The sequence below is a fragment of the Empedobacter sp. GD03739 genome (assembly GCF_029843245.1).
Taxonomy (GTDB): Bacteria; Bacteroidota; Bacteroidia; order Flavobacteriales; family Weeksellaceae; genus Empedobacter; species Empedobacter falsenii_B.
Window position 1 is genome coordinate 1 of record NZ_JAOCHX010000023.1, and the last position, 55,506, is coordinate 55,506.

Genomic DNA, 55,506 nt, shown 5'->3' on the forward strand with positions numbered 1-55,506 from the left:
ATTGATAATTATATGATATTCAGATTAATTAAAAATACGAAAAGTTATTAGCTTAGAGAAAAATAATATAGGATAAAGTTTTAATAAATTTTGTTGTCAATAGATGTAGATAAGATACTATCACTTATCAAAAATTAGGTTTATTGATAATTTACTTGTTTTGTTATTCTTGAATTAAAATTCTGTAAAATATAGTTTATAATTCTTTAAAAAATTATAAATCAATGTAAAATAAATCCATTATTATTTGTTTTTGTATAAATTATTTGTAGTTTTGCATGCCCAAAAAATGGGTTTAATCCAAATTTAAAAGGAAATTTAATTAGTATGCCAACAATTCAACAATTAGTTAGAAAAGGTAGAAAAAAACTAACCAAGAAGAGTAAATCGGCTGCATTGGAATCATGTCCACAACGCCGCGGTGTTTGTACACGTGTTTACACTACAACTCCTAAGAAACCTAACTCAGCAATGCGTAAAGTTGCACGTGTTAGATTAACAAATGGGAAAGAAGTTAACGCGTACATCGGTGGTGAAGGTCATAATCTTCAAGAGCACTCGATAGTATTGGTTAGAGGAGGTAGAGTTAAAGATTTACCAGGTGTGCGTTACCACATTGTACGTGGAGCGTTAGATACTGCGGGAGTAAACGGACGTACTCAACGTAGAAGTAAGTATGGAGCGAAACGTCCTAAAGATGCTAAAAAATAAATTTAAGGTAAGATGAGAAAGACAAGAGCTAAAAAAAGACCTTTACTTCCAGATCCTAAATTTAATGATCAGTTAGTAACTCGTTTCGTAAACAACTTAATGTACGACGGAAAAAAATCTGTAGCATTCAAAATTTTCTATGATGCGTTAGAAATCGTAGATTCTCGTAAAGAAGATGCAGAAAAAACTTCATTAGACATTTGGAAAGAAGCATTATCTAATGTAATGCCTCACGTAGAAGTGCGCTCTCGCCGTGTTGGTGGAGCTACATTCCAAATTCCAATGGAAATTCGTCCAGATCGTAAAATTTCAACAGCAATGAAATGGTTAATCAAATATTCTCGTAACAGAAACGAGAAATCGATGGCTCAAAAATTAGCTGGAGAAATTATTGCAGCTGCTAAAGAGGAAGGATCTGCCGTTAAAAAACGTCAAGATACTCACAAAATGGCAGAAGCTAACAAAGCATTCTCTCACTTTAGATTCTAATACAAGATGGCAAGAGATTTAAAATACACAAGAAACATTGGTATTGCTGCTCACATCGATGCAGGAAAAACTACAACGACAGAGCGTATCTTATTCTATTCAGGTAAGAATCACAAAATTGGAGAAACTCACGAAGGATCAGCTACAACTGACTGGATGGAGCAAGAAGCTGAAAGAGGTATTACAATTACTTCTGCAGCTGTAACAGTAGATTGGACATTCCCAACAGAACAAGGTAAACCATTACCAGACGCTAAAGGGTACCACTTTAATATTATCGACACTCCTGGTCACGTTGACTTTACAGTAGAGGTAAACCGTTCTTTACGTGTTTTAGATGGTTTAGTTTTCTTATTCTCAGCAGTAGATGGAGTTGAACCTCAATCTGAAACAAACTGGCGTTTAGCAGATAACTATAAAGTTCCTCGTTTAGGTTTCGTTAACAAAATGGACCGTCAAGGAGCTGACTTCTTAAATGTATGTCGTCAAGTACGTGAAATGTTAGGGTCAAATGCTGTTCCTATTGTATTACCAATCGGTGACGAAGCAGACTTTAAAGGAGTTGTAGATTTAATTAAAAACCGTGCAATTGTATGGCATGATGAGAATCATGGTTCTACATTTGATGTTGTTGAAATCCCAGCTGATATGGTTGACGATGTAAGACAATTCCGTGGTCAATTAATTGAAGAAGTAGCTGCGTATGACGAGAACTTATTAGAGAAGTACATGGAGGACGAAAACTCTATTACTGAAGAAGAAGTTCACGCTGCATTACGTGCTGCAACATTAGATATGTCTATCATCCCAATGACTTGTGGATCTTCGTTCAAAAACAAAGGTGTACAATTCATGTTAGATGCTGTATGTCGTTACTTACCATCACCAAGTGATAAAGAAGCGATCCCAGGAACTGACCCAAAAACTGACGAGCCTATCTCAAGAAAACCTTCAGTTGATGAGCCATTCGCAGCATTAGCATTCAAAATTGCTACTGACCCATTCGTAGGTCGTTTAGCATTCTTCCGTGCTTATTCAGGTGGATTAGACGCTGGATCTTACGTATTAAATACTCGTTCTGGTAACAAAGAACGTATTTCTCGTATCTTCCAAATGCACGCTAACAAACAAGAGCCTATCGAGAGAATCGAAGCAGGTGATATTGGAGCTGCAGTAGGTTTCAAAGATATCAAAACAGGAGATACTTTATGTGATGAAAAAGCCCCTATCGTATTAGAGTCTATGGACTTCCCAGATCCAGTAATTGGTATCGCAGTTGAGCCTAAAACGAAAGCTGACGTTGATAAATTAGGTATGGCTTTAGCTAAATTAGCTGAAGAAGATCCAACATTCCAAGTAAAAACTGATGAGGCTTCTGGTCAAACAGTTATTTCTGGTATGGGTGAGTTACACTTAGATATTATCGTTGACCGTTTAAAACGTGAATTTAAAGTAGAGGTTAACCAAGGTGAGCCTCAAGTAGAGTACAAAGAATCATTCTCTCGTCCAGCTAATCACCGTGAGGTTTACAAAAAACAATCAGGTGGTCGTGGTAAATTTGCTGATATCGTTTTCGAAATGGGACCAGCAGATGAAGGAAAAGTAGGTTTAGAATTCGTTTCAGAAATTAAAGGTGGTAACGTTCCTAAAGAATTTATCCCTTCTATTGAGAAAGGTTTTAAAGCTGCAATGAAGAATGGACCTTTAGCAGGATTCGAAATGGATTCGTTAAAAGTTACTTTAAAAGATGGATCTTTCCACCCTGTGGATTCTGACCAATTATCTTTCGAGTTAGCTGCTCAAATGGGTTACAAAGCTGCTGCAAAAGCCGCTGGTGCTCAAATCTTAGAGCCTATCATGAAGTTAGAGGTTTTAACTCCAGAAGAAAACATGGGTGATATTGTAGGTGACTTAAACCGTCGTCGTGGTCAAGTATCAGGAATGGATGATAGAAATAACGCTAAAGTTATTAAAGCTATGGTTCCATTAGCAGAAATGTTCGGATATGTAACTTCATTACGTACATTATCTTCTGGTCGTGCTACATCTACAATGGAATTCGATCACTACGCTCCAGCACCAACAAACGTGTCTGAAGCTGTAATCGCTAAAGCAAAAGGTAACGCTTAATTCAAGAAAAATGAGTCAAAAAATTAGAATAAAATTAAAATCTTACGATTATTCTTTAGTTGATAAATCAGCTGAAAAAATCGTAAAAACTGTAAAAGCTACAGGAGCTGTTGTTAATGGACCAATTCCATTACCAACTCACAAAAGAATCTTTACAGTTTTAAGATCTCCACACGTTAACAAAAAATCTCGCGAGCAATTTCAATTATCAGCTCACAAAAGATTATTAGACATTTATTCTTCTTCATCTAAAACAGTTGATGCTTTAATGAAGTTAGAATTACCTAGTGGTGTTGAAGTAGAAATTAAAGTATAGTTAGCTGTATTTTAAATAAATATAAACCCTGAGACGTGCACATCTCAGGGTTTTTTTATGAGTTGCTATTAAGAATGCTTTGATTGACATTTTTCGCTGTTTGTAAACTTTTGAAAAATAATCAATTGAAAGTTTGTTGTTTACAAATTAATTCATACATTTGCATGCTAATTTTAGAGAAGATCTCTAGTGGTCGAAAGTCCACATTCTCTGAAATATTAAACAAATTATTAACATATTTTAATCAAATGTCAGGTATCATTGGTAAAAAAATCGCGATGACTAGCTTATTTGATGAGAACGGGAAAAATATTCCTGTGACAATCGTAGAGGCTGGGCCATGTGTGGTTACTCAAGTCAGAACCGTAGAGAAAGATGGGTACGTTGCTGCTCAACTTGGTTTCGATGACGCAAAAGAAAAAAACACGACTAATGCTTTAAAAGGTCACTTTAAAAAAGCAGGAACGACTCCAAAGAGAAAGTTAGTTGAGTTTTACGGTGAAGAATTCGTGAACTCTTTAACTCTAGGAGGAGAAGTTAACGTTGAATTATTCAACGAAGGAGAATTTGTAAGTATTACAGGTACTTCAAAAGGAAAAGGTTTCCAAGGTGTTGTTAAACGTCATGGTTTCGGTGGGGTAGGTCAAGCTACACACGGTCAACATAACCGTTTAAGAGCTCCAGGTTCTATCGGTGCTGGTTCAGATCCATCTCGTGTATTCAAAGGAATGCGTATGGCTGGAAGAATGGGTGGTAAACAAGTTACTGTTCAGAACTTAAAAGTACTTAAAGTGGATACTGAGAAAAATCTTTTAATTGTTAAAGGTGCTATCCCAGGTCCTAAAAATTCATACGTAATCGTTAGAAGATGGAAGTAGTAGTATTAAACATCAAAGGTCAAGAAACTGGAAGAACAGTATCTTTAGACGAGGCAGTTTTCGGAATTGAGCCTTCTACACACACAGTGTACTTAGAAGTTAAACAATATTTAGCAGCTCAACGCCAAGGAACGCACAAAGCAAAAGAAAGAGCTGAGATTGCGGGATCAACTCGTAAAATCAAAAAGCAAAAAGGAACAGGTACAGCTCGTGCTGGTTCTATCAAATCTCCAGTGTTTAGAGGAGGAGGTAGAGTTTTCGGACCACGTCCAAGAAACTACTCTTTCAAATTAAACAAAGCACAAAAGAGATTAGCTAAAAAATCAGTTTTATCACAAAAGTTAGCTGAGAATGAAATCAAAGTTGTTGAAAACTTTTCTTTCGAAGCTCCAAGAACTAAAGAGTTCAAAACTGTTTTAACTGATTTAGGATTAGAGAACACAAAATCATTATTCGTATTAGGTGAATCTAATAGCAATGTATATTTATCTTCTCGTAACTTACAAAAAGTTAAAGTTGTTACAACTGAGGAATTAAATGTATTTGATTTAATCAATGCTTCTCAAATCGTATTTTTAGAAGGTTCTTTAGCAACAGTTCAAGAAAATTTAACAAAATAAGACGAAGAAAATGGGAATCATAATTAAACCAGTAATTTCAGAAAAAGCAACTAATAACAGTGAGTTGTTAGGGCAATATTCGTTTTATGTAGACACAAAAGCTAACAAAATTCAAATTAAAGAAGCTGTAGAAAAAACTTACGGTGTATCTGTAGTTTCTGTTAGTACTTTAGTATCTGCTCCAAAAGTAAAAACTCGTTACACAAAAACAGGTTTTCAAACTGGAAAAACAAATAAGTTGAAAAAAGCGATCGTTAGCTTAGCTGAAGGTCAAGAAATAGAGTTGTTCGGATAATTTAAGAATTAAAAAATGTCAGTAAGAAAATTAAAACCTATCACCCCGGGACAACGTTTTAGAGTGGTTAATGAATTTGCGGCAGTAGATAAAAATGCTAAGCCAGAAAAGACATTAGTTGAAGGAAAATCTAAATCGGGTGGACGTAACAACACTGGTAAAATGACAATGCGTTATATCGGTGGTGGACACAAACAAAAATATCGTATCATCGACTTCAAACGTGATAAAGAAGGTGCTGCAACTGTAGAATCTGTACAATACGATCCAAACAGAACTGCATTCATCGCTTTATTATCTTACGAAGATGGTGAAAAACGTTACATTATTGCTCAAAATGGTTTGAAAGCTGGACAAGTAATTGTTTCAGGTGAAAACGTAGAACCAGAAGTAGGTAATGCTATGAAGCTTAAAAATATGCCATTAGGTACAGTAATCTCTTGTATTGAATTACGTCCAGGGCAAGGAGCAGTTATGGCAAGAAGTGCAGGTACTTATGCTCAATTAGTTGCGCGTGATGGTAAATATGCTATCGTTAAGTTACCAAGTGGTGAATCAAGAATGATTTTAGTGGAGTGTAAAGCAACAGTAGGTGTTGTTTCTAACACAGACCATCAGTTAGAAGTTTCTGGTAAAGCTGGTCGTTCTAGATGGCAAGGTCGTCGTCCAAGAACTCGTCCAATGGTTATGAACCCTGTAGATCACCCAATGGGTGGTGGTGAAGGTCGTGCGACAGGAGGTATCCCTCGTTCTCGTAACGGTATTCCAGCGAAAGGTTACAAAACTCGTGACAAGAAGAAAGCGTCTAACAAATATATTGTTGAAAGAAGAAAAAAATAATTTATGGCACGTTCATTAAAAAAAGGACCATTCATCCACTATAAATTAGAAAAGAAAGTTCTTGCTAACGTAGAAAGCGGTAGCAAAAACGTGATCAAAACATGGTCAAGAGCATCAATGATTTCTCCTGATTTTGTTGGTCAAACAATCGCAGTACACAACGGAAAGCAATTTATTCCTGTTTATGTTACTGAGAATATGGTAGGTCATAAATTAGGTGAGTTCGCTCCTACACGTACTTTTAGAGGTCATGCCGGAGCTAAAAACAAAGGAAAAAAATAGTAAAGGGCCATGGGATCTAGAAAAAGATTAAGTAACGAAAGAATCAAAGAAGCTAACAAGCAGGTAGCTTTTGCGAAATTAAATAATGTTCCTACTTCTCCTCGTAAGATGAGATTAGTAGTAGATATTATCCGTGGAGTTGAAATTCAAAAAGCTTTAGGTATTTTAAAATATACTAAAAACCACGCTTCAATCCGTTTAGAGAAATTGTTATTAAGCGCTATCGCTAACTGGCAAATCAAAAATGAAGGAGCTGATGTTGAAGAAGCTGGATTATATGTTAAAGAAATCTCTGTTGATAGTGCACGTCAATTAAAAAGAATTCGTACTGCACCTCAAGGTAGAGCACATAGAATCAGAAAACGTTCAAACCATGTAACTTTGGTTTTAGGAACTAAAGAAGATAAACAAAAAGTACAAGATTAAGAATATGGGACAAAAAACTAATCCAATCGGAAATCGTTTAGGAATCATCAGAGGATGGGATTCTAACTGGTACGGTGGAAATGATTACGGTGATAAAATTGCAGAAGATGCAAAAATTCGTACTTATTTAAGAGCACGTTTGTCTAAAGCCGGAGTTTCTCGTATTTACATCGATCGTACTTTAAAATTAGTTACAGTAACTGTAACTACTGCTCGTCCAGGTATCATTATTGGTAAAGGTGGACAAGAAGTTGACAAATTAAAAGAAGAGTTAAAGAAAATCACTGGTAAAGAGGTTCAAATTAACATCTTCGAAATTAAGAGACCAGAATTAGATGCAATCTTAGTAGGGGATAGTATCGCTCGTCAAATTGAGAATCGTATTTCTTACCGTCGTGCTATTAAAATGGCAATTCAATCAGCAATGAGAATGAACGCAGAAGGAATCAAAGTTCAAATCTCTGGTCGTTTAAACGGTGCAGAGATGGCACGTTCTGAAACTTATAAAGATGGACGTATTCCTTTGTCTACATTCCGTGCAGACATTGATTACCACATTTCAGAAGCTCATACAACTTATGGTCGTTTAGGGATCAAAGTATGGATCATGAAAGGTGAGGTATATGGTAAGAGAGAATTATCTCCTTTAGTTGGATTACAGAAAAAACAAAAAAAATCTGACAACAACAGAAAGGGAGGTGAAAGATCTAATAATAGAAAGCGATAATTTAGTTTAACAACTAACATAAAGAATTAAGTAGATATGTTATCACCGAGAAGAGTAAAGTTTAGAAAAACCCAAAAAGGTAAGATGAAAGGTGTTTCTCACAGAGGAACTCAATTAGCTTACGGGACTTTCGGGATCAAATCTTTAGACGAAGCGTTTATTACAGCACGTCAAATCGAGGCAGCTCGTATTGCTGCAACTCGTTTCATGAAGAGAGAGGGTCAATTATGGATTAAAATATTTCCAGATAAACCAATTACTAAGAAACCAGCAGAGGTACGTATGGGTAAAGGTAAAGGTGCACCAGAATATTGGGTAGCTCCTGTACAACCAGGTCGTATCTTATTCGAAGTAGGAGGTGTGCCAGTAGAGGTTGCAACTGAAGCATTGCGTTTAGCAGCTCAGAAGTTACCTGTTAAGACTAAGTTTATCGTTGCACGTGATTTCCAAAATTAATAATTTCAAAAATTAAGAAAAAATGAAAGCAGCAGATATTAGAAATCTAAGTGTTGAGGAGTTACAAGCTAAAATAGCTGAAGAACAAGCGAACTACGATCAATTAAAATTGACAAACGCTGTTTCTCCTGTAGCAAATCCAATCGGTATTAGAGACTTACGCAGAACAATTGCTCGTTTGAATACCGTGTTAAACGAAAAACAATCATAACAGTAATCTGTAACTGATGGAAAGAAAATTAAGAAAAGAAAGAGTAGGTTTAGTTACATCAAACAAAATGGAAAAAACCATTGTTGTAGCTGAAACTAAGAAGCAAAAGCACCCATTCTATGGGAAATTCGTTTTAAAAACGAAGAAATATACAGCGCACGACGAAAATAACGAGTGTAACGAAGGTGACACAGTGCGTATCATGGAGACTCGTCCTTTGTCTAAAAACAAAAGATGGAGATTAGTAGAAATCATTGAAAGAGCTAAATAAGATAAGTTATGTTACAACAAGAATCTAGATTAAAAGTTGCAGATAACACAGGAGCTCGTGAAGCATTAGTAATCCGCGTTTTAGGTGGTACTAAAAGAAGATACGCATCAGTAGGTGACAAAATCGTAGTTGCGATCAAAGAAGCTACACCTTCAGGAAACGTTAAAAAAGGTGCTGTATCAAAAGCTGTTGTAGTTAGAACTAAAAAAGAAGTTCGTAGAAAAGACGGTTCATATATCCGTTTCGACGATAATGCATGTGTATTATTGAACACTCAAGGAGAAATGCGTGGTACTCGTGTATTCGGTCCAGTTGCTCGTGAGTTACGTGATAAAGAATATATGAAAATTGTATCATTAGCCCCAGAGGTATTATAATAGAACAACATGGCAAAGTTAAAAATTAAAAAAGGAGACAAAGTAGTCGTATTATCAGGATCTAACAAAGGTCAAACTGGTACTGTGTTACGCGTATTCCCTGACAAAGCTAAAGCTATCGTTGAAGGGGTTAATATTGCAAAAAAACGTGTAAAGCCAAGCGCACAAAATCCACAAGGTGGAGTTGTTGAAAAAGAAGCTCAAATCTATTTATGTAAATTGGCTTTAGTAGATCCAGAAACTGGGAAAGCAACGAAAGTAGCGATCAAAGAAGAAGGAGGTAAAAAAGTAAGAATTGCTAAAAAATCAGGAAAAGCTATTTAAGAATGAGTACAACAACATACACACCTCGTCCGCAGGTTAAATATAAAGAAGAGATTGTAGCTGCTCTTAAAGAAGAGTTCGGATACAAATCTATTATGCAAGTTCCTAAATTAGAGAAAATTGTTTTATCTCAAGGTTTAGGTGCTGCTACAGCTGACAAAAAAATCGTTGATTACGCTATCGAAGAGTTAGAATTAATCACTGGTCAAAAAGCAGTAGGAACAATTTCTAAGAAAGATGAAGCAGCTTTCAAATTACGTAAAGGAATGCCAATTGGGGCTAAAGTAACTTTACGTGGTGAGAAAATGTATGAATTCTTAGACCGTTTAGTATCTGCAGCTTTACCACGTGTACGTGATTTTAGCGGTATTTCTTCTACAGGTTTCGACGGTAGAGGTAACTATAACTTAGGTATCAAAGAACAAATTATCTTCCCAGAAATTAATATTGATAAAATCAAGAAAATTCAAGGTTTAGATATTACCTTTGTAACTTCAGCGAACACAGATAAAGAAGCTAAAGCTTTATTATCTAAATTCGGATTACCATTTACTAAAGAAAAATAAGAAGTCATGGCTAAAGAATCAATGAAAGCGCGTGAGCGCAAAAGAGAAGCATTAGTTGCTAAATATGCTGCGAAACGTCAAGCTTTATTAGAAGCTGGTGACTACGAAGCATTACAAAAATTACCTAAAAACGCTTCTCCTGTACGTTTACACAACCGTTGTAAATTAACAGGTCGTCCAAGAGGATACATGAGAACTTTCGGGATCTCTCGTGTAACTTTCCGCGAAATGGCGAACGAAGGGTTAATCCCAGGTGTTAAAAAAGCGTCTTGGTAATTTACCAATAGCTTTAGAAATATTAAATCCTTACTCTTTATTGAGTAAGGATTTTTTTGTTTTTGTAAGGTTTATATTTCTTTGATCAATTCCCTAAAATCAGCTATGTAATTTGGCTGAAGACAAAAATCTGAATTGTTGTAAATTTTATAATTTAAACCAGCATCTTTTGCTGAATTAATTCCGGTGAGTGAATCTTCGATAACTAAAACTTCTTCCTTTTGCTTTTCGCATAATGATAAAGCTTTTAAATAAGGTTCTGCATTTGGTTTGCCTTTTGAAACATCATCTGCTGAAATAGTGTGATCAAAATAGGAATGAAGTTTTAATTGTTGAAAAGCATACTTAATTTGTCTTCTAGAGGAATTGGAAACAAGAACAATTTGAATTTGATTGGCTTTTAAATGTTCCAACATCTCAGCAACGTGGTCATTTAATTGTACAAACTGATGAAAGTTTTCGACATAAAATTTTTCTGTCCAATCGATTATTTCCTCGTACAAATGATTTGTAAAGCGTTGCTGATTTTCTAACATCAATTGGATTGCTTCATTTGTTGTGAAATTCATTCCGTCATTTTCTACCAAACATATCGTATCCAACCGATATATTTTAATGACTTCATCAAACATCAGCTCCCATAATTGTTGACTATTTACGATTACCCCATCAAAATCAAAAAAGATGGCATTTATTTTCTTTCCCATGTGATATTTTCATAAGATGCATTCCAAAACTGAAATTCTAATTCGCTTGCTTTGACAAAAGCTTCTAGCATTTGTTCTTTTATTTTTTCAGTTGCTCCTTCTGCAATCTTATCAACATAACTTTTCGCTTTTTTTACACCTTCACCAAATTCATCTCCACTATAGGTCTCAATCCATTTTTGATATGGATTATTTTCTTTTGTTTGATTTTTGATGATTTCATCACCAACTTCTTTATAAATCCAAAAGCAAGGCAAAACAGCAGCTAATGCAATTTCAATAGGTTCGAATGCAGCTGTACTTTTTAAGAAATGTGAATAATGGTGACAAACAGGTTGTGTTTCGATGATGATGTTTTGCGATAATCCAAAATCCTCAAAATAGGATTCGTGTAAAGCACGTTCAACAATTAATGCATTTTTTCCGAATTCGAAAAAGTCAATGGCTTGTTGATTGTCTTCAGATTTTGATCCAATGGCAGCTAATACTCGCCCAAAATGTTCCAAATATTTTGCATCTTGTAACATGTAAAACTGAAATTTCTCTATTGGTAATGACCCATTTTGCAATTCAATTATAAAAGGCATATTTAGAATATCATTGTAAATAGGCGCGATGGTTTCCCAAGCTTTAGTTGTGAATGTCATAGGTTTTTAATTTTTGTGGATTAAATAAATGATTAAGAGGTCCATTTCCTTTTCCAATTGTTAGGTCTTTACTTCCTAATATTGCTTGTTCAACATATTCTTGTGCTAGTTGTACACTTTGTGTGAGTGAAACCCCCAAAGCTAAATTACACGCAATTGCAGAAGATAGTGTGCAGCCTGAACCATGCGTATTTTTTGTCTCTATTTTTTGAGAGGTATAACTTTGTACAGGTTGTTCTTTTTGAAATAAATAACTGATAATTTTTTCTTGCTGAAGATGTCCGCCTTTTAATAAAAGATTCTGACAACCTAAATTTAAAATCGTTTCTCCATAAGAAAGCATCAATTCAGCAGAATCAATTTTATGATTTACCAAAATACTTGCTTCATCAAGATTTGGCGTGATAAGCGTGGCCAAAGGAAAAAGCTTTTCTATGCAAGCTTCAAGTGTTTCTTCTTTGATTAACCGATGTCCACTTGTCGCAACCATGACAGGGTCATAAACAATCGGTCTATTGTAATTTTTTAATTCCTCTGAAATGATATGAACCAATTCAACACTATGAACCATTCCAATTTTTATTGCATCAGGATAAATATCCTCTAATATGGATTGAATTTGTTCACGAATTGCTTGTGCAGGAATTTCGTAAATATTTTGTACGCCTTGTGTATTTTGAACAGGCAAGGCTGTCAATACATTTGTTGCATAACAGCCATGAGCGGAAATTGTTTTGGTATCAGCTTGTATGCCAGCGCCACCGCTTCCGTCAAATCCGGCAATTGTTAAGACACTATATGCTTTTTGGATGGTATTCATTTTCGTTAATAATTTGTTTTAAAATTTGGGCAGATTTTTTTGGATTTTTGCTTCCGCAAATTGCAGAAACAATTGCAACACTATCTGCACCGGCTTGTATGATTTTAGCAATATTACTTTCATTAATTCCGCCAATTGCAATCAATGGTTTTGATGTTTTAGTTTTCAAAAATTTTAATCCTTCAAAACCCCATTCAGTAATCGTATTGGTTTTTGTTGGAGTCGAAAATATTGGACTTACCCCTAAATGATGTACATATTTCATTTCATCATCATTCAACTGTTTGATAATTTCTAAAGACCAACCAATATTTTTTAGAGCTTGTGCATTTTTGTGAATTTCAGAAGGTAATATATCTGACTGCCCGACATGTATTCCCCAAGGGTTAACAGCGGTTGCGACTTCTAATGAATCGTTAATAATCAAAGGGATATTGTAGTGGTCCGTAATTTTTTTTAATATTGTAGCTTTTGAAATATACTCGCTGACAGTGCAATTTTTTTCCCGAAGCTGAATGATATCAACCCCACCTATAATTGCTTGCTCTGCAACATCTAACCAATGAAGATGCGTACAATCTTTTTCAGAAATAACTAAATACAAAGGATAAGGAAAAGTTGGATTAATCTTCATAAACTGAGATTTTCAAATTTGTTTGAATTTCTTCTGCAGATATATGGTATAACGTGTCATACAAATTCATTTGTAAGGTTCCTGGGCCATTACTTTTTTTCTGTGCCAATTCACCTGCTAAACTAAATATGGCCATGCCGCTAACCGTTTCGAGGAAAGGATTTTTATTAAGGCCAATAAAAGCACCGATGCTAGCTGTTGCTGAACAACCTAAACCAGTAACTTTAGTCATCAATTCATGACCATTTTTAATTTCAATTATCGGATTGTTGGATACAATAAAATCTGAAGCACCTGAAATGCAAACAACAGATCCAATTTTCTGGTTTAAATTGTGTGCTGCTTTTATCGCTTGATTACTTTGATGTGTACTGTCGACTCCTTTTCCCTGAACAGCTTCGAAGGTATCTAAAGTTAAAATTTCTGAAGCATTTCCTCTTATGACAGTAGGATGATAGCGAAGCAGTTCTTTTATAAGTTCATTTCTGAAAGTTGAAATTCCAGCTCCAACAGGGTCTAATACCCAAGGTTTATTCAGTTGATCTGCTTTTTTTGCTGCAATTAGCATGCTTTCTGCCCAATAATCATCAAGAGTTCCGATATTGATGACTAATGCATTTGAGATTTTGACGATATTTTCCACTTCTTTGTGTGCATGTATCATAACAGGCGATGCTCCAATTGCCAAAAGAGCATTTGCAGTATTGTTCATCACCACAAAATTGGTGATGTTGTGAACAAGCGGATTTTTTGTCCGGACAGCATGTAAATTTTGAATAATTAGATTTTCCATTAATTGATAATTTTTTAGATGAAACAATTAATGGCTAAAGAGGATTTTCTTTGAAAATAAAGCGTTGCAAATATTAAATAATTGCATAGATATTGCTTTTCCCTACGTCGGTGTTAACCGTATCAGGTTCAAAGGGACTCTCTCAATTCTTTTCAGAATACCCCTAAAGCCAAATCAAATTTATATAAATTGTTTTGACTTTCAGCTATTTTTTAAGAATAAAAATAGAAGATTACATCAAGAATTAATTGTTGAGATCGATTAAAAAGATAAATAAATATAAAGATTGAGTTTCATGTTTTGTCTTAATCCCTAGTTATAAAACGATTAAAAATAAATTATTTAGATTAATAGTTTGTAATTAAAAAATATGCAATATATTTGCAACCCAAATGCATAGTGCATTTTGGTAAAAGTTTAATTTTAAAAGTAGTGCTTACGCGCTATACTATAGAATTATTTATGTATACAGATCCAATTTCAGATTTTCTAACTCGCGTTAGAAATGCAATGATGGCAGGACACAAAGTAGTGGAAATCCCTGCATCTAAAATTAAAAAAGAGATCACTAAGATCTTATTTGAACAAGGTTACATCTTGAACTACAAATTCGAAGGACAAGATCAACCTCAAGGAACAATCAAAATCGCTTTAAAGTACGACAAAGTTACTAAAGAGCCAGCTATCCGTAAAATCAAAAGAGCTTCAACTCCAGGTTTACGTCAATACGCAGGATCTAAAGAATTACCTCGTGTATTAAACGGTTTAGGTGTTGCTATCATCTCAACTTCTAAAGGTGTGATGACAGATAAACAAGCTCGTCAAGAGAATGTAGGTGGTGAAGTTTTATGTTTTGTTTATTAATCTTTTAAAAAATTAAGAAATTATGTCAAGAATAGGACACGCACATATCAACATCCCTGCTGCAGCAACTGTTGAATTTAAAGATAACGTAGTTACTGTAAAAGGTAACAACATTACAATGACAAGAGAGTTAAAAGAAGGATTTGATTTAAAAATCGAAGACGGAGTTTTAACTGTAGTTCGTCCAAACGATTCTAAAGATAACAAAGCTTTACATGGTTTATACCGTTCATTAATCAATAACATGGTTACTGGTGTAACAGAAGGTTTCAAAAAACAATTAGAATTAGTTGGTGTTGGTTATAGAGCATCTAACAACGGACAAAAATTAGATTTGTCATTAGGTTTCTCTCACAATATCGTTATTGAATTACCTACAGAAATTAAAGTTGAAACTTTAACAGAAAAAGGTAAAAACCCTATTATTACATTATCATCTCATGATAATCAATTATTAGGAATGATCGTAGCGAAAATTCGTTCTTACCGTAAGCCAGAGCCTTACAAAGGAAAAGGAATTAAATTCGTAGGAGAAATTATTAGAAGAAAAGCAGGTAAATCTGCATAAAAATCATTGAAAAATGGCATTATCTAAAGTAGAAAAAAGACAAAAAATAAAAAGACGCGTGCGTCGAAATATTTTTGGAACAGAAACTAAACCTCGTTTATCAGTTTACCGTTCTAACAAAGAAATTTACGCTCAAATTATTGACGATAACAATGGAGTAACTTTAGCTTCTGCATCATCTCGTGAAAAAGGTGTTGCTGTAGAAGGTACAAAATCTGAAGTTTCTGTATCAGTTGGTAAAGCATTAGCTGCTAAAGCTATTGCAAAAGGAATTGAAACTGTAGTTTTTGATCGTAACGGTTTCGTATATCATGGTAGAATCAAAGCTTTAGCAGATGGTGCTAGAGAAGGTGGATTAAAATTCTAAAAAAGAGAAAGAAATTATGTTAGGATTTAAAAACGTAGAAAGAGTAAAACCAACAGGTTTAGATTTAAAAGATCGTTTAGTTGGAGTACAACGTGTTACTAAAGTAACAAAAGGAGGTAGAGCATTTGGTTTCTCTGCAATCGTAGTAGTAGGTGACGGAAACGGAGTAGTAGGTTACGGATTAGGGAAATCTAAAGACGTAGCTTCTGCAATCGCTAAAGCTATCGAAGACGCTAAGAAAAACTTAGTACGTATCCCGTTATTTAACAACACAATTCCTCACGAACAAGAAGCTCGTTTCGGTGGTGCGCAAGTATTCATCCGTCCAGCATCTAAAGGTACAGGGGTAATTGCAGGTGGTACAGTACGTGCGGTATTAGAATCAGTTGGTGTACATGATGTATTATCAAAATCAAAAGGTTCTTCTAACCCTCATAACGCAGTAAAAGCTACATTCCGCGCTTTATTAAGCTTACGTTCTGTAGAGACTATTGCTCGTCAAAGAGGTATTTCTGTAACTAAAGTATTCAACGGTTAAAAAAAAGTAAAATGAGCAAAGTAAGAGTAAAACAAACACGTAGTGCAATCAACCGTGATAAATCTCAAAAAGCTACATTAGTTGCTTTAGGTTTGAAAAAGTTGAATCAAGTTGTTGAGCACGAATCAACTCCTCAAATTGAAGGAATGATCCGTAAAATCTCACACTTAGTAGTAGTAGAAAGAGCTTAATCGCTTTTAACCTTTTAAAAATTATTAAAAATGAATTTAAGTAATTTAAAACCAGCTGCTGGTTCAGTACAAAATAAATTCCGTAAAGGTAGAGGTGAAGGTAGTGGAAACGGTTTGACAGCAGGTCGTGGACACAAAGGTGCTAAATCTCGTTCTGGTTATTCAAGAAAAATCGGTTTCGAAGGTGGACAAATGCCTTTACAAAGACGTTTACCTAAATTTGGTTTCAAAAACATCAACAGAGTTGAGTACACTGGAATCAATTTAGATACAATTCAACAATTAGTTGATAACAACAAAATTACAGATACTTTAAATAAAGAAACATTAGTTCAGTTAGGATTAGCTCACAAAAATGACTTAGTGAAAATTTTAGGTCGTGGAGAGTTAAAAGCAACTGTTAATGTTACTGCTGATAAATTCACTCAAACAGCTCAAGAAGCTATTGTGAATGCAGGAGGTAAAGTAGAATTAGTTAACGCTTAAGAATATATTTTATAGATGAAAGGGTTTATACAGACCATAAAAAATATCTGGAGCATAAAAGAATTGAAGGATAAGTTACTTGTAACTATCCTTCTATTGTTGGTTTATAGATTCGGTTCTCATATTCCACTTCCAGGTGTCGATATTAACGAGGTTAATCGTTTTGTTGCAGACCAAGAAAATGCAAATTCAGGAATTTTAGGATTATTAAACTCTTTTACCGGAGGTTCTTTTAAGAGAGCTTCCGTATTTGCGTTAGGAATTATGCCTTATATCTCTGCTTCGATTGTTATACAATTGATGGGATTAGCAGTACCTTACATCCAAAAACTACAAAAAGAAGGAGAAAGCGGACGTAACAAAGTAAATCAAATTACGAGATGGTTGACAATCGGGATTTGTTTGGTGCAAGCACCAGCATACCTTACATTAGTAACTTCTCAAATTTTACCTTACGATCCAACTTCATCATATGCTATCTATGTAATTCCTCCAACCAACTTTTGGTTCTGGTTCCCTTCAACAATCATTTTGATTACAGGGACAATCTTTGCCATGTGGATGGGAGAAAAAATTACTGACAAAGGTATAGGTAACGGTATTTCAATCTTAATTATGGTTGGTATCCTAGCCGACTTACCAAAAGCAATATTTAATGCATTTGAAGTTGACCCTTCAAACGGTATTTTCTTCTTGATAGAAATGTTAGGGTTAATCCTAGTTATTGCAATGTGTATTATGATTGTTGCAGCGGTGCGTAAAGTACCAGTACAATATGTAAGAAGAGCGCAAACTTCAAGTAGTTCATATATGAGATCAGTTACAGACTCTGTACGTTCATATATTCCACTTAAAGTAAATGCAGCAGGTGTAATGCCTATTATCTTCGCACAAGCAATTATGTTTTTACCAGGAACATTGGCAAACTATTTCTTAGACGAAGGAAGTCCAGTAAAAGCATTCTTCGCGAAAATGGCAGATCCATTTACGTGGGAATACAATTTGATCTTCGGATTACTAATTATTATCTTCACATATTTCTATACTGCAATCACAATCCCAGTAAACCAAATGGCAGAAGATCTTAAACGTAACGGAGGAATCATCCCTGGAATCCGTCCTGGAAAAGAAACTGCAAATTTTTTAGACGAAATTTTATCAAAAATTACGTTACCTGGAGCAATTTTACTAACTTTGCTTGCTGTTTTGCCAGCGATTGTAAAATTATTAGGTGTAGAACAGAGCTTAGCAATGTTCTTTGGAGGTACATCAATGTTAATTATGGTGGGAGTTATCTTAGATACTGTACAACAAATTAATACATATTTATTAAATCACCGTTACGATGGTTTAATGTCTTCAGGTAGAACTTCAAGAGATATCTAATAAGATTTTATTAAAAAGATTTATGGCTAAACAAAAACATATTGAACAAGACGGTACGATTACAGAAGCATTATCAAATGCAATGTTCCGTGTCGAATTAGAAAATGGACATGTTGTAACATGTAACATATCTGGTAAAATGCGTATGCACTATATCAAATTATTACCAGGTGATAGAGTTAAAATAGAGATGTCTCCTTACGATTTAACGAAAGGTAGAATATCTTACAGATACTAAAAGAAATAATAACGACTGGTGGTAGAGTTAATGTAGATACGTTAACTCTATCGGATTATAAATAAATTTACAAAGATGAAAATTAGAGCATCCATTAAAAAGAGAAGTGCTGACTGTAAAATTGTGCGTCGTAAAGGACGTTTGTATGTGATCAACAAAAAGAATCCTAAGTTTAAACAAAGACAAGGTTAATTATTTAGAATTATGGCAAGAATTTCAGGTGTAGATTTACCTAAAAACAAAAGAGGGGTAATCGGACTTACATACATTTACGGGATCGGAAGAAGCAGTGCTTCTAAAATCTTATCTGAAAATAACATTTCAGAAGATACAAAAGTTAGCGAATGGACTGATGAAGAAATCAACGCAATCCGTGCATCGATCAATGAAACTTTCAAAGTAGAAGGTGAATTAAGATCAGAAATCCAATTAAACATCAAACGTTTAATGGATATCGGATGTCAAAGAGGTATTCGTCACAGATTAGGTTTACCATTACGTGGTCAAAGAACAAAAAATAACTCACGTACAAGAAAAGGTAAAAAGAAAACAGTTGCTAACAAGAAAAAAGCCACTAAATAATAAATAGGATCATGGCAAAAAATCAGAAAGTAGTAAAGAAAAGAAAAGTAGTTATTGAAGCTACTGGACAAGCTCATATTCAAGCATCGTTTAACAACGTTATCGTTACTTTAACAAACAAAAACGGTGAAGTTATCTCTTGGTCTTCAGCAGGTAAAATGGGATTCCGTGGATCTAAAAAGAACACTCCTTACGCTGCTCAAGTAGCTGCTCAAGATGCAACAACAGTTGCATACGAAGCAGGATTAAGAAGAGTAAAAGTATTCGTGAAAGGACCAGGTCAAGGTCGTGAATCTGCTATTAGAACAATTCATAACGGTGGTATCGAGGTTTCTGAAATCGTTGATGTTACTCCATTACCACACAATGGATGTCGTCCACCTAAAAAGAGAAGAGTATAATCATTTTTCTCAATTTAATTATTTAATATATTTAATAGTAACAAATCATGGCAAGATATACAGGACCAAAAACTAAAATTGCAAGAAAATTTGGACAACCAATTTTCGGTGACGATAAATCTTTTGAGAAAAAGAAATATCCTCCAGGGCAACACGGACCTAACAAAAGAAGAGCTAAAAAATCAGAATACGCTATTCAGTTAACTGAAAAACAAAAAGCAAAATATACTTACGGTATTTTAGAGCGTCAATTTGCTAACTTATACAAAAAAGCAAATGCTTCTAAAGGAATTACAGGTGAAGTATTATTACAATTATGTGAATCTCGTTTAGATAACGTAGTTTACCGTTTAGGTATCGCAAACTCACGTAGTGCTGCACGTCAATTAGTATCTCACAAACACGTAACTGTAAACGGAGAAATCGTGAACATCCCTTCTTACCAATTAAAAGCTGGTGATGTAATCGCTGTTAGAGAAAAATCTAAATCTTTAACTGCAATCACAAACTCTTTACACGCACGTAGCGAGTACGATTGGTTAATTTGGAACGACGAACAAAAATCAGGAACTTTCACAAAAGCTCCAGAAAGAGTTCAAATTCCAGAAGATATTAAAGAGCAATTAATCGTCGAGTTATATTCTAAATAAACCTTAAAATCAGACTAATAAAATGACTATTTTAAATTTCATCAAACCTGACAAAGTAATCTTAGTAGAGTCTGACTCTAAATTCGGACAATTCGAGTTCCGTCCATTAGAGCCAGGATACGGGATTACAGTTGGAAATGCTCTACGTAGAGTGTTACTTTCTTCATTAGAAGGATATGCGATCACTTCAATCAAAATTGAAGGAGTTGAGCACGAATTTTCAACTATTCCAGGAGTAGTGGAAGATGTTACAGAGATCATTTTAAATCTGAAAAAGGTTCGTTTTAAGAAACAAATTGATGAATCAGATGCTGAAACTGTAACTGCTACTATCTCAGGGCAAGATCAATTAACAGCAGGTGATTTAGGGAAATTTATTTCTGGATTCCAAGTTTTAAACCCTGAATTAGTTATCGCTAACTTAGACGCTAAAGTAAACGTAACAATTACATTTACAATCGAAAAAGGTAGAGGATACGTACCAGCTGATGAGAATAAAAAGGCTTCTGCGCCAATCGGTACTATAGCAATTGACTCAATTTACACTCCAATTAAGAATGTAAAATACGCAATTGAAAACTATCGTGTAGAACAAAAAACTGACTACGAAAAATTAGTTTTTGAAATTACAACAGATGGTTCTATAACACCTCAAGATGCTTTAACTGAAGCAGCTAAAATCTTAATTCACCACTTTATGTTATTCTCAGATGAGAGAATTACATTAGAAGCGGAAGAAGTTGCATCTGGTGAAACTTATGATGAAGAAGCATTACATATGCGCCAATTATTGAAAACAAAATTGGTAGATATGGATTTATCAGTAAGAGCATTAAATTGTTTAAAAGCAGCTGAAGTTGAAACATTAGGCGAATTAGTTTCTTTCGCTAAGTCTGACTTAATGAAATTCAGAAACTTTGGTAAGAAATCTCTTACAGAGTTAGAAGAATTGGTGGACAGCAAAGGTCTTAACTTTGGAATGGACATCGTAAAATATAAGTTAGACGTAGAATAATTTTATTAAAAAATGAGACACGGAAAAAAATTTAACCATTTAGGTAGAACTGCCTCTCATAGAAGAGCTTTATTATCTAATTTAGCTATAGCGTTGATTACTCACAAGAGAATTAACACAACAGTAGCAAAGGCTAAAGCATTACAAACATATGTTGAGCCTTTATTGACAAAGTCTAAAACAGACGATACTAACAACCGTCGCGTTGTATTTTCATACTTACAAGATAAAGAAGCTGTAACTGAATTATTCAGAACTGTAGCTCCTAAAATTGCAAATCGCCCAGGAGGATACACTCGTATCATCAAAACTGGATTCCGTTTAGGTGACGGTGCTGATACTGCAATGATCGAGTTAGTAGATTTCAATGATATCTACACTAACGCGAAAGTAGAGAAAAAAGCAACTACACGTCGTAGTAAAAAAAGTACTAAAACAGAAGAAGCTGCACCAGCTGCTGAAACTGAAAGTACAGAAGAAGCATAATCTATTCGATTATATAGTAAAAGCCTCCCAATTTGGGAGGCTTTTTTTGTATTTATTAATTATGACAATTTGTAATACTTTATAATTTTCTAGATTGACAATAAATTCTTTTCAATCATCTAATTTTCTAGATATGATTGTTTTAAAATCTTAATGTTAAAAAATCAACTAAAATCCTTATTTTTGGATTGATTTTGGCAATAAACCAACTATCAAACATAAAATTGATATGAAAAAATTACTATTCATGATGGCTGTCGCAATGGCAGTTGTTTCATGTAAAAAAGATGATAAAGTCGTAGGAAAAGATAAAGACGGAAAAGAATTAATTGTGAATGAAAAAGGTGATACAGTTGCCAAAACGGAAACAACAGATTCTTTGAATGTTGCTGAAACGCTTGCTGAACCAGAAGTTGTAGCAATAACAAAAGGTGCAGATGACAAATATGCTTACAAATACAATTTGGAGATAGGAAAGACTTATCCAATGACGTTGGGAATCAAAACAACTCACACGGCTTCGGATGGGAAACAATCTCAAAAAATGTCAAGCGAAAGTAAAAAACAAATTGATTATACGGTAAAAGATTTCAAAGATGGTGTGTATACATTAGAAGTGAAATCTAAACAATATAGCGAGAAAATGACAGATCCTTCGGGGAAATCAATTTCGTATGACACAAATGCTGCGAAACCAGCGAACAAAGATATTGCGGTTTCTTGGTCGATTTACAAAGCTATGACAGGAAAAACGTATACAATGAAAGTTGATCAGAAAGGAAAAGTTGTAAGCGTTGATGGATTAGATGAAATTAAAAAATCAATTTTAAATTCTGTAAAAACTCAAGTAAGTGCAGAAGAATTTAAATTCTTTACACAGATTATCGATAATTCATTAAACAAACAAGCAATTTCTTCTCAATTTGAAGAAACGATGAATATTTTTCCTAACAAAACTTTAGCGCTTAAAGAATCTTGGAGCGATAGTCAAAAAATTGATCAAGGTCCAATGAAAGGAAATATTTCGATGAAGAGAACTTTAGCAAGTGTTGAGCCTGCAAATACGACAATTACTGTAAATGGAACGCAAAGTTTGAAAGGTAATGAGTCGCAGCAAGGTGTTACAATGTCTGCGAATAGTAGTGCGAATGTAGATGGAAAAATTTTGTTGGATACAAAATCTGGTTGGATCAACAAAGTTAATTTAACGAAAAAGGAAACATTAAAACGTACAGTAGAAGCGCAAGGTCAAAAACAAACGATGACTGAGTCGGTTACAACTGTCACAACAGTTAACTAAAATGAAAACAATTATTTGGATTATAATTTTAAGTATTATTTTCTTAACGATTTTTAGATTTTTAAGAAAAGTATTTGCAGTGAAAAAGGTTTTTCAAGAAGCAATTAATCAGCAAAGAAACGCTTATAATGAGAGCCAAAACTCAAATGATTCGTACAACGAATCGAAACCAAACACATCTTTCGACAAACCGAAATATAATATAGACGCCGAAACGGTGGATTACGAAATAATCGAAGAAAAAAAGGATGAAAAATAAAAAGAATTTACTCTACGTTCTTATCTCATTGCTGCTTTTTGCAGTGATTGCATTGGTGTATTGTTCACCAGTTTTATCAGGGAAATCTGTTATTCAGCCTGATATTATCAACTACAAGGGTAGTGCGCAAGAAATGTTGACGTATCAAGACAAAACAGGAGAAAATGTCTATTGGTCTGATGCGATGTTTGGTGGAATGCCAACCTATCAAACTGGTGCGAAATATAGTTTTGATATCATCAAAACCATTGATGGCGCATTCAGATTTTTACCGCGTCCAGCAGATTACATTTTCTTGTTGTTTACAGGATTTTTTATTCTTGGCTTAACGCTTTTCAAAAAGTGGCAATACGCTTTAGTCGGTGCAATTTTCTTTGCATTTGGTTCGTATTATTTCGAATTAATTGCAGCCGGACATAACGGAAAACTACATACAATTGGTTATTTCGCGCCTTTGGTTGCTGGAATTCTTTTATTGTATCGCAAAAAATACATTGCAGGTTTTGTACTCACAACATTGTTTATGGGATTGCAATTACAAGCCAATCACATCCAAATGACGTTTTATTTGTTTTTAGCGATGTTGGTTTTTGCAATCGTTCAATTTATTGATAGTTTAAAGAAAAAAGAATTACCAGATTTCTTAAAATCATCTGCATTAGTAGTTGTCGCTGTAATTATTGCAGCAGGATTGAATGCAAATCGATTATTGTCAACTTACGAATATAGTAAAGAAACGACTCGTGGGAAATCTGAGATGACCTTGTTGAAAAAGAATTCGAACGGATTAGATCACGATTATATCACACAATGGAGTTATGGAAAATTAGAAACATTAAATCTTTTTATTCCAAATTTGATGGGGGGTGGTTCGCAAACGAATCCAGAAGATTTAAAGAATTATACATCAGAATTACAAAATACTCAATATAGTCTTGGTGAAGACGAGTTCAATCAGCAAGTTTTTCAAGCTGTGGCAAGTCAACCGAGAAGTGCATATTGGGGAGATCAGCCAGGAACTTCTGGTCCAGCTTATCAGGGAGCTGTAGTCGTTTTCTTGTTTATTATCGGAATGTTTATGGTACGTGGAAAATACGCGACCTATAAAAAATGGTTAGTTGGAGCAACGATTCTAAGTTTCATTTTGGCATGGGGTAAAAATTTACCATTCGTTACGAACTTATTTATTGATTATTTCCCGATGTATGATAAGTTTCGCGCTGTATCATCAATCTTGGTAATTGCCGAATTTACAATGCCTTTCTTAGCAATTTTGACTTTATATTATTTCTTTAATTCTGACGAATCAGATGAATTCAAAAAGAAAGTACTTTATATAGCTGGTGGTTCTACAGTTGGAATTTTAATTATATTCTTCTTATTCGGTGGAATGATTTTTCCATTTACATCAGAGAATGAAAAATTAATGACTGAACAATTAATCGGACAAATTCAGCAAGCAAATCCAAATGCAATCGGACTTTGGGATGGATTGATAAAACGATTAGATGAAGCATTAATTCAAGATAGAATTGCAATGTTTAAAGCGGATACAGTTCGCACATTGATTTTTGTTTTGTTCACAATGGCTTTGTTGTTGGCTTATTTATTCAAGTTTATCAAAAAACCAATTATCGTCATTTTAGCGATTGGTGCATTGGCTTTTATTGATGGATTTACGGTGAATAAAAGATATTTGAACGAAGATAATTTTGTATCTAAATACATTGTTGATAATCCTTTCCCAACGGAAATGTCGCCTCGTTTACAAACCGAAGCTCAGAACAACAATAATGTAGCACAAATTGCTTACAAAGTTCCGTTGAATAATTTATTATCGAACATATCAAAACAAGATAAATCACATTTCCGTGTTTACAATACGGTTTTGAGTACATTTAACGAAGCTGGAACTTCATATTTTGTTCCTTCGATTGGTGGTTATCATGCAGCGAAATTAGGGAAATACCAAGATGTTGTGGATATCTATTTTTCTCAAGATCCACAATTGAAAAAATACGGAATCAAAGATGAAACAGGTTTGATTAATGTATTGAATATGATGAATACGAAATACATTATTCATGGAAGTCCAACGGAACCCCAAGTACAGCAAAATCCTACAGCTTTTGGAAGTGCGTGGTTGGCTTCAAATATCAAATGGACAGAAAATGCAAATGATGAAATCTTAGCGATAAATTCTACACCAATTAATAACACTGTAATTTTACGTAAAGATTTGGTTGAGAATAAAAACATGAATGTTTCGGCAGATACTAATGCGAAAATTGAATTGGTTGATTATTCACCAATGAAGATGACGTATAAATCTTCTTCTAATACAGATCAAATTGCTGTTTTCTCAGAAGTTTATTATCCACATGGATGGACTGCAACAGTTGATGGAAAGGAAGTTCCGATCGAAAAAGCGAATTACGTATTGCGTGCAGTTCCTGTACAAAAGGGAAATCATACAATCGTGATGGAATTTAAACCACAAGTTATTTCTACTGGAAATATGATTGTGATAGTTTCGAATATTTTACTTTTAATCGTTGTGGCTGGAGGTATTTATTTGGGATATAAAAAATGTTCTATAAAAGAGAATTTAAACTTAGTCGCTGAAAAGGCTTAATTTTGGAATGAAAAAAATATTAATCATCACCTATTACTGGCCTCCTGCGGGAGGTCCTGGTGTTCAAAGATGGTTGAAATTCACAAAATATCTTCCTGAATTTGGATATGAAACCTACGTTTACATTCCAGAAAATCCTTCTTATCCAATTCTCGATGAAACTTTAGCCAAGGACATTAATCCAAAAGTTAAAATCATCAAGAATAAAATTTGGGAACCTTATCAGTTAGCAGAAAAACTGAATCCAAAGAATAAAGCTTATAAAGGTGGACATTTCGAGAAAAAAGAAAATCAATCTTTTATGTCGAAGTTGTCGGTTTTTGTAAGAGGGAATTTCTTTATTCCAGATGCACGTAAGTTTTGGGTAAATCCTTCTGCTGAATATTTAAAAAACTTTTTACAAAAAGAAAATATCGATACGATTGTAACTTCTGGTCCGCCTCATAGTCTTCATTTAATTGGCTTGAAGCTGAAAAAACAATTACCAAATCTCAAATGGTTGGCAGATTTTCGTGATCCATGGACTCAAATTAGTTATCACAAAGAATTGAAATTAACTTTTTGGGCTGCAAAAAAACACAAAGATTTGGAACGTGAAGTAATGCAAAAAGCAGATGTTGTTTTAGCAACAAGTTATGCTGATGGAGAAAATTTCAAGAAGATTGGTGCAAAACATGTAGAAGTAATTACAAATGGTTTTGAAGAAGTAAAACAACAAACAGAAAAAGATCAAAATCACTTTCATTTGACGTATTCTGGAGGTTTGGAAATGCTTCGAAATCCTGTTGCATTGTGGAAAGCTTTAGCTGAATTAACTTCCGAAAATCAATCATTCAAAGAAGATTTAAAACTTAATTTTTATGGTTCTTTAGCTGATGACGTCAAACAAACAGTGATTGATGCAGGTTTAGAGAAAAACTTGGTTGCACATGGTTACGTTTCACATCAAGAGTCATTGAACGCTATTAATACAGCAAATGTTTTGATTTTGACCAACTTTGATAATGTTGCATCTAAAGGAATTATTCCTGGAAAGTTATTTGAATATATGGCGACTGGAAATCCTATTTTAGCAGTTGGTCCAGCAGATGCTGATGTTCAAAAAATACTGCATAAAACGAAAGCTGGCGATTATTTTAGCCATCAAGATGTTACTGAAATAAAATCTTTCATCCTTTCTATTTATAACCAATGGTTAAGAAATCCTCTTCAAAAATTTGAAACAAACGAAGACGAAGTTCAACAATTCAACCGTAAAAACTTAACTAAAAAGTTGGTTGACGTGGTAAATAATTTAAAAATAAATTAATACTATATTTGTAGAATAAAAATATTTATAGTAATTTCATCATAATTAACAACCTTATAATGAAATTACTATACTATTTTATCATTTTTATTGGTTGCATTGTATATGCACAGCCACAAATAAAAACTGACGCGACATTCAATTCTTCTAATTACTCCCAAACAAATTTCGAGTTATCTGATTACAATATAACTTACGATTACAAAGTTGTTCGTAATATAAAAAACCCGGAAAAAGCGAAAGCTGGTTTAGCACTTCTACAAATTGGTAAACGTTACAATAAATTCGTCGATTACAATCAAATCGGTACGGATTCTATAGACGAAAAACATAGTCATTTGGGAACAGTTAATGCAAATGATATTAATATTAGTATGGCTCAACGTTTCAAATCTGCCTTTAGATATCAAATTATTATCGATAAAGAAAAAGATCAATTGACTTTTGCAGATAAAATTTATCACGATTCATTTTTTTATAAAGAAACGTTACCAAAATTGGATTGGAAACTACTGAATGACACCAAACAAATCTTGAATTATACTGCAAAAAAAGCGACTGTAAACTACGGTGGTAGAAAATGGACGGCTTGGTACACTGACGAAATCCCAATGAATGCTGGTCCGTATAAATTTTATGGTTTGCCTGGTCTTATTTTAGAGATTTATGATGATAAAGAACATTATCATTTTACAGCAAACGCTAGCAACCAAAATCCTAAACAAATCTATTTAGCACAAGGTGAAAAAACACCTATAAAAGTTAAGAAAACAGAATTCTATAAAGCTGAAAAAGATTATCATGAAAATGCAGCTGAAAGGTTAAAAGGAGTTGCACTTGACGAAAATAAGAAACCTATAACCAATTTTGGTGGAATGCCTTATAACCCTATTGAATTAGAATAAACCAAATATTAAATTATTTGTTTTTATATACTTAAGTTGCAAAAAGATTTGTGTATTATTATTATTATTATTATTATTATTATTATTATTTTTGAATGTACCTAACAAAGGGAAGAGTACAGAGGCAATTGTAGGTTGCAAACTATGATTGATTATTAAAAAACTAAATTACTTAAAAAATGAAGAAAATGTTATTAGCAAGTGCTTTTGCACTTATCGGAACTTTTGCAATGGCAAATGAAACAGAAACTGAAGATAAACAAGATGTAACTTCAGTAGAATGCTGGGATGTATCTGTTGAAAGATGTGGAGTTGGATTTGTATATGAAGATTGTGGTCCTTTAGGAGATGTTATAGATTTTGCTGTAGAACTTTATGAAGAAATGGAAGTTTATTGTAATTAAATAATAAGAGGTATAGCATTAAACTTAGTTAATGCTATACTTTATAAATAGAGTTATGAAAAAAATATTCATATTATTTATTTTATCCTCTTTTTTTATTCAAGCACAAACATATAAAGTTGTATATGACGTGAAATTTGTAACTGATTCTGTAAAAAAAGAAGTAAAATATGAAGAAATGGATTTGTATATTGCAAAAGATAGTACAATTTATATAAGTCCAAAAAAGGTAAACTACGATAATTATCTTCAAGGATTAAATGCTAAAAATACTCAAGAATTTATAACAAATAACACACTAAATATAGCTGCTATAAAAGAAAAATACCCATCCCCAATCATTAATCATACTATAATAAGAAATAATGGAACAAATAAAATATTAAGTAAAGTAAATAGAAATATTTACCTATTAAATCAGCCTATTGAGGAAATAAATTGGAAAATAGAAAATGAGCAAAAAACTCAGCTGGATTTAATTATAAAAAAAGCAACAACAACATATTTAGGGCGAAAATGGACAGCTTGGTACACAGAAGAAATACCAAACAGTGTTGGTCCATACAAATTTGGAGGATTACCAGGGCTTATTTTAGAAATCTATGATGACAATAATTATTTCCATTTTTCTGCAATTGAGATTAATCAAAATAATACAAAACCTGATTTAACAAAAGATTTTACAAAATCAAAAAAAGTGAATTTAGAGGATTACAAAAAAATATATGAAAATAGGGGAGTTGAAATTATACAAAACTTAAAAAGTCTTAATATAACAAGCTCTAATATTTCACCAGCTGAAATGGAAAAAAAGATAGATAATAAATTAAAAAGCGAAAATGTTTTTTTAGAAAAAAGTAATCATATTAATTTTTGAAAGCCCAATTAACACTATTATTTGCTTTATTTTTTCACTTTATTTTTGCACAACTTACTATTTCTGGTGTTGTTAAAAATGAGGAAGGAAAACCTATATCTGGTGCTAATGTTACCATTTCACCAAGTACTTCAGACGAAACGTTGGCATATTTTATTACAAAATCGGACGGTAAATATTCTATCAAAATAGATAATCCATCGCACGAAACCTATGAAATAAAAGTTCGTGCGATGAATTATGCTTTTATATCTGATTTGGTCAACGAATCCTCTACAAATTTTGATTTCACTTTACAAGAAAAAGCTATCGAGCTAAAAGAAGTTAAACTAAAAGAATCTCCTATTCGTAAAAAAGGTGATACCATTGCGTATGATGTTAGTAATTTTAAAGATATAAAAGACCGTTCTATAGCAGATGTGATCAAAAAAATGCCTGGAATAGAAATCGAAAATTCTGGTAGAATCTTGTATCAAGGCGAACCAATCAATAAATACTACATCGAAGGAATGGATTTGTTGGGCGGAAAATATGCATTAGCAAACGAAAATCTTTCTGCAGACGCTGTGGATAAAGTACAAATTTTAGAGAATCATCAACCGATCAAGATTTTAGACAGTTTGGTTTATAGCTCTAAAGCCGCATTAAATATCAAATTAAAAAGCAAAATTACCTATTCTGGTAAAGCAGAAGTTGGTCTTGGCGCTTCACCATTGTTGTATCAGGCGAATATTACACCAATGTTGTTCACAAAAAAGCAACAAATGATAGGTTCTTATCAAGGAAATAATCGTGGAAATGATGTTTCTCGTCAATTAAAAACCTTAAGTCTTGAAGATTTTTTAAATGACTCTGAAAAATTTTCGAACGAAAGTTGGTTATCAATTGCAGGTGTACAAACTCCCAATTTTGATGGCGAACGTTGGTTAGATAATGCAATAAATATTGGTTCTTGGAATCATCTTTTTAAATTAAAAAAAGAGCTAGATTTACGAATTAACTTGTCTTATCACAACGATTTTCAAAAGCGATTCGGAGAAACAAACACACAATATTTTTTACCAACAGGTGATATATTTCTCAACGAAATCAAAAAAAATTATTTGCAAATAGAAAGTCTTAATCTAAAAGCAACATTATCTCAAAATAGTTCTAAAAATTATCTTGAAAATGTCTTGGAATTTAAAGGAGACTGGAACAGTTCGAGAGGAGATCTCAATCAAAATAATAATTTTATTACACAACGATTAACACAACCAAATCGGCAGTTTACCAATCAGTTTAATACAATCAAGAAAGTTGGTAAACAATTAATTACGCTAAAATCTAGTATCTCGTATAAAAGTTATAGTGAAAATTTAAGTGTTTCTCCTGGAGTTTTTACTGATTTTATAAACAACGGAAATGATTATCAAAATGTGTTTCAACAAATTAATTTTGAGAAATTTTCGACAAATAATTTCGCTGAATTTTCAAAAGGAATAAAAGCTTTAACGCTACAATCAAAAATTGGAATTAAGTACACCAATCATACAATGAAAAGTGATTTGTTAGCAGATAATCAACCAATAAATTCTACTTTTACTAACAATACACGCTGGTCAACTTTAAATCCGTATGTAGAAAATAACTTTTCGTACAGAAAGAATCGACTTAATTTTTCTTTTGGAATTCCTTTTCAGTGGTATAATTTAGAGAATAATTCTTTCGGAAATAAAACTTCATACAATCGTTTTTACATCGAACCAAAATTTAATATAGGTTTAGAATTTTCAAAATTCTGGAAAGTATCAACCTCGCATAATTTCTCTAATGATTTGGGGAGTTTAACACGTTTGCACGAAGGATTTATATTGTATCGATACAATTCTATTCAACAAAATGACGGAAATTTTAACGAAGTAAAAAAATGGATTTCTTCTTTACGTTTCGAGTATAAAAATCCGATAAAATCTAGGTTTATCAATTTTGGATATTCGTACAATTGGTCAGAAAATAACTTAATCTACAATTACAGCTATAATGCGGATGCAAGTACAGTTTTAGAAGCTTTGAACTTAAAAAATCATCAAAAAACACATTCTGTTAATGCTAAAATAAGTCAATATTTTTCTAAAATTAAGACAACATTTAATTTAGCTGGAGGTTATAATTTTACAACCTACGATCAATTATTAAATGATGATTTAATCGAAATTCACAATACCATTTTAACTTCTAATTTTGATGCATCTTTCAGATTATTAAGTTGGATGACTTTTGAATATAAATACGGTTTAACAAATTATAAAAATAAGTTTTCAAAGGAATCTGAATCACGTTCAATCACCAATCAAATCCACCAAATAGGATTACATTTTTTTCCTGTAGATCAGCATTATATAAAACTTAATTTTGATTTGTATGTTAATGATGATTCAAGATTAAATCCAAATTCAACTTTCGGAGATTTAATGTATCGTTATTCATTAAAAAAGAAGAAAATAGATTTTGAATTGTCTGCTTATAATCTTTTTAATGAAAAATATTTTTCTCAAAACAGTTTTTCTTCCAATTATGAACAACGATTTATCTATAAGTTGAGACCAACTCAAGTTATGTTTACCACTCGATTTAATTTTTAATTTATCAACCTCATAATTATTAACTTCAAAATTGTATAACTCGATAATTTATTTTAATAAAATATCAAAATCTAACATCTGTCATAAGTGGGTTGAATATATTTTACCTAAATTTATTTTGAAAAAATATAAACCACAGAGAAATGAATGACAATCGTAAGAAAGATGCATTGAATTACCATTCAATGGGTCAACCAGGAAAGATTGCAGTAGTGCCTACAAAACCTACGAATACACAACGTGATTTATCGCTTGCTTATTCACCAGGTGTTGCGGAGCCTTGTTTAGAGATTGAAAAAGATCCAGAAAATGCTTATAAGTACACAGCAAAAGGAAATCTGGTTGCAGTTATTAGTAACGGTACAGCCGTTTTAGGCTTGGGAGATATTGGTGCGGTAGCTTCAAAACCGGTGATGGAAGGTAAAGGTCTTCTATTCAAAATTTTTGCTGATATTGATGTTTTCGATATCGAATTGGATACAAAAAATGTTGATGAATTTATCAATACGGTAAAAGCTTTAGAGCCTACTTTTGGAGGAATTAATTTAGAGGATATTAAAGCGCCTGAGTGTTTCGAAATTGAGAAACGTTTGAAAGCTGAAATGAATATCCCAGTTATGCACGACGATCAACACGGAACAGCTATTATTTCTGGTGCAGCGTTGATTAATGCATGTGAATTACAAGGAAAAAATATTTCTAAAGTTAAAATTGTAGTAAACGGAGCTGGTGCTGCGGCAATTTCGTGTACAGGAATGTATATTTCTGTTGGTGCAACGAAAGAAAATATCGTGATGTTAGACAGTAAAGGCGTAATCCGTTCTGACCGTGATAATCTTGATCCTTCTAAAGCAGAATGGGCAACAGATCGTGATATTTCGACATTGGCAGATGCTGTTAAAGATGCAGATGTTTTTATCGGTTTATCGGCTGCAGATGTTTTATCAGCAGATATGTTGAATACAATGGCAGAAAATCCAATTGTGTTAGCAATGGCAAATCCAAATCCAGAGATTGCGTACGATTTAGCAGTTGCGACGCGTCAAGATATTATTATGGGAACTGGGCGTTCTGATTATCCAAACCAGGTGAATAATGTACTTGGGTTTCCGTATATTTTTAGAGGAGCGTTAGATGTTCGTTCGACGACAATTAATGAGGAAATGAAAATTGCTGCTGTTCGAGCAATTGCAGAATTAGCAAAAGAACCAGTTCCTGAAGTTGTGACGCAAGCATACAATAATCATTCGATCAAATTTGGAAAAGATTATATTATTCCAAAACCTAATGATCCACGTTTGTTACCAGAAGTTTCGGCTGCGGTTGCAAAAGCGGCGATTGAAACTGGTGTTGCTAAAAATATCATTACAGATTTCGAAGAATACAAATTGTCATTGATTAAGCGAATCGGAAAAGAAAGTACGATTATGCGTAATTTGACACAAACGGCAAAATCAAATCCAAAACGTGTTGTTTTTGCTGAAGGAGATCGTTTCGAAATTCTTCGTGCAGCGCAAATTGTAAAGGAAGAAAAAATCGCTATTCCAATTATTTTAGGAAAGAAAAATAAAATTCAACAAATGATTAAAGATTATATGTTGGATTTGGAAGATGTTGAAATTGTTGATACAAATGCAGAAGAAGATTCGGACAGATACAATCAATTCGTTGATTTTATTTATTCGAAACGTCAACGAAAAGGAATCTCAAAATCTGATGCGAAAAAATTATTGAGAGATCGTAATTATTTTGGATCATGTATGGTTGAGTTTGGTTATGCAGATGCAATGATTTCGGGAATGACGAAAAATTATTCGCAGGCAATTCGTCCAGCTTTAGAATTAATTGGAGCGGAACAAGGTCAAAAAGTTGCGAGTATGTATATGATGTTGACAGAAAAAGGACCAGTTTTCTTAGGTGATACAACGGTTAATTTAGATCCAACTTCAGAGGATTTAGTTAACATTACATTGCAATTTAACGAAACAATTAAGAAGTTTAAAATTGAACCAAAGATTGCATTATTGTCTTATTCAAACTTCGGATCAAATAAAGGAGAAACGGTTTCTAAAGTTCAGAATGCAGTGAATTATCTACATCAAAATCATCCAGATGTTTTAGTTGATGGTGATATTCAGGCAAATTTTGCAGTGAATAAAGAGAAATTACAAAGTAATTTTCCGTTTTCTAAATTAGCAGGAACGCATGCGAATACATTAGTTTTTCCAAATCTTGAATCAGCGAATATTTCGTATAAATTATTACAAGAATTAGGAAATATAGAAGCGGTTGGACCAATTTTGATCGGAATGAAAAAACCAATTCATTTGTTACAATTGGATAGCACTGTTCGCGAAATTGTGAATATGGTTACCATTGCTGTAATTGATGCACAACAACATCAGTAAAATATAAATTTAGAATTAAAAAAATCCACTTAAATGATTTTAAGTGGATTTTTTGTATTGTATGAAACCGAGATGATTTAAAAAATAAACTATTTATATTAATAAACACAAAAAAGCCTCGCAATGCGAGGCTTTCCTATTGATAAATGAAATTCTATTATTTAACTTCTTCGAAGTCTACGTCTTCAACACCATCATTTTTTGCTTGACCTTGATCAGCTCCTGGTTGCGCTTGTGCACCACTTTCTTGACCTTCGTTCATTGCAGCATAAATTTCTTGTGAAGCAGCATTCCAAGCTGTATTTAATTTTTCCATAGAAGCATCAATTGCAGCAACGTCTTGAGCAGCGTGAGCAGATTTAACCTCAGCTAAAGCTTCTTCAATTGGTTGTTTTTTGTCAGCAGGAATTTTATCTCCGTACTCAGTCAATTGTTTTTCCGTTTGGAAAATTAATGCGTCAGCAGCATTTACTTTTTCAATTTTTTGTTTTGCTTCTTCGTCTTTTGCAGCGTTTTCTTGCGCTTCTTTTTTCATTCTTTCGATATCAGCATCAGATAATCCAGATGAAGCTTCAATTTTGATTGATTGCTCTTTTCCAGTTCCTTTATCTTTTGCAGATACACTCAAGATACCATTCGCATCAATATCAAATGTTACTTCGATTTGAGGAACACCTCTTTGTGCTGGTGGAATATCTACTAAGTCAAAACGTCCGATTTCTTTGTTATCGTTGAATAATGGACGCTCTCCTTGACCAATTCTTAATGTTACTGCTGGTTGATTGTCAACTGCAGTTGAGAAAACTTCAGATTTTTTAGTTGGAATTGTTGTATTCGCTTCAATTAATTTTGTGAATACTCCTCCTAAAGTTTCGATACCTAAAGATAATGGTGTAACGTCTAATAATAATACGTCTTTTACATCACCTGTTAAAACACCTCCTTGGATAGCTGCACCAATTGCAACAACCTCGTCTGGATTAACTCCTTTAGATGGTTTTTTACCGAAGAATTTTTCTACTTCTTCTTGGATTTTTGGCATACGTGTAGATCCACCAACTAAGATAACTTCGTCGATATCGTTGATTGATAAACCTGCATCAGATAACGCTTTTTTACAAGGCTCCATAGAACGACGTACTAAATCTTCTGTTAACTGATCAAATTTAGAACGAGTTAAAGTTTCTACTAAGTGTTTTGGTCCTGTTTCGTTAGCTGTAACGTATGGTAAATTAATTTCTGTTTGAGCAGAAGAAGATAATTCGATTTTAGCTTTTTCAGCAGCTTCACGTAAACGTTGTAAAGCCATTGCGTCTTTTTTCAAATCTACACCTTCTTTCGCTTGGAATTCAGAAGCTAACCAGTTGATGATTGCATCATCAAAATCATCACCTCCTAAGTGTGTATCACCGTTTGTAGATAACACTTCGAATACACCGTCACCTAATTCTAGGATAGATACGTCAAAAGTACCACCACCTAAATCGTAAACAACGATTTTTTTATCTGAGTTTGCTTTGTCTAATCCGTAAGCTAATGCAGCAGCAGTAGGCTCGTTGATAATACGTTCTACTTTAAGACCTGCAATTTCACCAGCTTCTTTAGTTGCTTGACGTTGAGCATCGTTAAAATAAGCTGGTACAGTAATTACCGCTCTTGATACTTCTTGTCCTAAATAATCTTCAGCAGTTTTTTTCATTTTTTGTAAAATCATTGCTGAGATTTCTTGTGGAGTATAGTTACGTCCATCAATATCAACTGCTGGCGTATCATTGTTTCCTTTTACAACTGAATAAGGAACACGACCGATTTCATCTGCATCATTATTAAATTTAGTTCCCATGAAACGTTTAATAGAATAAATCGTTTTCTTTGGGTTTGTTACAGCTTGACGTTTTGCTGAATCACCAACTTTAATTTCTCCTCCTTCTACGAATGCTACGATAGATGGAGTAGTTCTTTTACCTTCTGCATTTGGAATTACAACTGGCTCGCTACCTTCCATTACAGAAACACAAGAGTTCGTTGTACCTAAGTCGATTCCGATTATTTTGCTCATATTGTTTAGTTATTTTTTATATTATTAATGATTTATTTTAAACTTTTACACATCATCAAAAATGATGCTACACCAGAATAGTCAATCTTTGTGCCAACATAAAAAAAATGACATCCAATAGATTTTAGATGTCAGGTTGTCAGATTATGATTAATGATTTGATTATTTATCGATAAAAAAGTCAGTTTATTGGTTGATAAAATGTCAGCGTTAAGTTATATACTTAAACTCAAACTTTATCTCAGTCTTAGTCTCAATCTCAATCTATGTTGTGAGAAAATAATAATTGTTTTAAAAGTTTGTTTACTCATCAGTTTTAATCAAACTCAAATTTTATCTCAGCCTTAACCTCAGTCTTAGTCTTAGTCTTAGTCTCAATATTACCCAATCTTACTTCCGTTTTCAACTTTTCGTTCGGGATTCAAGAGAATAACATCTTTATTATTTCCATAAACGCCCATCACGAGACATTCGCTCATAAAAGTGGCAATTTGTTTTTTCGGAAAGTTAACCACAGCCATTATTTGTTTTCCAATCAATTCTTCTTTGGTATAAAGCGATGTAATTTGTGCCGAACTTTTCTTGATTCCTAACGGACCAAAATCAATTTCTAATTGATAAGCAGGATTTCTTGCTTTCGGAAAATCATTTGCACTGATAATTGTCCCAATTCTCATATCAACTTTCTCGAAATCTTTCCAAGAAATTGTTTCAGTCTTATTTTCAGGTTTTAGTTCTTCTTTTGGGTTATTTTCTTTGTCGTAAATTGTTTGTAGAATTTTTTCTAAATCCGTTTTTTCATCTGCATATTTCGTTTTCATCTCATCGGGCATTCTGTTGTAATACGTCAAAGCTTTTTCGCCAAATTGCTTGATGTAAAAATCGGTCAATGACGGGACGTTTGGAAATCGTTTATGAAAAATCATTTCTGTATACGCTTGCCATTCGCGTTCTTCTCGCAATTCGATTTGATTTTCGCCCGAACGCTGAAAAACATGTACCATTTCGTGCATCAAAACATTAGAAAGTAAAACCAAATCAAAATCCAGAATGTTACGTGGAACACGAATTGTAATTCCAGTTTTTTCTTCACCTTCTGCAGTCAACAAAAAACCTTTCGGATCGATTTCTTCTCGAAACGTAAAACCTGTAAAAGCACTATGTTTTAATTTCAATTCATCTAAAATTTCGTACAATGCTTCAACGATTAAGTGATTATTTTTTAAATAATTTATTCTTTCTTTAAATTTTTCTGTAATCATAGCTTTTTGGCTTATTTATCAAATATATAATCTTATTTTTGATATGTTTTAAAAATGACTATGAAGAAATTAGTACTATTACTTGGCTTGATCTCGATAACAACAAATGCACAAGTACTTAATAACAAACAAGAGTTTACGCGACAAGATTCGCTTCGCGGAACGAATAATGAATTCCGAAATTGGTGGGATGTCAAACATTATAAAGTAAGTGTAGAGCCAGATTATCAGTCAAAATCGATAAAAGGAAAAACGACAATTACATTTGATAAAACTGCTCCTCAACAATCAGATTTATTGCAGATAGATTTACAAGATCCGATGATGGTTTCGGCTGTAAAATTGAATGGAAAGAAAATTTCTGATTTCAAACGTGATGGAAATGTTTATTTTATTAATGTCGGAAAAAATATCAAGAATACTTCAAATCAATTAGAATTAGAATATAACGGAAATCCTCGTGTTGCAGTGAGAGCACCTTGGGACGGCGGTTGGATTTTTGCAAAAGATGAAAAAGGTCGCGATTGGATGTCTGTTGCGGTACAAGGTCTGGGTGCAAGTGCTTGGTTTCCGAACAAAGATTATTTAGGTGATGAACCAGATAATGGAATGGAATTGGAAATTATTGCCCCAAAAGATTTGGTTGGAGTTGGTAATGGACGATTAGTTTCTAAGAAAGAGAAAAATGGTAAAACAATTTCTACATGGAAAGTTGTCAATCCAATCAATAATTATAATATCATTCCGTATATCGGACATTATGTCAATTTCAAAGATACTTTCGAAGGCGAAAAAGGTAAATTGGATTTAGATTATTATGTGTTAGATTATAATATAGACAAAGCAAAATCGCAGTTTGAACAAGCAAAATTAATGTTGAAAAGTTTCGAACATTGGTTTGGACCTTATCCTTTTTACGAAGATTCTTTCAAAATTGTTGAAGCTCCGCATTTGGGAATGGAACATCAATCTGGAATTGCGTACGGAAATAAATTTGAGAATGGTTATTTAGGTCGCGATTTATCAGGTTCTGGCTGGGGATTGAAATGGGATTTTATCATCGTTCATGAAGCTGGTCACGAATGGTTTGGAAATAATATTACCGAAAAAGATGTGGCAGATATGTGGATTCACGAAGCGTTTACGGCTTATTCGGAAACTTTGTTCACAGAAACTTATTATGGAAAAGATGCGGCAAGCGAATATGTACGTGGAACGAGAAAGGCAATTCAAAATGATATTCCAATTATCGGGGTGTATGGCGTAAACCAAGAAGGTAGTGGCGATATGTACTATAAAGGTGCAAATATGATTCACACGTTGAGAACTTGGATGAATAATGATGAAAAATTCAGACAGATGTTGCGTGGATTAAACAAAGAATTTTATCATCAAACTGTAACTACAGAGCAAATTGAAAATTATATTGCGAAATTTTCTGGTTTAAATTTGAACGCTTTTTTCAATCAATATTTAAGAACAGTTAAAATACCAACTTTAGAGCTTAAACAAAATGGAAATAAAGTTGAATATCGTTATACGAATGTTGTGGATGGATTTGCAATGCCGTTACGTTTGAAAGATTCTGATGTAATCATCAATCCTACGACTAATTGGCAAACAATTAATAATTCAACGATTACAAAAGCGATTGATGTAACAATTAATCCAAATTATTATATCGATTCGCATATTATATATTAAAACTGAATGAGATATTGAAACAAGTTCAACATGATAAGGAAAGTCAACCTGAACTTGTTTTCAGGTTCTCATCCAAAATGATTTATAAAATATTCCAAACAAATATCATCTATTTTTGAACGATGAACACTTAAATTTGTGACATGAAAAAATACATTGCGTACGCAATAATATTAGGTTTATTATTTGCATTTATATGGAAAATACAAATTTTTCCATTACAAATTTTATTACTTATAATTTTAATGTTCATTGAGAATAAGCTTTCAAATGAAGAATTAAGTAATAAAATTTTAAAAATTTCTGGATTATCTTTTCTGATGTTTTTCATTTTTAATTTAATTGTCACTTGGAGTTCAATATCAGATGTTTATAGTGGTATTTCATTAATAGTTAATCCTTTAATATTATCAATTTGTTTTATCATTTATCATTTGATGTTAAATAAAACGGGACAGTTAAAAAAATACATTGCATACGCAATCTTATCAGGATTATTATTAACAGCAGGTTGGCCATCGCATGGTTTTCCATTGTTATTATTTATAGGATTTGTACCCTTGATGTTGACAGAACATCAAATCACGCAACGCGCAGAATTTAAGAAAAAAGGACGTAAAATTTTCGGACTTTCGTTTTTAGCTTTCTTTATTTGGAATGCGATTGTAATTTGGTGGTTGCATTATGCACAAGAAACGGACGCGAATGGAGATTTGCACAATTCGTGGAGCGCTTATTTGATTCCCGTTGTGGCGAATTCGTTGTTTATGTCAATTGTTTTTCAGTTATATCATTTCGTCAAAACCAAAGCTGGTAATTTATATGGATTGGTTTTTCTTCCTGCGATTTGGATGAGTTTTGACAAACTAACCTTGAATTGGGAGTTGACTTGGCCTTGGTTTAACCTTGGAAATGGTTTTGCAAAATATTACGAATGGGTGCAATGGTACGAATACACAGGAACTTTTGGAGGTGCACTTTGGATTTGGTTAGTTAATATTACGGTATTCTATTATTTGACGGCTTATATTAATAAGAAAGAAATGAGGTATCTAAACAAATTAGGTATTTATGCTGGATTATTAATTGCTGTGCCAATTGGTATTTCTTATATTATTTATGCGAATTACGAAGAAAAGGGAAAAGCACTTGATGTGTTAGTTCTTCAGCCAGATCTTGATCCATACAACGAAAAGTATATGAAAGATGGTTTGCAGATTTATGAAGAATTGAAACAATTGGCACTGAAAAATATTAAACCAAAAACTCAATTTGTTGTTGCACCAGAAACAGCCGTACCTGGATCATCTGCTTTGATTTTTGATAATATGTATGATGATTTAATTATACAAGACATTCAGCAATGGACAAAAACTAAAAAAGATTTACATTTTGTAACAGGAGCATCTATTATGCGAATTTATCCAATGCAATCTTTAGCATCGGAAACGGCATCTGTTATGAGAGATGGAATTACGTGGTACGACGCTTATAACTCAGCTTTGCAGATAAGTGGAAACGATTCGATAGAAGTTTATCATAAGAGTAAATTAGTACCTGGAGTAGAAATTTTTCCATATCGAAACATTTTAATGCCAATTATTGGAGAATTTATGCTTAACTTTGGCGGCACAACAAAAACGTTGGGGATTCAACCTCATCGTTCTGTTTTCAAGAATAAAACAAACAACGCTACTGTTGCTCCGGTTATATGTTACGAATCTATTTACGGAGACTATACAACAGAATATGTGAGAGAAGGCGCAAATGTTATATTCACAATGACCAACGATTCTTGGTGGGGCTCTACCGATGGTCATCGTCAATTACTATTATATGGTAATTTGAGAGCTATTGAAAATAGACGCGCTATCGTTAGATCTGCAAATTCAGGTATTTCGGCTTTCGTTAATCAGCGAGGAGATATAATGAAGTCTTTACCATATGGAGAGCAGGGTGCTTTAAATGGTACAATTTTAATGAATAGTGAATTAACGTTTTATACAAAATATGGCGATGTAATCGCGAGGATAGCGCTGTTGGTAATGGGAATTATCTTGGCTTATACTCTTGCGCAGAAGTTGTTATATAAACAAAATAAGAAAAAAATATAAAATTAATAACCTAAAGAGTTGTATAAGTAATATATAATTTGTTACTTTGCACTCCGTTTAAAATAGGACAATACAAAATAAGATGTCAAAAATTTGTCAAATTACAGGTAAGAAGAGATTAGTGGGAAACAATGTTTCTCATGCTAATAATAAAACAAAACGCACTTTTGAAGTGAATTTGTTCAAAAAGAGATTTTTTATGCCAGAAACTGGTGAGTGGATTACATTAAGAGTTTCTGCACACGGTTTAAAAACAATCAACAAATTAGGAGTTGATGAGGCTGTTAAACGTGCACGTAAAGAAGGTTTAATCAAATAATTTAAGACACCATGGCAAAAAAAGGAAACAGAGTACAGGTTATTTTAGAATGTACAGAGCATAAAGAAAGTGGTATGCCAGGAATGTCTCGTTATATCACAACTAAAAACAAAAAAAATACTCCAGATCGTATTGAGTTGAAAAAATACAACGCAGTATTGAAAAAGTATACAATTCACAAGGAGATTAAATAATAAAATTTTAGACGATGGCAAAGAAAACGGTAGCAACCCTACAAACTGGGTCTAAAAAAATGACCAAAGTTATCAAAATGGTAAAATCTCCAAAATCTGGAGCTTACGTATTTGTTGAAAAAGTAGTTAACGCTGATGAAGCAGATTCTTTCTTCACGAAATAATCAAATCATCTCCTTAACAAAAAATATTTAAGGTTAATTGAGCTGCCTCGTTTTCAGGGCGGCTTTTTTATTTCCTTATATTTTATGTATCTTCGTACAAAATTTTAAGAAATTTAGCTTATTAATGAGTTGGTTCAAAAAGATATTAGGTAAAGAAAGCAAAGAAAAATTAGATGAAGGATTAGAAAAATCTAAAACTTCTCTATTTGATAAAATCAGTCGCGCTGTAGTAGGTAAATCTAAAGTAGACGATGAGGTTTTAGATGATTTAGAAGAAGTATTGATTTCTTCTGATGTCGGTGTTGAAACAACGATCAAAATTATTCGTCGAATAGAAGAACGTGTAGAACGTGATAAATATGTTTCGACTTCTGAGCTAGATTTAATTCTTCGCGAAGAAATTGCAGGCTTACTTTCCGAAAATAATATCGAAGATACAAATGGTTTTTCGATTCCAAAGAAAGATGTACCATATGTTATTATGGTGGTCGGAGTAAATGGAGTTGGTAAAACAACGACGATTGGTAAATTGGCTTCTCAGTTCAAATCACAAGGACTTAAAGTGGTTCTTGGTGCAGCAGATACATTTCGTGCAGCGGCTGTAGATCAATTAGTAATTTGGTCGGAGCGCGCAGGTGTACCAATTGTAAAACAAGCGATGGGTTCTGATCCTGCTTCGGTTGCATTTGATACCATTCAGTCGGCAGTTGCCCAAAATGCAGATGTTGTTTTGATTGACACAGCAGGACGTTTGCATAACAAAATTAACTTGATGAATGAGTTGACAAAAATAAAACGTGTGATGCAAAAGGTAATTCCAGATGCGCCTCACGAAGTTTTATTAGTGTTAGATGGTTCTACAGGTCAAAATGCTTTTGAACAAGCGAAACAATTTACACAAGCAACAGAAGTTTCTTCTTTAGCGGTTACAAAATTAGATGGAACAGCAAAAGGAGGAGTAGTAATTGGGATTTCAGATCAATTTCAGATTCCAGTAAAATACATTGGTGTTGGTGAAGGAATCAATGATTTACAAGCTTTCAATAAAATGGAGTTTGTCGATTCTTTTTTCAAACGAAATAATTAAGAAATTTAATTCCTATAAAAATATAAATCCTTCAAGTTTTTCTTGAAGGATTTTTTTATGATATAGTTTTAATAAATCACCTTAATATATTCTTTATAAAACTTTTTGTTTTTATTTTCTTTCTTCGAAATGGTTTTTAGAAACTCGTTTAAATATTCTCTAAAAGGAGAATCTTTCGCTAAAGCATCTTGTTTTTTGCTTGTCAAAATCTGAACAGTTCCATACATTTCTTCATCATTTTCTACACTCGATGCAATCAAAGTAAAAGTTTCATTTGATTCATTAATGATATTTTTATTTGACCAAACTAACAACGGTTGATTGTTTTCAGTGTACAAAACATTGTCCCATTTTCCTAACCAATCGTATAGCATTTTTTTCGTAACTAAAGGCGTTTGAAAACTTTCGACACGATATTCTGTCAACGAACGTTCGGCTTGCTCTTGCGCATATAATAAATTGAAACTTGTAAAAAGTGCGATAAAAAGAAATAATTTTTTCAAACGAAATAATCTTGTTTAGCGTAAAGTTATCAAAAATAATTGCAATTCTTATGTAACTTATTTGTTCTTCATGCGTCATATAAATATACACTAACTCTTAATAGAAGAATTAACCATGAAGAAATTTTTTGTACTTGCTGTTACATTATCAGGAATTTTTGCTTTTGGACAAGATGAAAAGCAGGACTCAACCGACTATAATCCAATCGAAATAAAAGAAGTTTTAGTTCAATCGCAACGCAAAAAAATGTTTGCGGACAAAACAGTTTATACCTTCGATAAAGAAGCGTTGGAAAAAGCGCGTTACGCAAAAGATTTGTTAAATACGTTACCAGAATTACAAGTTGATCCAATTTCGAATACGATACAAAGTACAAAAGGTGGAACGACTTTGTTATTGATTAATGGAATTGAGGCAACAGATAATCAAATTCGTGCTGTGAAACCGCAAGATGTGGTGCGTGTTGAGTATTTTGATATTCCGCCAGCGCGTTATGCAAATCGTGCAGATCAAGTGGTGAATTTGATTACGCGTAATCCAGAAAATGGTTATGTATATGGTGCGGATCTCACTTCGGCGTTTACAACAGGTTTTATAAATGGTTCTGCTTATGCGAATTTTACGAAAGGAAAAAGTAACTTTGGATTAGAGTATAACATTTATCTGAGAGATTATAAAGATCGTACTTCGATGAATATTTATGATTATAACTTAAATAATATTCATTACAGAACAGAAAATCAGCGCAACGAATATTTTGGATATACGGATCAAACAATTGCATTGCGATATACCAATTCGGATTCGGATAAATATGCTTTTCAAGCAAAGTTGGATATGAATATCAGTTCGAGTTTTGCTTATGCGAATGGAACAAGTTTGTTCTATCAAAATAGTTTATTAAACAATCATTCAACCTATAAACATTCTAATTCTAATTATTCAAAACCAACATTAGATCTTTATTATTCGAGAAAATTAGGAAAGAAAGATGAGTTAAGTTTAAATGTAGTTGGATCGATGTATACAACGAAATCGATTGACGAAACGCGCGAATGGGAAACAATTTCTGGTGCTGAACAATATAATTATTTGACAAATTTAGAAGCTGATCAAAAAGGAATTGTAGGAGAAATAGCGTATACACATAGTTTCGAGAAAGGAAAATTAAATTCTGGTTATCGAATTTCGAATAATTCAATTGATAATAAATTAGAAAACTTAAATGGTCCTTCGAATAATAAAGTAAATTATTTAGAACAATATATCTATTCTGAATATTCTGGAAAAGCGAAAAAGTTGTCATATCGTTTGGGTGTTGGATTAACGAATGTTCATAACAAGAATGAAGATACAAACACAGATACGTGGACGTTTACACCAAAATTAGTATTGGGTTATGAATTAGCGAAGAATCAAAATTTACGTTTTTCGAGTTCATACAAACCAACCAGTCCTTGGAATTCGGCATTGAGTAAAAACGTGATTCAGGTTGTAGAAAACATTACACAAGAAGGAAATCCGTATTTAACCATTCAGAAATCGTTTGGAAATAATTTGATTTACTCTTTCAATTCAAAATATTTTGATTTAAATACAAATGCATTTTATCATTATACAAAAGATCCAATTAATCAATTGTATTTGCAAAATATCATAAATGGAAATGTAGAAGGATATAAATTAACCTACGAAAATGCTCAAAATTCGCAACGTTACGGTGTTCAAATTACAGGTTCTATCAAACCTTTCGGAACAGATATTTTAGCTGTTAAAGTAAATATAGCACCAGCAACAGAGCGTTTTAAAACGAAAGATGGTAGAATTTTGAAGAATGATTATATCGGAAATTATTTTGCATTATCATCTGTTTACAAAAACTTTCGTGTAGATTATCAATTTAATATTCCGTATTACACGTTGGGCGGAGCTTTGTTGTATACACAAGAAAACATGAACCATGCTTTTGCGAGTTATAAGTACAATAATTGGACTTTTTCTACTGGAATGTATTGGATTGGAATGCCATCGACTTACAAGCAAAAAACGATGGATAAACAATATGTGGATTATTCTCGTGTAGGGAAAATTTGGGACAACAAATCGATGTTTGTTGTTGGTTTGAGCTTTGATTTTGCTAAAGGTAAGAAAACAAATATCAACCGAAAATTAGAAAATGAAACTGCTGGAGCAGCAACGTTTTAATAAATAAACTAAAAGAGAATCCTTAGGATTCTCTTTTAGTTTATTTATAATTTAGATGCAATGTTGAAACGAGCTCAACAAGAAATAAAGTAAATGTCATTCCGACGAATGTAGGAATCTATAATTAAATTATTTTTGCATCTAACATCTACAACTCCGCCAAAAATTTCAGCGTATCAATATTATCGGCATAATCTGTTAATTTAGGGAATTGAGTTTGCCCAAATTCAACATAATTCGGATTATCTTTCATGTCATTTCCTATCACGCATTGTATTTGATTTTCATTTTCGATCAAATAATTTTTTACATCATTTATATCTTTATAAACTTCAAAATTTACAACTGCAATTGGAGAATGTAAAGCTGTATCTTTTTTCATTAGAACAAAATTATTGTCTAAAAATTCATCTTTTCCTAACAAAAATATTGCACGATTATAATCGTAATTATTTGCATATTTAGGATGATTAATCACATCGCCATAAGAAAAAATAGCTTCGAAAATTTTCGGTAATTGCGCTTCATCTTTTACATAAAGTTTCGTCACATTTCGGCAACCTAATCCAAAATAAATGAATAAGTCGTTACCCAATTTCTTTAACTCTTCATTAGTTTCCGAACCATTCAATACAGCAACCGAAGTTCTATTTTTACGAATAATGTTAGGAAATTTTCCAAAATATTGTTCAAAATAGCGTGCCGTGTTATTACTTCCAGTTGCAATAACTGCATCAAAATTTTCTAATCGTTCAACAGTTTGAATAATCAATTTGAAATTTTCATCAATCGAATACAAATATTTTATCGCTAATTTGATTAATTTATCATCTTTAGATGAGGTTTTGATTAACGCATTATTTCCAGAAATAACAACAGAAAGCAAATCATGAAAACCAACCAAAGGTAAATTTCCTGCCATTATAATTCCAACATTTTTTGGTGTTTCAGCAAATGGATAATCTTTCGTCCAAGCCAATAAATTTTCTTCCGTTAAAGCTTCTGCCCAACTTTTCAAGGCTAACGTAATATTATCTTTTGTAAACCAATTGTTGTAGGCTTCTGCATCGCTCACCGCATATTCAGCTTCTTCTTTCCAATTCTCGAATTTTTCTGTCAGTTCCGCGTCTTTAATTGAATCATTATTTATAATAAAATTAAAAAACTGCCCCAATTCGTTAAATGCTGAAATCCTTTGTTCAAATGTCATTTTTTCTGAAAATTAAATGTAATTTTGTAGTTGCAAATGTAGGAAATAAAAAAACAGATACAATGGCTATAATTATTACAGATGAATGTATAAATTGTGGAGCTTGTGAGCCAGAATGTCCAAATAACGCGATTTATGAAGCTGCGGTAGATTGGAAATATTCTGATGGAACTTCTCTTAGCGGAACAATTGTAAACGTAGACGGCGCAACTTTTGACGCTGATGCGGTGCAAGATCCTGTGAGTGATGAGGTTTATTACATTGTTCCCGATAAATGTACTGAATGTAAAGGTTTCCACGAAGAACCACAATGTGCGGCAGTTTGTCCGGTGGATTGTTGTGTGCCTGATGATAACCACGTAGAAAGCGAAGAGCGCCTTTTGAGCAAAAAAGCGTTTATGCACTTAGAGTAAAATCGTCACAACTTTACATATCATAACCTCGACTTTTAGAAGTCGAGGTTATGATATGTTCAATTTTCTAATCACATTTTAATATTATTCTAATCGGATAGTAATACTATTATAGCGTATAGTCTTGTATTTTTGATAGGAAAGATTAAATAAATAAAAACGGATGAATTTTCAGTTGAAATTCAGTGTAAACGAAAAACTATATCTTAAAAATCCAGAAAGTAGCGAAGTTGGAAAAACTATTGTAAAACAAGCAATAGAGCTGATTTTTGAAACAGGATTTGAACATTTTACATTCAAAAAATTGGCGGTAAAAATAAATTCTACAGAAGCTACAATTATCGTTATTTTTCTTCAAAATATAAATTATTGACCTATATTTTGAATTGGTATTGGTCTTACATTGAATTTATTTGCGAATTAAAAACGAAAGAGATTAAAAACTCATTAGAAAAATTAGATAAGATATTAGAGATTATTACACATTATGATAATTCTTGTGAAGAAGTGGAAGATTATAATATAAAGAAGCTTCATACCATTGTAATATCAGAAAGTAGTAAATCTTATCTCGTAAAAGAAGTAGATAAAATTTGTAAAGAAATGGTTTTTGCTCCATTAGAAAGTCTTTGCAAATTTATTGCGGTAATCATAGAAGAAGTTAAAGGAGATTTTCCTTATCCTTTTTCTTTAGCAAGTACATTATTAGAAACTGCGCACGATCAACATTTTTTTAGTGAACATTTACCTAATCTTACAGATAATCATCAAGAACAGAATCACACAGTTTATGTGTTAGATTATTTAAAATATATTACGTCAAACTTTATCAAATAAACACAATGGCATCAATATCAGCAAGCGAACACGGTAGAAAACTGCTTCGCTATATTACAAAAGAGAAAAAAGATGTAACAAATATTTATTTCTATGCAATACTAAATGGACTTGTGTCTTTAAGCATTCCGTTAGGTATACAATCTATTATTGGGTATGTGTTAGGAGCAACAATGGTTACCTCTATTTATATCCTGATTTTCTTTGTTGTAATCGGAACTTTCTTTGTAGGATATTTTAGATTGAAAGTAATTGAAATTATCGAAAAAATTCAACAAAAAATATATGTAGAATTTTCGATGGCTTTCGCAGATAAATTACCTAAAGTAAACTTATCAACTACTAGAAAGTATTATTTACCAGAGTTAATGAATAGATTTTTTGATATTCAGAATTTTCAAAAAGGAGTTTCAAAAGTTCTTTTAGAAATACCAACGGCATTAATCCAAATTCTGTTTGGTATCTTATTATTAGCTTTTTATCACCCTTGGTTTTTAGCATTTGGAGGACTTGTAGTTATATCTATTGTTATGATATTTTACTACACAATGGAAAGTGGAATAAAATCTAGTATAGAAGAAAGTGATAAGAAATATGAAACGGCAGCTTGGATAGAAGATGTCGCAGCTTCTGTAAAAACATTTAAAATACATTCAGAAAAAGGAACGCATCTTATTGGAACAGATGACCGTGTTTCAGATTATTTAGATGATAGAACTTCTCACTTTAAAGTACTAGTTTTCCAATACAAAACAGTAATTGCCTTTAAAGTAATAATTACGTTTACAATGTTAGCTATAGGTACTTACCTTATGTTGGATCAGCAATTAAATATTGGGGCATTTATTGCAACAGAAATTGTTGTTTTAACAATTATGGCCGCTGTAGAAAAGTTAATTGTTAGTTTAGAGAGTTATTATGATATGATTGCTTCTTATGCTAAGCTTACTAAAGTAACAGAATTAGACGAAGAAGTTGAAGGAGATATAGAACTTTTATACAAAAAACAAGGAACAACAATTGAGTTTAAAGATGTAGAATTTGCCTTTAATGATAGTCCTAAAATTTTAGACAATATAAACTTTAAACTTCAAGAAAATACATTAACAGTAATAACAGGAAAAACAGGTACTGGGAAATCACTTCTTTTAAATATGTTGGCTGGTTTTTACGAATCGAGCTCAGGAAGTATTCTTTACGATAAAATTCCATTGAAAAACTTAAATAAGAAACATTTCAGAAGTAGTGTTGGACTTTATTTAGAGAGTGCAAAACTTGTTCAAGGAACTGTTCAAGAAAATATTCTTTTAGGAAATACACAAAGCAATACACAAAGTATTATAGAACTTTCTGATGAATTAGGAATAGAAAATATTTCTAATTTATTTAGTAAAGGTTTTGCAACAGAAATTAGCGAAACAGATTCGGAACTTTCATTTAGTTCTAAAAAGAAAGTACTTCTTCTTCGTTCATTATTAGGAGAAAAGAGATTATTGCTTTTAGAGAATCCTATGAGCGGAATGTCAGATCAATTTCAAGAAAAAATGATTGAGTATTTAAATGGCTTAAAAAAGCATACAACTATTGTTGTTGTGTCGTCGAATAATAAGCTTATCCGATTTGCAGATCAACATCTTCATTTAGAAGATGGAACACTTAAAGTTATTTCATAAAAATTAAAGAAAATGCAACTAAAATCATTCGATAAAATATATCAAATTCGTAAAAAATCGAGAGTTAAAAGATGGTTTTTATTCATTCTTTTAGCCGGAATTGTTACGTTGTTTCTTCCTTGGACACAGAATATAAAAGTTAAAGGAAATGTTTCATCTTTATATCAATCTCAGCGTCCACAACAATTAAATTCTCCAATTCCTGGACGAATTATTAAATGGAATGTAAAAAATGGAGATTATGTTTCTAAAGGAGATACACTTTTACAACTATCTGAGATAAAAGAAGATTACATGGATCCTTTGTTAGTACAGCGTACAGAAGAACAAGTGGATGCAAAAATAGGCGTAAGAGAATTTTATAGAGCTAAAGTTGGTACAGCAAAAAATCAATTAGAGGCTTTAAATGCAGCTAGAGATTTAAAATTAAATCAGGTTAAAATTAAAATTAGTCAGTTAAATAACAAATTAGTTGGAGAAGAAGCTGAATTAGTTGCAGCAACAAATGAGCTAAAACTTTCTGAAGATCAGTATGCAAGACAAAAGAAAATGTATGATGAAGGTTTAGTTTCATTAACACAATTTCAACAAAGAAGTATTTCTTATCAGAATTCGATTGCGAAGAAAACAGCTTATGAGAATAAAGTTTCACAAACGAAACAAGAAATCATTAATACACAAATTGAGCAAAATGCTGTAACACAAGATTACAATGAGAAATTAAGTAAAATTGAAGGAGAGCGTTTTCAAAGTATGGGACAAATTGAAGGAAGTGATGGAGATATTGCAAAACTTCAAAATCAAGTTGCGAATTATAAAGCAAGACAAGGTTTATACTTTATTATTGCTTCTCAAGACGGTCAAATAGTTCAGTTGAACAAAGCTGGTATTGGAGAAGTATTAAAAGATGGAGAAAACATTGGTACTATTGTTCCTACGAAAGTAGATTATGCTGTAGAGATTTATGTTCGACCAGTAGATTTGCCATTGGTAAAAGAAGGACAGCGTGTAATGTGTATTTTCGATGGTTTTCCAGCAATTGTTTTCTCTGGTTGGCCAGATTCTAGTTATGGTGTTTTTTCAGGAAAAGTTGTTGCTGTAGAAAGTAATATTAGTCCAAATGGTCTTTTTAAAGCATTGGTTATTGAAGATAAAAATGAGAAAAAATGGCCAACAAAAATTAAGATGGGAACAGGAACACAAGGAATTGCAATTCTTAACGATGTTCCTATTTGGTACGAGTTATGGCGAAATATAAATGGATTTCCACCAGATTACTACGAGGTTGCAAATACAAAAACAACAAAAGATGAAAAAAGTAAATAAGGTATTCCTTGTTTTAGTTTTATTAATTTCTCACTTTAGTTTTGGACAGGATTCTTTAAAAATATCTTCATCAGAATTTATTTCAGTGGTGAAGAATTATCATCCACTGGCTTTAAAATATCAACTTCAGAATAAAATAGCATTGGAAGAAATAACAAGAGCAAGAGGTGGTTTTGATCCTGTTTTAGCAGCAAAATTAGGAGAAAAGAATATTGATGGAACAAGGTATTATGAACAAAAAAATATTGAACTAGGTATTCCGACTTGGTATGGAATAGATATTAATGGTAGTTACAATCATATACAAGGAGATAAATTAAGTAATACAGAAACTGTTGGAGGTTTATTTCAATTTGGTGTAACAATTCCTTTGGCTAAAAACTTATTGTACGATAAAAGAAGAGCAATGTTAGATCAGGCAAAATTTGCACTGAAAATGACAGAAGCTGAGCAAACGGTTTTAACAAACGACCTTCTTTTAGAAGCAGAAAATACCTATTGGGAATGGGTTCAGAATTTTGAAATTTATAAATTAAAATCTGAAATTGTTGACATTAATAAAGAGCGTTTAGATTTTACAAGAAAAACATTAGATTTTGGAGAAGTACCTGCTATTGATACTATAGAAGCACTTTCTCAGTTGCAAAGTTTTGAATTGCAACGACAAGATGCTTTTTTAAATTTTGTAAAAAGTACACAGCAGCTTCAGTTATATTTATGGAAAGATAATCAACAACTGTATGAGCTTACAGCAATGATTTATCCTTCGGATGGATTAGAAAATCATTCAGCTTATTCTGATTTTGAGTTTTTAATTGACGAAGTAGAATCTCAAGAATTAGATGCGCATTCATCTATTTTATATTACAATCAAAAACAAAATATCTTAGAAAGTGAACGAAGATTAAAATTTCAGAGTTTTCTTCCTAAAATAGATTTTACGTATAATTTCTTTACGAAAGAGGGGTACTCAGCCGATTATTTACCATTCTTTGATAATAATTTTCAATATGGTTTAAAGTTAGAAATTCCGATATTTCTACGAGAAGCAAGAGCAAATTATGAAATAGCTAAAATTAAGCTGAATCAGAATGCTTTAGATACTCAGATAAAAAGTAGAGAGTTAGATGTTAAAATAGAGACCTATAAAAATGAAATTTTAAATTTTCATACTCAAATAAATCTTTCTCGAAATAATCTGCAAAATTATAGAAAGCTTTTAGATGCAGAAGAAACAAGGTATGGAATTGGTGAAAGTTCACTCTTCTTAATTAATTCACGCGAAAATAAAGTTATAGATGCTCAAGAGAAATTTATTTCTATTCGAACAAAATTTCTAAAAAGTTTTAATAAACTAAAATGGTTGAAAGAAAATTTTTTAGTTGCAACTACAAATTAAGGCATAATGCCTATTTATTATTTTCGTATTTGTTTGATTTATAATTTATTTATATTGAAAAATATAAGATTAAATTCTTTCAATTACTTGAAAAGTAAAAATTCCACTTCAAAAATGAAGTGGAATTTTTTTATTTATTCTTTAATAATATAGATCCTTGTAATTTATTTGGCACACTAGAATTTAATTCATTCCATTGCGCGAAGAACCAATAACTATCGGACGGTAATGGCATTACATTCAAATATTTTCCATTCCAAATAAATTGATTACTTAAAGAACCTTCAAAAATATTTTTTCCTTGTCTGTCAAAAATTCTAAAAACAGGATTTTCTTTGGTTGCTAAGAATGAGAAATCAACTTTATCATTCAAGCCATCACCATTTGGAGAAATAAAAGTATAAAAATCAGGAATAATAAACGTAGAACTTTTTATACATCCCTCTACAGTTTGTATTTCAATTTTATGAGAGCCTTTTGATACATTACTGAATATATTTGTGCTTACCCATTCTAATTCATCTATTCTGTAAAGAATAGGACTATTTCCGTTTATAACATTTACTAAAACATCATTCTTCGTAATATTTAAACTAATTCTTACAGGTTCACAAGGATCTGGAGCAGGAATTGTTTCAAAGGTATTGGTAGAACAAGAAACTGCTGGTCCAACAGTATTCGTAGCAGTTACTTTTACATAGTATGTTGTTGCGTGAGAAAGAGTAGTGGTAAGTGTAAAATTATCTACATCACCAACATTGTAATTATTTAAAATATCATTCCCATCAATAGTTGTTCCTATTGTAATTAGATACGCTGTTGCATCAGTAACTTTATTCCATCTAATTGTAGGAGTTAATGATACATTCTTTTCTCCGTTTGCAGGAGAATTTACAGTTGTACAAGTAGGTGCTGTTGGAATCTTTTCTGTCTTAAATCTATAAATTTGACAGTTTTCCTTTAAAATACCAATAAGTGTATTTTCTGGTTGTATTGAAACACTGTACCAAGTATTTGGTTTTAAGTCTGTAGTTATTCCAGTATAATTTATTGTACTAATAGAAGAATCTATTACCGTAGCTGTAACTACACTCGCTCCAAGTTCATCTGTAATTTTAAGTCTGTATTGACTAGCATTAGCAATTTTATTCCAAGAGATTATTGGTCTTAAGGTTACATTTTCCTCAGTGTCGTATGGCGAAATAATAGTCGGACAGTCGGGGAAAAATAGCTCACGATCAAATGTTAATTCGTAAGCACCTAGATCGACAGAATTTCCGTAATGTCTATTTCTTTTGTCTAAATCATGGAATAGAGAAGTAGCCCCACCAGCAACCTGTTGAAACAATTCTTCTTTACCAGCATTAAGTGCAGGACTAGGAATTTGTAAAGTATAATCACTATTATTATCAACAAAAAGAGGATCAATACCAATTAAATTATTAGAAGCAGAATATTCTTCTATAATATTGTTTGTAATATCATTTGTGAAAGAAGAAGAACCAATCGTTTCTGCTGCAATATCTTTTTTAAAGTCAGTAGATTTAGATGTGTTTAGATAGAAAATACTATTTACAACAGTTGTTTTAGAACCATCTTTAAAAAGAATAGCTGAGTTTGTATTTTTTACAAATGTAGCATTCGTTATAGCTAAGATATTTGCATTGTAAATAGCTCCACCATTAATTGATGCTTTATTGTTACTAAATAAAGAACTTAGAATTTTCAATTCATGATTACTTCCATTGTAAATACCACCTCCAATTTTTGCCGTATTATTCATGAAATGAATTCTATTTAAATAAGTTTTAGAAGTAGGTGTTGCGTAAATACCAGCACCATTTTCTTCTGCAGTATTATTAATAAAATAAATGGCAGTTAGATTAATATCGCTATTATCATTGTAAATTCCACCACCATTTCTAGTACTATAATTATTTTCAAAATTTAATTTTGTATCAAATCCAATACTATTTCCTGCAACTTGCTCCATCTCTAAATTAGTATCTTTAATATATAATGCAGCACCATTTAAATAGGACTTATTACCTGAAAAAGAAAAATTATCAATAACAGCTTTTTTAGAATTATTAACATACAATGCACTTGCATTAGTACCATTTGTAGAAGTGTAGTAGCTGTCTTTGAAATCAACAAAATCAAAATAAAAATCATCTACATTATTCACGTAAACAGCACTTGTGTTAGAGATATTAGTGTTTTTTACAATAATGTCTTTAAAATTTAATTTAGGAGTATTGATTACAGATATAGCACTACCTTCCTCTGATCTTGTTGTTAGATTAGCATTTTGAATGGTAAATGTGTTTAATTCAACTGTTCGATTATTCTCAAAACTGAATATTTTTGTTATGTTTTGACCATCGATAGATGTTAGTGTAGCATCACTAGAAACAATTTCAATAGGATTTCCTGTTTCGGGATCAATCTCATAAGAATATCCACCTGTAATTTTCACAGTTTGATAATTATTGAAATTAATCTTTTTATTAGTTTTTAAAATACCTTTGTAAAGTTTAACTTCTATAAAAAATCTATTGGTACTTGAATTTACTAAGTCAGCTAGGTTATCAAAAGACATAGCATTATCCCAGTTAGCTCCAGAACCATTTCCTGTTCTAGCTTCTCGAACATAGTATTATCCGAAAACATAATATGACAATACTATTTTTCTCTAAATTGCCTATTTATAAGGTTTTATAGAATGTTAAAGTTTCAATTTGAAG

64 protein-coding genes and 1 riboswitch are annotated in these 55,506 nt (G+C 32.5%); of the genes, 54 read left to right on the forward strand and 10 right to left on the reverse strand.

The genetic code is table 11. From position 1 onward, the window contains the following. Positions 1-327 precede the first annotated feature (327 nt). The 18 genes from rpsL (at position 328) to rpsN (ending at position 10,195) form a co-directional block, all read left to right on the forward strand. Positions 328-711 (forward strand): 30S ribosomal protein S12, encoded by a 384-nt coding sequence (gene rpsL / locus N5E64_RS08945; RefSeq protein ID WP_019974211.1) that lies wholly within the window; start codon positions 328-330, stop codon positions 709-711. A gap of 12 nt (positions 712-723) precedes the next feature. After that, entirely contained in the window at positions 724-1,200 is a 477-nt protein-coding gene (rpsG, locus tag N5E64_RS08950) for a 30S ribosomal protein S7 (RefSeq protein ID WP_019974210.1), read from the forward strand. Between the two features lie 6 nt (positions 1,201-1,206). Continuing rightward, on the forward strand, positions 1,207-3,330 hold the full coding sequence (gene fusA / locus N5E64_RS08955; RefSeq protein ID WP_219034156.1) for an elongation factor G: 2,124 nt from the start codon (positions 1,207-1,209) through the stop codon (positions 3,328-3,330). Between the two features lie 10 nt (positions 3,331-3,340). Beyond that, positions 3,341-3,646 carry a 30S ribosomal protein S10 gene (rpsJ, locus tag N5E64_RS08960; protein WP_019974208.1) on the forward strand — a complete coding sequence of 102 codons (306 nt, stop codon included), beginning with the start codon at positions 3,341-3,343 and terminating at the stop codon, positions 3,644-3,646. Between the two features lie 248 nt (positions 3,647-3,894). Continuing rightward, a complete protein-coding gene (rplC, locus tag N5E64_RS08965) occupies positions 3,895-4,524 on the forward strand; it encodes a 50S ribosomal protein L3 (protein WP_038335606.1) in 630 nt (209 codons plus the stop codon). Beyond that, the gene (gene rplD / locus N5E64_RS08970) at positions 4,515-5,144 is read left to right on the forward strand and encodes a 50S ribosomal protein L4 (RefSeq protein WP_038335460.1); all 630 of its coding nucleotides are present in this window, start codon (positions 4,515-4,517) and stop codon (positions 5,142-5,144) included. Before rplC ends, rplD begins: the two co-directional genes overlap by 10 nt. Before the next feature lie 10 nt (positions 5,145-5,154). After that, complete coding sequence (rplW, locus tag N5E64_RS08975) at positions 5,155-5,439, forward strand: 50S ribosomal protein L23 (protein ID WP_038335466.1); 285 nt, start codon at positions 5,155-5,157, stop codon at positions 5,437-5,439. A gap of 15 nt (positions 5,440-5,454) precedes the next feature. Then, positions 5,455-6,279: a 50S ribosomal protein L2 gene (gene rplB / locus N5E64_RS08980; RefSeq protein ID WP_038335472.1), complete on the forward strand. Its 825-nt coding sequence runs from the start codon at positions 5,455-5,457 to the stop codon at positions 6,277-6,279. Between the two features lie 3 nt (positions 6,280-6,282). After that, complete coding sequence (gene rpsS / locus N5E64_RS08985; RefSeq protein WP_019974202.1) at positions 6,283-6,561, forward strand: 30S ribosomal protein S19; 279 nt, start codon at positions 6,283-6,285, stop codon at positions 6,559-6,561. A gap of 9 nt (positions 6,562-6,570) precedes the next feature. Next, positions 6,571-6,987, forward strand: coding sequence for a 50S ribosomal protein L22 (rplV, locus tag N5E64_RS08990; protein WP_019974201.1), 417 nt, complete (start codon positions 6,571-6,573; stop codon positions 6,985-6,987). 4 nt (positions 6,988-6,991) lie between these two features. Then, entirely contained in the window at positions 6,992-7,714 is a 723-nt protein-coding gene (rpsC, locus tag N5E64_RS08995) for a 30S ribosomal protein S3 (protein WP_019974200.1), read from the forward strand. Between the two features lie 36 nt (positions 7,715-7,750). Next, the gene (rplP, locus tag N5E64_RS09000) at positions 7,751-8,170 is read left to right on the forward strand and encodes a 50S ribosomal protein L16 (RefSeq protein WP_038335490.1); all 420 of its coding nucleotides are present in this window, start codon (positions 7,751-7,753) and stop codon (positions 8,168-8,170) included. Positions 8,171-8,192: 22 nt separating this feature from the next. Continuing rightward, positions 8,193-8,381 (forward strand): 50S ribosomal protein L29, encoded by a 189-nt coding sequence (gene rpmC, locus N5E64_RS09005; RefSeq protein ID WP_038335494.1) that lies wholly within the window; start codon positions 8,193-8,195, stop codon positions 8,379-8,381. Between the two features lie 16 nt (positions 8,382-8,397). Beyond that, positions 8,398-8,652, forward strand: a complete 255-nt coding sequence (gene rpsQ / locus N5E64_RS09010; RefSeq protein WP_019974197.1) for a 30S ribosomal protein S17 — start codon at positions 8,398-8,400, stop codon at positions 8,650-8,652. Between the two features lie 8 nt (positions 8,653-8,660). After that, the gene (rplN, locus tag N5E64_RS09015) at positions 8,661-9,029 is read left to right on the forward strand and encodes a 50S ribosomal protein L14 (protein ID WP_019974196.1); all 369 of its coding nucleotides are present in this window, start codon (positions 8,661-8,663) and stop codon (positions 9,027-9,029) included. A 9-nt stretch (positions 9,030-9,038) separates the two neighbouring features. Beyond that, positions 9,039-9,353, forward strand: a complete 315-nt coding sequence (gene rplX / locus N5E64_RS09020) for a 50S ribosomal protein L24 (RefSeq protein WP_038335509.1) — start codon at positions 9,039-9,041, stop codon at positions 9,351-9,353. A gap of 2 nt (positions 9,354-9,355) precedes the next feature. Then, a complete protein-coding gene (rplE, locus tag N5E64_RS09025) occupies positions 9,356-9,919 on the forward strand; it encodes a 50S ribosomal protein L5 (protein WP_038335516.1) in 564 nt (187 codons plus the stop codon). A gap of 6 nt (positions 9,920-9,925) precedes the next feature. Continuing rightward, positions 9,926-10,195, forward strand: a complete 270-nt coding sequence (rpsN, locus tag N5E64_RS09030) for a 30S ribosomal protein S14 (protein WP_019974193.1) — start codon at positions 9,926-9,928, stop codon at positions 10,193-10,195. Positions 10,196-10,266: 71 nt separating this feature from the next. On the opposite strand, the gene N5E64_RS09035 is transcribed toward rpsN, so the two are convergent. From N5E64_RS09035 to thiM, 5 genes are read right to left on the reverse strand one after another with little or no spacing between them, the layout of a single operon-like run. Beyond that, positions 10,267-10,902 carry an HAD family phosphatase gene (locus N5E64_RS09035; protein ID WP_125349695.1) on the reverse strand — a complete coding sequence of 212 codons (636 nt, stop codon included), beginning with the start codon at positions 10,900-10,902 and terminating at the stop codon, positions 10,267-10,269. Beyond that, a complete protein-coding gene (gene tenA / locus N5E64_RS09040; RefSeq protein ID WP_038335522.1) occupies positions 10,887-11,549 on the reverse strand; it encodes a thiaminase II in 663 nt (220 codons plus the stop codon). Before tenA ends, N5E64_RS09035 begins: the two co-directional genes overlap by 16 nt. Beyond that, entirely contained in the window at positions 11,533-12,369 is an 837-nt protein-coding gene (thiD, locus tag N5E64_RS09045) for a bifunctional hydroxymethylpyrimidine kinase/phosphomethylpyrimidine kinase (protein ID WP_038335524.1), read from the reverse strand. The genes tenA and thiD overlap by 17 nt, the downstream gene beginning before the upstream one ends. Continuing rightward, positions 12,344-13,003, reverse strand: coding sequence for a thiamine phosphate synthase (gene thiE / locus N5E64_RS09050; protein WP_038335526.1), 660 nt, complete (start codon positions 13,001-13,003; stop codon positions 12,344-12,346). The genes thiD and thiE overlap by 26 nt, the downstream gene beginning before the upstream one ends. Then, entirely contained in the window at positions 12,993-13,796 is an 804-nt protein-coding gene (gene thiM, locus N5E64_RS09055) for a hydroxyethylthiazole kinase (protein ID WP_038335529.1), read from the reverse strand. The genes thiE and thiM overlap by 11 nt, the downstream gene beginning before the upstream one ends. An 82-nt stretch (positions 13,797-13,878) precedes the next feature. Next, positions 13,879-13,971, reverse strand: a riboswitch (TPP riboswitch). A gap of 287 nt (positions 13,972-14,258) precedes the next feature. Here thiM and rpsH point away from each other — a divergent pair. From rpsH to N5E64_RS09170, 23 genes are all read left to right on the forward strand, one after another. Further along, entirely contained in the window at positions 14,259-14,660 is a 402-nt protein-coding gene (rpsH, locus tag N5E64_RS09060; RefSeq protein WP_019974187.1) for a 30S ribosomal protein S8, read from the forward strand. Positions 14,661-14,682: 22 nt separating this feature from the next. Next, positions 14,683-15,228 carry a 50S ribosomal protein L6 gene (gene rplF / locus N5E64_RS09065; RefSeq protein ID WP_280037177.1) on the forward strand — a complete coding sequence of 182 codons (546 nt, stop codon included), beginning with the start codon at positions 14,683-14,685 and terminating at the stop codon, positions 15,226-15,228. A gap of 13 nt (positions 15,229-15,241) precedes the next feature. Next, positions 15,242-15,595 (forward strand): 50S ribosomal protein L18, encoded by a 354-nt coding sequence (rplR, locus tag N5E64_RS09070; protein ID WP_114999013.1) that lies wholly within the window; start codon positions 15,242-15,244, stop codon positions 15,593-15,595. 16 nt (positions 15,596-15,611) lie between these two features. After that, a complete protein-coding gene (gene rpsE / locus N5E64_RS09075; RefSeq protein WP_114999014.1) occupies positions 15,612-16,133 on the forward strand; it encodes a 30S ribosomal protein S5 in 522 nt (173 codons plus the stop codon). A gap of 11 nt (positions 16,134-16,144) precedes the next feature. Further along, positions 16,145-16,324, forward strand: a complete 180-nt coding sequence (gene rpmD / locus N5E64_RS09080; protein ID WP_038335538.1) for a 50S ribosomal protein L30 — start codon at positions 16,145-16,147, stop codon at positions 16,322-16,324. Between the two features lie 30 nt (positions 16,325-16,354). Further along, a complete protein-coding gene (rplO, locus tag N5E64_RS09085; RefSeq protein ID WP_114999016.1) occupies positions 16,355-16,810 on the forward strand; it encodes a 50S ribosomal protein L15 in 456 nt (151 codons plus the stop codon). A 15-nt stretch (positions 16,811-16,825) separates the two neighbouring features. Next, complete coding sequence (gene secY / locus N5E64_RS09090) at positions 16,826-18,196, forward strand: preprotein translocase subunit SecY (RefSeq protein ID WP_038335544.1); 1,371 nt, start codon at positions 16,826-16,828, stop codon at positions 18,194-18,196. Positions 18,197-18,218: 22 nt separating this feature from the next. After that, positions 18,219-18,434 carry a translation initiation factor IF-1 gene (gene infA, locus N5E64_RS09095; protein ID WP_019974180.1) on the forward strand — a complete coding sequence of 72 codons (216 nt, stop codon included), beginning with the start codon at positions 18,219-18,221 and terminating at the stop codon, positions 18,432-18,434. Positions 18,435-18,509: 75 nt separating this feature from the next. After that, positions 18,510-18,626: a type B 50S ribosomal protein L36 gene (gene ykgO, locus N5E64_RS09100; protein WP_013598490.1), complete on the forward strand. Its 117-nt coding sequence runs from the start codon at positions 18,510-18,512 to the stop codon at positions 18,624-18,626. A gap of 12 nt (positions 18,627-18,638) precedes the next feature. Then, positions 18,639-19,016: a 30S ribosomal protein S13 gene (gene rpsM, locus N5E64_RS09105; RefSeq protein WP_125349692.1), complete on the forward strand. Its 378-nt coding sequence runs from the start codon at positions 18,639-18,641 to the stop codon at positions 19,014-19,016. 11 nt (positions 19,017-19,027) lie between these two features. After that, the gene (gene rpsK / locus N5E64_RS09110; protein ID WP_019974178.1) at positions 19,028-19,417 is read left to right on the forward strand and encodes a 30S ribosomal protein S11; all 390 of its coding nucleotides are present in this window, start codon (positions 19,028-19,030) and stop codon (positions 19,415-19,417) included. A 47-nt stretch (positions 19,418-19,464) separates the two neighbouring features. After that, complete coding sequence (gene rpsD / locus N5E64_RS09115; protein WP_114999018.1) at positions 19,465-20,067, forward strand: 30S ribosomal protein S4; 603 nt, start codon at positions 19,465-19,467, stop codon at positions 20,065-20,067. Positions 20,068-20,089: 22 nt separating this feature from the next. Beyond that, positions 20,090-21,082 (forward strand): DNA-directed RNA polymerase subunit alpha, encoded by a 993-nt coding sequence (locus tag N5E64_RS09120; RefSeq protein WP_038335552.1) that lies wholly within the window; start codon positions 20,090-20,092, stop codon positions 21,080-21,082. Positions 21,083-21,094: 12 nt separating this feature from the next. Further along, positions 21,095-21,568 (forward strand): 50S ribosomal protein L17, encoded by a 474-nt coding sequence (gene rplQ / locus N5E64_RS09125; protein ID WP_038335555.1) that lies wholly within the window; start codon positions 21,095-21,097, stop codon positions 21,566-21,568. Between the two features lie 229 nt (positions 21,569-21,797). Beyond that, entirely contained in the window at positions 21,798-22,868 is a 1,071-nt protein-coding gene (locus tag N5E64_RS09130) for a DUF6263 family protein (RefSeq protein WP_260509516.1), read from the forward strand. A gap of 1 nt (position 22,869) precedes the next feature. After that, positions 22,870-23,127, forward strand: a complete 258-nt coding sequence (locus N5E64_RS09135; RefSeq protein ID WP_038335561.1) for a hypothetical protein — start codon at positions 22,870-22,872, stop codon at positions 23,125-23,127. Further along, a complete protein-coding gene (locus N5E64_RS09140; protein WP_280037199.1) occupies positions 23,117-25,762 on the forward strand; it encodes a YfhO family protein in 2,646 nt (881 codons plus the stop codon). The genes N5E64_RS09135 and N5E64_RS09140 overlap by 11 nt, the downstream gene beginning before the upstream one ends. Before the next feature lie 7 nt (positions 25,763-25,769). After that, the gene (locus N5E64_RS09145) at positions 25,770-27,071 is read left to right on the forward strand and encodes a glycosyl transferase family 1 (protein ID WP_280037200.1); all 1,302 of its coding nucleotides are present in this window, start codon (positions 25,770-25,772) and stop codon (positions 27,069-27,071) included. Positions 27,072-27,130: 59 nt separating this feature from the next. Next, the gene (locus N5E64_RS09150; RefSeq protein ID WP_280037201.1) at positions 27,131-27,976 is read left to right on the forward strand and encodes a GLPGLI family protein; all 846 of its coding nucleotides are present in this window, start codon (positions 27,131-27,133) and stop codon (positions 27,974-27,976) included. A gap of 179 nt (positions 27,977-28,155) precedes the next feature. Further along, a complete protein-coding gene (locus N5E64_RS09155) occupies positions 28,156-28,380 on the forward strand; it encodes a hypothetical protein (protein WP_125349688.1) in 225 nt (74 codons plus the stop codon). A 55-nt stretch (positions 28,381-28,435) separates the two neighbouring features. Continuing rightward, a complete protein-coding gene (locus N5E64_RS09160; protein ID WP_185144170.1) occupies positions 28,436-29,257 on the forward strand; it encodes a GLPGLI family protein in 822 nt (273 codons plus the stop codon). Then, a complete protein-coding gene (locus N5E64_RS09165; RefSeq protein WP_280037203.1) occupies positions 29,254-31,881 on the forward strand; it encodes a carboxypeptidase regulatory-like domain-containing protein in 2,628 nt (875 codons plus the stop codon). The genes N5E64_RS09160 and N5E64_RS09165 overlap by 4 nt, the downstream gene beginning before the upstream one ends. A gap of 143 nt (positions 31,882-32,024) precedes the next feature. Then, positions 32,025-34,289, forward strand: coding sequence for an NADP-dependent malic enzyme (locus N5E64_RS09170; RefSeq protein ID WP_280037204.1), 2,265 nt, complete (start codon positions 32,025-32,027; stop codon positions 34,287-34,289). 157 nt (positions 34,290-34,446) lie between these two features. Here the strand turns inward: N5E64_RS09170 and dnaK are convergent, their stop codons facing one another. Together dnaK and N5E64_RS09180 are read right to left on the reverse strand one after the other, a co-directional pair. Beyond that, complete coding sequence (gene dnaK / locus N5E64_RS09175) at positions 34,447-36,348, reverse strand: molecular chaperone DnaK (protein WP_280037205.1); 1,902 nt, start codon at positions 36,346-36,348, stop codon at positions 34,447-34,449. A 380-nt stretch (positions 36,349-36,728) separates the two neighbouring features. Then, positions 36,729-37,169 (reverse strand): tRNA-binding protein, encoded by a 441-nt coding sequence (locus N5E64_RS09180; protein ID WP_407933294.1) that lies wholly within the window; start codon positions 37,167-37,169, stop codon positions 36,729-36,731. Positions 37,170-37,670: 501 nt separating this feature from the next. Between N5E64_RS09180 and N5E64_RS09185 the strand changes: the two genes are divergently transcribed. The 6 genes from N5E64_RS09185 to ftsY all read left to right on the forward strand — a co-directional run bounded on the left by N5E64_RS09185 (position 37,671) and on the right by ftsY (position 43,192). Continuing rightward, positions 37,671-39,314: a M1 family metallopeptidase gene (locus tag N5E64_RS09185; RefSeq protein WP_280037207.1), complete on the forward strand. Its 1,644-nt coding sequence runs from the start codon at positions 37,671-37,673 to the stop codon at positions 39,312-39,314. A 437-nt stretch (positions 39,315-39,751) separates the two neighbouring features. Then, positions 39,752-41,428 carry an apolipoprotein N-acyltransferase gene (lnt, locus tag N5E64_RS09190; RefSeq protein ID WP_115001967.1) on the forward strand — a complete coding sequence of 559 codons (1,677 nt, stop codon included), beginning with the start codon at positions 39,752-39,754 and terminating at the stop codon, positions 41,426-41,428. Positions 41,429-41,510: 82 nt separating this feature from the next. Further along, complete coding sequence (rpmB, locus tag N5E64_RS09195) at positions 41,511-41,747, forward strand: 50S ribosomal protein L28 (protein WP_038337064.1); 237 nt, start codon at positions 41,511-41,513, stop codon at positions 41,745-41,747. Between the two features lie 11 nt (positions 41,748-41,758). After that, a complete protein-coding gene (gene rpmG, locus N5E64_RS09200; protein WP_038337065.1) occupies positions 41,759-41,941 on the forward strand; it encodes a 50S ribosomal protein L33 in 183 nt (60 codons plus the stop codon). A 14-nt stretch (positions 41,942-41,955) separates the two neighbouring features. Beyond that, positions 41,956-42,105 (forward strand): DUF4295 domain-containing protein, encoded by a 150-nt coding sequence (locus tag N5E64_RS09205; protein ID WP_084106961.1) that lies wholly within the window; start codon positions 41,956-41,958, stop codon positions 42,103-42,105. A 124-nt stretch (positions 42,106-42,229) separates the two neighbouring features. Further along, positions 42,230-43,192: a signal recognition particle-docking protein FtsY gene (gene ftsY / locus N5E64_RS09210; protein ID WP_114999036.1), complete on the forward strand. Its 963-nt coding sequence runs from the start codon at positions 42,230-42,232 to the stop codon at positions 43,190-43,192. 68 nt (positions 43,193-43,260) lie between these two features. Here ftsY and N5E64_RS09215 read toward each other — a convergent pair whose 3' ends face one another. After that, positions 43,261-43,695 carry a hypothetical protein gene (locus N5E64_RS09215; protein WP_147279960.1) on the reverse strand — a complete coding sequence of 145 codons (435 nt, stop codon included), beginning with the start codon at positions 43,693-43,695 and terminating at the stop codon, positions 43,261-43,263. Positions 43,696-43,810: 115 nt separating this feature from the next. Here N5E64_RS09215 and N5E64_RS09220 point away from each other — a divergent pair, with 115 nt between their 5' ends. Beyond that, positions 43,811-45,901, forward strand: coding sequence for an outer membrane beta-barrel protein (locus N5E64_RS09220; protein WP_221853925.1), 2,091 nt, complete (start codon positions 43,811-43,813; stop codon positions 45,899-45,901). A gap of 148 nt (positions 45,902-46,049) precedes the next feature. On the opposite strand, the gene N5E64_RS09225 is transcribed toward N5E64_RS09220, so the two are convergent. Continuing rightward, on the reverse strand, positions 46,050-47,111 hold the full coding sequence (locus tag N5E64_RS09225; RefSeq protein ID WP_280037215.1) for an acyl-CoA reductase: 1,062 nt from the start codon (positions 47,109-47,111) through the stop codon (positions 46,050-46,052). A gap of 62 nt (positions 47,112-47,173) precedes the next feature. Here N5E64_RS09225 and N5E64_RS09230 point away from each other — a divergent pair, with 62 nt between their 5' ends. The 6 genes from N5E64_RS09230 to N5E64_RS09255 all read left to right on the forward strand — a co-directional run bounded on the left by N5E64_RS09230 (position 47,174) and on the right by N5E64_RS09255 (position 52,759). Then, on the forward strand, positions 47,174-47,524 hold the full coding sequence (locus N5E64_RS09230) for a 4Fe-4S dicluster domain-containing protein (RefSeq protein WP_114999046.1): 351 nt from the start codon (positions 47,174-47,176) through the stop codon (positions 47,522-47,524). Positions 47,525-47,687: 163 nt separating this feature from the next. Continuing rightward, the gene (locus N5E64_RS09235) at positions 47,688-47,897 is read left to right on the forward strand and encodes a hypothetical protein (RefSeq protein WP_280037216.1); all 210 of its coding nucleotides are present in this window, start codon (positions 47,688-47,690) and stop codon (positions 47,895-47,897) included. Then, positions 47,894-48,361 carry a hypothetical protein gene (locus tag N5E64_RS09240; protein ID WP_280037217.1) on the forward strand — a complete coding sequence of 156 codons (468 nt, stop codon included), beginning with the start codon at positions 47,894-47,896 and terminating at the stop codon, positions 48,359-48,361. Before N5E64_RS09235 ends, N5E64_RS09240 begins: the two co-directional genes overlap by 4 nt. 5 nt (positions 48,362-48,366) lie before the next feature. Further along, positions 48,367-50,034, forward strand: coding sequence for an ABC transporter ATP-binding protein (locus N5E64_RS09245; RefSeq protein ID WP_280037219.1), 1,668 nt, complete (start codon positions 48,367-48,369; stop codon positions 50,032-50,034). A gap of 12 nt (positions 50,035-50,046) precedes the next feature. Continuing rightward, positions 50,047-51,360, forward strand: a complete 1,314-nt coding sequence (locus N5E64_RS09250) for an HlyD family secretion protein (RefSeq protein ID WP_125349676.1) — start codon at positions 50,047-50,049, stop codon at positions 51,358-51,360. Next, positions 51,344-52,759 carry a TolC family protein gene (locus N5E64_RS09255; RefSeq protein WP_185144165.1) on the forward strand — a complete coding sequence of 472 codons (1,416 nt, stop codon included), beginning with the start codon at positions 51,344-51,346 and terminating at the stop codon, positions 52,757-52,759. The genes N5E64_RS09250 and N5E64_RS09255 overlap by 17 nt, the downstream gene beginning before the upstream one ends. Before the next feature lie 130 nt (positions 52,760-52,889). Here N5E64_RS09255 and N5E64_RS09260 read toward each other — a convergent pair whose 3' ends face one another. After that, positions 52,890-55,238, reverse strand: coding sequence for a T9SS type B sorting domain-containing protein (locus N5E64_RS09260; RefSeq protein ID WP_280037221.1), 2,349 nt, complete (start codon positions 55,236-55,238; stop codon positions 52,890-52,892). Positions 55,239-55,506 lie beyond the last annotated feature (268 nt).

Bases quoted from the DNA above. Each gene is read 5' to 3' on its own strand.
- rpsL (WP_019974211.1), top strand. From the start codon at position 328: ATGCCAACAATTCAACAATTAGTTAGAAAAGGTAGAAAAAAACTAACC.
- rpsG (WP_019974210.1), top strand. From the start codon at position 724: ATGAGAAAGACAAGAGCTAAAAAAAGACCTTTACTTCCAGATCCTAAA.
- fusA (WP_219034156.1), top strand. From the start codon at position 1,207: ATGGCAAGAGATTTAAAATACACAAGAAACATTGGTATTGCTGCTCAC.
- rpsJ (WP_019974208.1), top strand. From the start codon at position 3,341: ATGAGTCAAAAAATTAGAATAAAATTAAAATCTTACGATTATTCTTTA.
- rplC (WP_038335606.1), top strand. From the start codon at position 3,895: ATGTCAGGTATCATTGGTAAAAAAATCGCGATGACTAGCTTATTTGAT.
- rplD (WP_038335460.1), top strand. From the start codon at position 4,515: ATGGAAGTAGTAGTATTAAACATCAAAGGTCAAGAAACTGGAAGAACA.
- rplW (WP_038335466.1), top strand. From the start codon at position 5,155: ATGGGAATCATAATTAAACCAGTAATTTCAGAAAAAGCAACTAATAAC.
- rplB (WP_038335472.1), top strand. From the start codon at position 5,455: ATGTCAGTAAGAAAATTAAAACCTATCACCCCGGGACAACGTTTTAGA.
- rpsS (WP_019974202.1), top strand. From the start codon at position 6,283: ATGGCACGTTCATTAAAAAAAGGACCATTCATCCACTATAAATTAGAA.
- rplV (WP_019974201.1), top strand. From the start codon at position 6,571: ATGGGATCTAGAAAAAGATTAAGTAACGAAAGAATCAAAGAAGCTAAC.
- rpsC (WP_019974200.1), top strand. From the start codon at position 6,992: ATGGGACAAAAAACTAATCCAATCGGAAATCGTTTAGGAATCATCAGA.
- rplP (WP_038335490.1), top strand. From the start codon at position 7,751: ATGTTATCACCGAGAAGAGTAAAGTTTAGAAAAACCCAAAAAGGTAAG.
- rpmC (WP_038335494.1), top strand. From the start codon at position 8,193: ATGAAAGCAGCAGATATTAGAAATCTAAGTGTTGAGGAGTTACAAGCT.
- rpsQ (WP_019974197.1), top strand. From the start codon at position 8,398: ATGGAAAGAAAATTAAGAAAAGAAAGAGTAGGTTTAGTTACATCAAAC.
- rplN (WP_019974196.1), top strand. From the start codon at position 8,661: ATGTTACAACAAGAATCTAGATTAAAAGTTGCAGATAACACAGGAGCT.
- rplX (WP_038335509.1), top strand. From the start codon at position 9,039: ATGGCAAAGTTAAAAATTAAAAAAGGAGACAAAGTAGTCGTATTATCA.
- rplE (WP_038335516.1), top strand. From the start codon at position 9,356: ATGAGTACAACAACATACACACCTCGTCCGCAGGTTAAATATAAAGAA.
- rpsN (WP_019974193.1), top strand. From the start codon at position 9,926: ATGGCTAAAGAATCAATGAAAGCGCGTGAGCGCAAAAGAGAAGCATTA.
- N5E64_RS09035 (WP_125349695.1), bottom strand. From the start codon at position 10,902: ATGGGAAAGAAAATAAATGCCATCTTTTTTGATTTTGATGGGGTAATC.
- tenA (WP_038335522.1), bottom strand. From the start codon at position 11,549: ATGACATTCACAACTAAAGCTTGGGAAACCATCGCGCCTATTTACAAT.
- thiD (WP_038335524.1), bottom strand. From the start codon at position 12,369: ATGAATACCATCCAAAAAGCATATAGTGTCTTAACAATTGCCGGATTT.
- thiE (WP_038335526.1), bottom strand. From the start codon at position 13,003: ATGAAGATTAATCCAACTTTTCCTTATCCTTTGTATTTAGTTATTTCT.
- thiM (WP_038335529.1), bottom strand. From the start codon at position 13,796: ATGGAAAATCTAATTATTCAAAATTTACATGCTGTCCGGACAAAAAAT.
- rpsH (WP_019974187.1), top strand. From the start codon at position 14,259: ATGTATACAGATCCAATTTCAGATTTTCTAACTCGCGTTAGAAATGCA.
- rplF (WP_280037177.1), top strand. From the start codon at position 14,683: ATGTCAAGAATAGGACACGCACATATCAACATCCCTGCTGCAGCAACT.
- rplR (WP_114999013.1), top strand. From the start codon at position 15,242: ATGGCATTATCTAAAGTAGAAAAAAGACAAAAAATAAAAAGACGCGTG.
- rpsE (WP_114999014.1), top strand. From the start codon at position 15,612: ATGTTAGGATTTAAAAACGTAGAAAGAGTAAAACCAACAGGTTTAGAT.
- rpmD (WP_038335538.1), top strand. From the start codon at position 16,145: ATGAGCAAAGTAAGAGTAAAACAAACACGTAGTGCAATCAACCGTGAT.
- rplO (WP_114999016.1), top strand. From the start codon at position 16,355: ATGAATTTAAGTAATTTAAAACCAGCTGCTGGTTCAGTACAAAATAAA.
- secY (WP_038335544.1), top strand. From the start codon at position 16,826: ATGAAAGGGTTTATACAGACCATAAAAAATATCTGGAGCATAAAAGAA.
- infA (WP_019974180.1), top strand. From the start codon at position 18,219: ATGGCTAAACAAAAACATATTGAACAAGACGGTACGATTACAGAAGCA.
- ykgO (WP_013598490.1), top strand. From the start codon at position 18,510: ATGAAAATTAGAGCATCCATTAAAAAGAGAAGTGCTGACTGTAAAATT.
- rpsM (WP_125349692.1), top strand. From the start codon at position 18,639: ATGGCAAGAATTTCAGGTGTAGATTTACCTAAAAACAAAAGAGGGGTA.
- rpsK (WP_019974178.1), top strand. From the start codon at position 19,028: ATGGCAAAAAATCAGAAAGTAGTAAAGAAAAGAAAAGTAGTTATTGAA.
- rpsD (WP_114999018.1), top strand. From the start codon at position 19,465: ATGGCAAGATATACAGGACCAAAAACTAAAATTGCAAGAAAATTTGGA.
- N5E64_RS09120 (WP_038335552.1), top strand. From the start codon at position 20,090: ATGACTATTTTAAATTTCATCAAACCTGACAAAGTAATCTTAGTAGAG.
- rplQ (WP_038335555.1), top strand. From the start codon at position 21,095: ATGAGACACGGAAAAAAATTTAACCATTTAGGTAGAACTGCCTCTCAT.
- N5E64_RS09130 (WP_260509516.1), top strand. From the start codon at position 21,798: ATGAAAAAATTACTATTCATGATGGCTGTCGCAATGGCAGTTGTTTCA.
- N5E64_RS09135 (WP_038335561.1), top strand. From the start codon at position 22,870: ATGAAAACAATTATTTGGATTATAATTTTAAGTATTATTTTCTTAACG.
- N5E64_RS09140 (WP_280037199.1), top strand. From the start codon at position 23,117: ATGAAAAATAAAAAGAATTTACTCTACGTTCTTATCTCATTGCTGCTT.
- N5E64_RS09145 (WP_280037200.1), top strand. From the start codon at position 25,770: ATGAAAAAAATATTAATCATCACCTATTACTGGCCTCCTGCGGGAGGT.
- N5E64_RS09150 (WP_280037201.1), top strand. From the start codon at position 27,131: ATGAAATTACTATACTATTTTATCATTTTTATTGGTTGCATTGTATAT.
- N5E64_RS09155 (WP_125349688.1), top strand. From the start codon at position 28,156: ATGAAGAAAATGTTATTAGCAAGTGCTTTTGCACTTATCGGAACTTTT.
- N5E64_RS09160 (WP_185144170.1), top strand. From the start codon at position 28,436: ATGAAAAAAATATTCATATTATTTATTTTATCCTCTTTTTTTATTCAA.
- N5E64_RS09170 (WP_280037204.1), top strand. From the start codon at position 32,025: ATGAATGACAATCGTAAGAAAGATGCATTGAATTACCATTCAATGGGT.
- dnaK (WP_280037205.1), bottom strand. From the start codon at position 36,348: ATGAGCAAAATAATCGGAATCGACTTAGGTACAACGAACTCTTGTGTT.
- N5E64_RS09180 (WP_407933294.1), bottom strand. From the start codon at position 37,169: ATGAAAACGAAATATGCAGATGAAAAAACGGATTTAGAAAAAATTCTA.
- N5E64_RS09185 (WP_280037207.1), top strand. From the start codon at position 37,671: ATGAAGAAATTAGTACTATTACTTGGCTTGATCTCGATAACAACAAAT.
- lnt (WP_115001967.1), top strand. From the start codon at position 39,752: ATGTTAAATAAAACGGGACAGTTAAAAAAATACATTGCATACGCAATC.
- rpmB (WP_038337064.1), top strand. From the start codon at position 41,511: ATGTCAAAAATTTGTCAAATTACAGGTAAGAAGAGATTAGTGGGAAAC.
- rpmG (WP_038337065.1), top strand. From the start codon at position 41,759: ATGGCAAAAAAAGGAAACAGAGTACAGGTTATTTTAGAATGTACAGAG.
- N5E64_RS09205 (WP_084106961.1), top strand. From the start codon at position 41,956: ATGGCAAAGAAAACGGTAGCAACCCTACAAACTGGGTCTAAAAAAATG.
- ftsY (WP_114999036.1), top strand. From the start codon at position 42,230: ATGAGTTGGTTCAAAAAGATATTAGGTAAAGAAAGCAAAGAAAAATTA.
- N5E64_RS09220 (WP_221853925.1), top strand. From the start codon at position 43,811: ATGAAGAAATTTTTTGTACTTGCTGTTACATTATCAGGAATTTTTGCT.
- N5E64_RS09225 (WP_280037215.1), bottom strand. From the start codon at position 47,111: ATGACATTTGAACAAAGGATTTCAGCATTTAACGAATTGGGGCAGTTT.
- N5E64_RS09230 (WP_114999046.1), top strand. From the start codon at position 47,174: ATGGCTATAATTATTACAGATGAATGTATAAATTGTGGAGCTTGTGAG.
- N5E64_RS09235 (WP_280037216.1), top strand. From the start codon at position 47,688: ATGAATTTTCAGTTGAAATTCAGTGTAAACGAAAAACTATATCTTAAA.
- N5E64_RS09245 (WP_280037219.1), top strand. From the start codon at position 48,367: ATGGCATCAATATCAGCAAGCGAACACGGTAGAAAACTGCTTCGCTAT.
- N5E64_RS09250 (WP_125349676.1), top strand. From the start codon at position 50,047: ATGCAACTAAAATCATTCGATAAAATATATCAAATTCGTAAAAAATCG.
- N5E64_RS09255 (WP_185144165.1), top strand. From the start codon at position 51,344: ATGAAAAAAGTAAATAAGGTATTCCTTGTTTTAGTTTTATTAATTTCT.